At 71.7% G+C, this 55,644-nt stretch carries 51 protein-coding genes (2 of these 51 only partly in view); 28 read left to right on the top strand and 23 right to left on the bottom strand.

Annotation, left to right across the window (positions count from 1 at the left end; genetic code table 11):
* Positions 1–1,849, top strand: partial view of a transglycosylase domain-containing protein gene (locus AB0F82_RS13225; protein ID WP_362626471.1) — the 3' portion only. It extends 425 nt beyond the left edge of the window; the window shows 1,849 of its 2,274 coding nt (coding positions 426–2,274); its start codon lies off the left edge, out of view; it ends in the stop codon at positions 1,847–1,849.
* A gap of 78 nt (positions 1,850–1,927) precedes the next feature.
* Here AB0F82_RS13225 and AB0F82_RS13220 read toward each other — a convergent pair whose 3' ends face one another.
* From AB0F82_RS13220 to AB0F82_RS13210, 3 genes are all read right to left on the bottom strand, one after another.
* The gene (locus AB0F82_RS13220; protein WP_362626468.1) at positions 1,928–4,162 is read right to left on the bottom strand and encodes a SpoIIE family protein phosphatase; all 2,235 of its coding nucleotides are present in this window, start codon (positions 4,160–4,162) and stop codon (positions 1,928–1,930) included.
* A 249-nt stretch (positions 4,163–4,411) separates the two neighbouring features.
* The gene (gene fomD / locus AB0F82_RS13215; protein WP_356815617.1) at positions 4,412–5,131 is read right to left on the bottom strand and encodes a cytidylyl-2-hydroxypropylphosphonate hydrolase; all 720 of its coding nucleotides are present in this window, start codon (positions 5,129–5,131) and stop codon (positions 4,412–4,414) included.
* A 112-nt stretch (positions 5,132–5,243) separates the two neighbouring features.
* The gene (locus AB0F82_RS13210) at positions 5,244–6,647 is read right to left on the bottom strand and encodes a class II fumarate hydratase (RefSeq protein WP_362626465.1); all 1,404 of its coding nucleotides are present in this window, start codon (positions 6,645–6,647) and stop codon (positions 5,244–5,246) included.
* A gap of 133 nt (positions 6,648–6,780) precedes the next feature.
* Between AB0F82_RS13210 and AB0F82_RS13205 the strand changes: the two genes are divergently transcribed.
* The 4 genes from AB0F82_RS13205 (at position 6,781) to AB0F82_RS13190 (ending at position 10,440) form a co-directional block, all read left to right on the top strand.
* Positions 6,781–8,283: a ricin-type beta-trefoil lectin domain protein gene (locus tag AB0F82_RS13205; RefSeq protein ID WP_436842082.1), complete on the top strand. Its 1,503-nt coding sequence runs from the start codon at positions 6,781–6,783 to the stop codon at positions 8,281–8,283.
* Positions 8,284–8,536: 253 nt separating this feature from the next.
* Positions 8,537–8,941, top strand: a complete 405-nt coding sequence (locus tag AB0F82_RS13200; protein WP_356815623.1) for a peptidase M23 — start codon at positions 8,537–8,539, stop codon at positions 8,939–8,941.
* 25 nt (positions 8,942–8,966) lie between these two features.
* Positions 8,967–9,935 carry a hypothetical protein gene (locus tag AB0F82_RS13195; protein WP_362626460.1) on the top strand — a complete coding sequence of 323 codons (969 nt, stop codon included), beginning with the start codon at positions 8,967–8,969 and terminating at the stop codon, positions 9,933–9,935.
* A 94-nt stretch (positions 9,936–10,029) separates the two neighbouring features.
* Positions 10,030–10,440 carry a peptidase inhibitor family I36 protein gene (locus tag AB0F82_RS13190; RefSeq protein WP_356815625.1) on the top strand — a complete coding sequence of 137 codons (411 nt, stop codon included), beginning with the start codon at positions 10,030–10,032 and terminating at the stop codon, positions 10,438–10,440.
* Between the two features lie 56 nt (positions 10,441–10,496).
* Here the strand turns inward: AB0F82_RS13190 and AB0F82_RS13185 are convergent, their stop codons facing one another.
* Entirely contained in the window at positions 10,497–11,264 is a 768-nt protein-coding gene (locus tag AB0F82_RS13185) for a glycerophosphodiester phosphodiesterase (RefSeq protein WP_362626457.1), read from the bottom strand.
* A gap of 53 nt (positions 11,265–11,317) precedes the next feature.
* Between AB0F82_RS13185 and AB0F82_RS13180 the strand changes: the two genes are divergently transcribed.
* On the top strand, positions 11,318–11,728 hold the full coding sequence (locus tag AB0F82_RS13180; RefSeq protein ID WP_356815627.1) for a hypothetical protein: 411 nt from the start codon (positions 11,318–11,320) through the stop codon (positions 11,726–11,728).
* Here the strand turns inward: AB0F82_RS13180 and AB0F82_RS13175 are convergent.
* Together AB0F82_RS13175 and AB0F82_RS13170 are read right to left on the bottom strand one after the other, a co-directional pair.
* On the bottom strand, positions 11,685–12,305 hold the full coding sequence (locus AB0F82_RS13175) for a hypothetical protein (protein WP_356815628.1): 621 nt from the start codon (positions 12,303–12,305) through the stop codon (positions 11,685–11,687). The genes AB0F82_RS13180 and AB0F82_RS13175 overlap by 44 nt on opposite strands.
* A gap of 142 nt (positions 12,306–12,447) precedes the next feature.
* On the bottom strand, positions 12,448–14,115 hold the full coding sequence (locus AB0F82_RS13170) for a fumarate hydratase (RefSeq protein WP_362626452.1): 1,668 nt from the start codon (positions 14,113–14,115) through the stop codon (positions 12,448–12,450).
* 147 nt (positions 14,116–14,262) lie between these two features.
* On the opposite strand from AB0F82_RS13170, the gene AB0F82_RS13165 reads away from it, so the two are divergent.
* The gene (locus AB0F82_RS13165; protein ID WP_362626449.1) at positions 14,263–14,931 is read left to right on the top strand and encodes a DUF1707 SHOCT-like domain-containing protein; all 669 of its coding nucleotides are present in this window, start codon (positions 14,263–14,265) and stop codon (positions 14,929–14,931) included.
* Positions 14,932–15,085: 154 nt separating this feature from the next.
* Positions 15,086–15,496, top strand: a complete 411-nt coding sequence (locus AB0F82_RS13160) for a WhiB family transcriptional regulator (RefSeq protein WP_436842081.1) — start codon at positions 15,086–15,088, stop codon at positions 15,494–15,496.
* 175 nt (positions 15,497–15,671) lie between these two features.
* Here AB0F82_RS13160 and glpX read toward each other — a convergent pair whose 3' ends face one another.
* A complete protein-coding gene (gene glpX / locus AB0F82_RS13155; RefSeq protein WP_030029065.1) occupies positions 15,672–16,703 on the bottom strand; it encodes a class II fructose-bisphosphatase in 1,032 nt (343 codons plus the stop codon).
* A gap of 249 nt (positions 16,704–16,952) precedes the next feature.
* Between glpX and AB0F82_RS13150 the strand changes: the two genes are divergently transcribed.
* Positions 16,953–17,471, top strand: coding sequence for a DUF4245 domain-containing protein (locus AB0F82_RS13150; protein WP_234308684.1), 519 nt, complete (start codon positions 16,953–16,955; stop codon positions 17,469–17,471).
* Between the two features lie 530 nt (positions 17,472–18,001).
* Here AB0F82_RS13150 and AB0F82_RS13145 read toward each other — a convergent pair.
* From AB0F82_RS13145 to AB0F82_RS13130, 4 genes are all read right to left on the bottom strand, one after another.
* Positions 18,002–18,592 carry a malonic semialdehyde reductase gene (locus AB0F82_RS13145; protein WP_356813912.1) on the bottom strand — a complete coding sequence of 197 codons (591 nt, stop codon included), beginning with the start codon at positions 18,590–18,592 and terminating at the stop codon, positions 18,002–18,004.
* 97 nt (positions 18,593–18,689) lie between these two features.
* Positions 18,690–18,908 carry an exodeoxyribonuclease VII small subunit gene (locus AB0F82_RS13140; RefSeq protein ID WP_030029069.1) on the bottom strand — a complete coding sequence of 73 codons (219 nt, stop codon included), beginning with the start codon at positions 18,906–18,908 and terminating at the stop codon, positions 18,690–18,692.
* Positions 18,909–18,962: 54 nt separating this feature from the next.
* Positions 18,963–20,255 (bottom strand): exodeoxyribonuclease VII large subunit, encoded by a 1,293-nt coding sequence (gene xseA, locus AB0F82_RS13135; RefSeq protein WP_362626443.1) that lies wholly within the window; start codon positions 20,253–20,255, stop codon positions 18,963–18,965.
* Positions 20,256–20,288: 33 nt separating this feature from the next.
* Complete coding sequence (locus AB0F82_RS13130) at positions 20,289–20,483, bottom strand: hypothetical protein (RefSeq protein WP_356813955.1); 195 nt, start codon at positions 20,481–20,483, stop codon at positions 20,289–20,291.
* A gap of 95 nt (positions 20,484–20,578) precedes the next feature.
* Between AB0F82_RS13130 and AB0F82_RS13125 the strand changes: the two genes are divergently transcribed.
* Together AB0F82_RS13125 and ppgK are read left to right on the top strand one after the other, a co-directional pair.
* Positions 20,579–21,583, top strand: a complete 1,005-nt coding sequence (locus tag AB0F82_RS13125) for a 4-hydroxy-3-methylbut-2-enyl diphosphate reductase (RefSeq protein WP_362626440.1) — start codon at positions 20,579–20,581, stop codon at positions 21,581–21,583.
* Positions 21,584–21,604: 21 nt separating this feature from the next.
* Positions 21,605–22,342: a polyphosphate--glucose phosphotransferase gene (gene ppgK / locus AB0F82_RS13120; RefSeq protein WP_356813916.1), complete on the top strand. Its 738-nt coding sequence runs from the start codon at positions 21,605–21,607 to the stop codon at positions 22,340–22,342.
* 15 nt (positions 22,343–22,357) lie between these two features.
* Here the strand turns inward: ppgK and AB0F82_RS13115 are convergent, their stop codons facing one another.
* A complete protein-coding gene (locus AB0F82_RS13115; protein WP_356813917.1) occupies positions 22,358–22,747 on the bottom strand; it encodes a DUF6542 domain-containing protein in 390 nt (129 codons plus the stop codon).
* Positions 22,748–23,004: 257 nt separating this feature from the next.
* Between AB0F82_RS13115 and ychF the strand changes: the two genes are divergently transcribed.
* Complete coding sequence (ychF, locus tag AB0F82_RS13110) at positions 23,005–24,093, top strand: redox-regulated ATPase YchF (RefSeq protein WP_356813918.1); 1,089 nt, start codon at positions 23,005–23,007, stop codon at positions 24,091–24,093.
* 109 nt (positions 24,094–24,202) lie between these two features.
* Here the strand turns inward: ychF and AB0F82_RS13105 are convergent, their stop codons facing one another.
* Positions 24,203–24,784 (bottom strand): Uma2 family endonuclease, encoded by a 582-nt coding sequence (locus tag AB0F82_RS13105; RefSeq protein WP_362626435.1) that lies wholly within the window; start codon positions 24,782–24,784, stop codon positions 24,203–24,205.
* 384 nt (positions 24,785–25,168) lie between these two features.
* Between AB0F82_RS13105 and AB0F82_RS13100 the strand changes: the two genes are divergently transcribed.
* Genes AB0F82_RS13100 through AB0F82_RS13090 form a run of 3 tightly spaced genes read left to right on the top strand, consistent with a single transcriptional unit; the run spans position 25,169 to position 26,784 of the window.
* On the top strand, positions 25,169–25,777 hold the full coding sequence (locus AB0F82_RS13100; RefSeq protein WP_362626432.1) for an HdeD family acid-resistance protein: 609 nt from the start codon (positions 25,169–25,171) through the stop codon (positions 25,775–25,777).
* Between the two features lie 60 nt (positions 25,778–25,837).
* Positions 25,838–26,230 (top strand): PadR family transcriptional regulator, encoded by a 393-nt coding sequence (locus tag AB0F82_RS13095; RefSeq protein ID WP_356813927.1) that lies wholly within the window; start codon positions 25,838–25,840, stop codon positions 26,228–26,230.
* Entirely contained in the window at positions 26,227–26,784 is a 558-nt protein-coding gene (locus AB0F82_RS13090; protein WP_362626429.1) for a hypothetical protein, read from the top strand. Before AB0F82_RS13095 ends, AB0F82_RS13090 begins: the two co-directional genes overlap by 4 nt.
* A 20-nt stretch (positions 26,785–26,804) precedes the next feature.
* Here the strand turns inward: AB0F82_RS13090 and AB0F82_RS13085 are convergent, their stop codons facing one another.
* Positions 26,805–27,884, bottom strand: a complete 1,080-nt coding sequence (locus AB0F82_RS13085) for an SMP-30/gluconolactonase/LRE family protein (RefSeq protein ID WP_362626426.1) — start codon at positions 27,882–27,884, stop codon at positions 26,805–26,807.
* Between the two features lie 94 nt (positions 27,885–27,978).
* Here AB0F82_RS13085 and AB0F82_RS13080 point away from each other — a divergent pair, with 94 nt between their 5' ends.
* The 4 genes from AB0F82_RS13080 to AB0F82_RS13065 all read left to right on the top strand — a co-directional run bounded on the left by AB0F82_RS13080 (position 27,979) and on the right by AB0F82_RS13065 (position 33,488).
* The gene (locus tag AB0F82_RS13080; protein ID WP_356813930.1) at positions 27,979–28,416 is read left to right on the top strand and encodes a MarR family winged helix-turn-helix transcriptional regulator; all 438 of its coding nucleotides are present in this window, start codon (positions 27,979–27,981) and stop codon (positions 28,414–28,416) included.
* Positions 28,417–28,780: 364 nt separating this feature from the next.
* On the top strand, positions 28,781–29,821 hold the full coding sequence (locus AB0F82_RS13075; RefSeq protein WP_436842085.1) for an alpha/beta hydrolase: 1,041 nt from the start codon (positions 28,781–28,783) through the stop codon (positions 29,819–29,821).
* 1,796 nt (positions 29,822–31,617) lie between these two features.
* The gene (locus AB0F82_RS13070) at positions 31,618–32,700 is read left to right on the top strand and encodes an alpha/beta hydrolase (RefSeq protein WP_356813931.1); all 1,083 of its coding nucleotides are present in this window, start codon (positions 31,618–31,620) and stop codon (positions 32,698–32,700) included.
* A gap of 59 nt (positions 32,701–32,759) precedes the next feature.
* The gene (locus AB0F82_RS13065; protein ID WP_356813932.1) at positions 32,760–33,488 is read left to right on the top strand and encodes a trypsin-like serine peptidase; all 729 of its coding nucleotides are present in this window, start codon (positions 32,760–32,762) and stop codon (positions 33,486–33,488) included.
* A gap of 37 nt (positions 33,489–33,525) precedes the next feature.
* On the opposite strand, the gene AB0F82_RS13060 is transcribed toward AB0F82_RS13065, so the two are convergent.
* From AB0F82_RS13060 to AB0F82_RS13050, 3 genes are all read right to left on the bottom strand, one after another.
* Positions 33,526–34,467 (bottom strand): EamA family transporter, encoded by a 942-nt coding sequence (locus tag AB0F82_RS13060; RefSeq protein ID WP_362626422.1) that lies wholly within the window; start codon positions 34,465–34,467, stop codon positions 33,526–33,528.
* Between the two features lie 44 nt (positions 34,468–34,511).
* Complete coding sequence (locus tag AB0F82_RS13055) at positions 34,512–35,342, bottom strand: isocitrate lyase/PEP mutase family protein (RefSeq protein ID WP_362626419.1); 831 nt, start codon at positions 35,340–35,342, stop codon at positions 34,512–34,514.
* A gap of 191 nt (positions 35,343–35,533) precedes the next feature.
* A complete protein-coding gene (locus AB0F82_RS13050) occupies positions 35,534–36,646 on the bottom strand; it encodes a threonine synthase (RefSeq protein WP_356813934.1) in 1,113 nt (370 codons plus the stop codon).
* Positions 36,647–36,844: 198 nt separating this feature from the next.
* On the opposite strand from AB0F82_RS13050, the gene AB0F82_RS13045 reads away from it, so the two are divergent.
* The 7 genes from AB0F82_RS13045 (at position 36,845) to AB0F82_RS13015 (ending at position 45,258) form a co-directional block, all read left to right on the top strand.
* Positions 36,845–38,419 (top strand): S8 family peptidase, encoded by a 1,575-nt coding sequence (locus tag AB0F82_RS13045; RefSeq protein WP_356813936.1) that lies wholly within the window; start codon positions 36,845–36,847, stop codon positions 38,417–38,419.
* Between the two features lie 194 nt (positions 38,420–38,613).
* The gene (locus tag AB0F82_RS13040; RefSeq protein ID WP_362626415.1) at positions 38,614–39,780 is read left to right on the top strand and encodes a DUF4190 domain-containing protein; all 1,167 of its coding nucleotides are present in this window, start codon (positions 38,614–38,616) and stop codon (positions 39,778–39,780) included.
* Positions 39,781–39,917: 137 nt separating this feature from the next.
* Positions 39,918–40,670 carry a GntR family transcriptional regulator gene (locus tag AB0F82_RS13035; RefSeq protein ID WP_362626412.1) on the top strand — a complete coding sequence of 251 codons (753 nt, stop codon included), beginning with the start codon at positions 39,918–39,920 and terminating at the stop codon, positions 40,668–40,670.
* 496 nt (positions 40,671–41,166) lie between these two features.
* Positions 41,167–41,352, top strand: coding sequence for an SPOR domain-containing protein (locus AB0F82_RS13030; RefSeq protein WP_356813939.1), 186 nt, complete (start codon positions 41,167–41,169; stop codon positions 41,350–41,352).
* A gap of 40 nt (positions 41,353–41,392) precedes the next feature.
* On the top strand, positions 41,393–41,836 hold the full coding sequence (locus tag AB0F82_RS13025; RefSeq protein ID WP_356813940.1) for a (deoxy)nucleoside triphosphate pyrophosphohydrolase: 444 nt from the start codon (positions 41,393–41,395) through the stop codon (positions 41,834–41,836).
* Between the two features lie 154 nt (positions 41,837–41,990).
* Positions 41,991–42,431 carry an ATP-binding protein gene (locus AB0F82_RS13020; protein ID WP_362626407.1) on the top strand — a complete coding sequence of 147 codons (441 nt, stop codon included), beginning with the start codon at positions 41,991–41,993 and terminating at the stop codon, positions 42,429–42,431.
* Positions 42,432–42,636: 205 nt separating this feature from the next.
* Positions 42,637–45,258 carry a SpoIIE family protein phosphatase gene (locus AB0F82_RS13015; RefSeq protein ID WP_362626633.1) on the top strand — a complete coding sequence of 874 codons (2,622 nt, stop codon included), beginning with the start codon at positions 42,637–42,639 and terminating at the stop codon, positions 45,256–45,258.
* 145 nt (positions 45,259–45,403) lie between these two features.
* Here AB0F82_RS13015 and AB0F82_RS13010 read toward each other — a convergent pair whose 3' ends face one another.
* The 6 genes from AB0F82_RS13010 to AB0F82_RS12985 all read right to left on the bottom strand — a co-directional run bounded on the left by AB0F82_RS13010 (position 45,404) and on the right by AB0F82_RS12985 (position 52,396).
* Positions 45,404–46,123 carry a PspA/IM30 family protein gene (locus tag AB0F82_RS13010; RefSeq protein WP_362626404.1) on the bottom strand — a complete coding sequence of 240 codons (720 nt, stop codon included), beginning with the start codon at positions 46,121–46,123 and terminating at the stop codon, positions 45,404–45,406.
* An 85-nt stretch (positions 46,124–46,208) separates the two neighbouring features.
* On the bottom strand, positions 46,209–48,353 hold the full coding sequence (locus tag AB0F82_RS13005) for a TPM domain-containing protein (RefSeq protein ID WP_436842080.1): 2,145 nt from the start codon (positions 48,351–48,353) through the stop codon (positions 46,209–46,211).
* 206 nt (positions 48,354–48,559) lie between these two features.
* Positions 48,560–49,330, bottom strand: coding sequence for a succinate dehydrogenase/fumarate reductase iron-sulfur subunit (locus AB0F82_RS13000; RefSeq protein WP_362626401.1), 771 nt, complete (start codon positions 49,328–49,330; stop codon positions 48,560–48,562).
* Positions 49,327–51,237: a fumarate reductase/succinate dehydrogenase flavoprotein subunit gene (locus tag AB0F82_RS12995; protein ID WP_356813945.1), complete on the bottom strand. Its 1,911-nt coding sequence runs from the start codon at positions 51,235–51,237 to the stop codon at positions 49,327–49,329. The genes AB0F82_RS13000 and AB0F82_RS12995 overlap by 4 nt, the downstream gene beginning before the upstream one ends.
* A 1-nt stretch (position 51,238) precedes the next feature.
* Positions 51,239–52,063, bottom strand: a complete 825-nt coding sequence (locus AB0F82_RS12990; RefSeq protein ID WP_362626397.1) for a hypothetical protein — start codon at positions 52,061–52,063, stop codon at positions 51,239–51,241.
* Positions 52,064–52,177: 114 nt separating this feature from the next.
* Positions 52,178–52,396: a hypothetical protein gene (locus AB0F82_RS12985; protein WP_362626394.1), complete on the bottom strand. Its 219-nt coding sequence runs from the start codon at positions 52,394–52,396 to the stop codon at positions 52,178–52,180.
* A 346-nt stretch (positions 52,397–52,742) separates the two neighbouring features.
* On the opposite strand from AB0F82_RS12985, the gene AB0F82_RS12980 reads away from it, so the two are divergent.
* Both AB0F82_RS12980 and typA read left to right on the top strand, forming a co-directional pair.
* Positions 52,743–55,070 carry an ABC transporter family substrate-binding protein gene (locus AB0F82_RS12980; protein WP_362626391.1) on the top strand — a complete coding sequence of 776 codons (2,328 nt, stop codon included), beginning with the start codon at positions 52,743–52,745 and terminating at the stop codon, positions 55,068–55,070.
* 334 nt (positions 55,071–55,404) lie between these two features.
* Positions 55,405–55,644, top strand: partial view of a translational GTPase TypA gene (gene typA, locus AB0F82_RS12975; RefSeq protein ID WP_356815319.1) — the start only. The gene runs 1,665 nt beyond the window's last position; 240 of the gene's 1,905 nt are visible here — the first part of the coding sequence; it begins with the start codon at positions 55,405–55,407; the stop codon falls past the right edge of the window.

The following is a 55,644-nucleotide window of genomic DNA, read 5'->3' as shown; positions in this document are numbered from 1 at the left end:
CGCCACCGGCCGCGGCAAGGCCGGCGGCTCCACGATCACCCAGCAGTACGTCAAGAACTACTACCTGACGCAGGAGCAGACGCCGACCCGCAAGCTCAAGGAGCTGGTGATCTCCCTCAAGGTCGACCAGCGCATGAAGAAGCCCGAGATCCTCGCGGGCTACCTCAACACGAGCTACTTCGGCCGCGGCGCCTACGGCATCCAGGCCGCCGCCCAGGCGTACTACGGCGTGGACGCCGAGAAGCTGACGCTGGAACAGGGCGCCTACCTGGCCACCCTCGTCCAGGCGCCCAGCCAGTACGACTGGTCGACCGCCGGTGACGACACCAAGAAGCGGATCAAGATCCGCTACGACGCGACGCTCGTCAACATGGTCGACATGAAGAAGCTGGACGAGAGCAAGCGCCAGGGGATGAAGTTCGCGGAGCCGATCCCCCCGCAGCCCCCGATGGGCATGGACGGCCAGAAGGGCTACCTGGTCCAGGCGGCCGAGGCCGAGCTCAACGCCCAGGGCGTCGAGCGCAAGCTGATCGACGCCGGCGGCTGGACGTTCACGCTCAACATCGATCCGAAGAAGCAGGAAGCGCTCGAGACGGCCGTCCAGGAGGAGCTGGAGTCCAAGCTCGACCGCAAGGACACCAAGGGCCGGCCCCAGGACCAGAGCGTGCAGGCCGGCGCCACCTCCGTGGACCCCAAGACCGGCCACATCGTCGCCATGTACGGCGGCACCGGTCTGAAGGACCACTGGTCCAGCAACGCCCTGCGCAAGGACTACCAGCCGGGTTCGACGTTCAAGCCGATCGTGCTGGCCTCCGCCCTGGAGAACGGGGCGAAGACCCAGGACGGCAAGCCGATCACCCCGAACGCGCTCTACGACGGCACCAGCAAGCGCGCGGTCGTCGGCAGCGACATCCCGTTCGCCCCGCAGAACCAGGAGAACCGCAACTTCGGCGACCCGATGATGACGGTCCAGGACGCGACCAACTCCTCGGTGAACTCCGTCTACGCGCAGATGATCGTGGACGTCGAGCCGCCCAACGTGAAGAAGACCGCGCTCCAGGTCGGCATGAAGGACCGTGAGGGCTGGCCCGCGGACAAGCCCGCCATGGCCCTCGGCACGATGAGCGCCAACACCGTGGAGATGGCGGCCGTCTACGCCACCTTCGACAACCACGGCAAGAAGGTCACTCCGACCATCATCAAGACGGCCGAGCACAAGGACCGCGAGGTCGAGCCCGTCCAGCCGATCGGCACGCAGGCCATCAGCCGCCGCACCGCCGACACCGTCACCAAGGTGCTCACGGGCGTCGTCAACGACGACGGCGCCTCCGGCAACAAGGTCCGCAGCAGCGCCTACGAGGCCGCCGGCAAGACCGGTACCACCGAGAACAACTTCTCCGGCTGGTTCGCCGGTTACACCCCCGAGCTGGTTACCGTCGTCGCGATCTTCGGTGAGGAGCCCGGCACCGCCAGGCAGGTCACCCTGACCGGCACCGCCGGCCTCGGCCGTCTGGGCGGTTCCAGCTTCCCCGCCACGATCTGGAAGGCGTACACCACCGCCGCCCTCAAGGGCGGCAACGCCGGCAAGTTCCAGCTGTCCGAGGCCGACATGGGCGCCGTGCAGACGCCGTCCCGCAGCGCCTCGCCGACGGCCTCGGCGAGCCCGTCCTCCAGCCCGCCGGCCGTCACCAGCAGCCCGACGCAGTCCCCGACGACGTCGCCGACGCCCACCGCGACCAAGACGGGTCCGACGCCCAGCGGGACGACGTCCCCGACGGCCACGGCCACCAAGACGGGCGGCCCCAAGCCGCCGGACCCGCCGGTCCTGGGCGAGCACCCGGCCAACTGAAACGAGAGCGCCGCCCCGCAGCCGAGAAGGCTGCGGGGCGGCGCTGTTCCGTGCTCGTGCCGGCCGTTGGACGAGCGGTCAGCGCCGCTCGCCGGCGCCCGGCAGCGGGAGTTCGAACCAGACGACCTTTCCACTGCTGAGCCGGGTCGCACCCCAGCGCCGGGCCAGCCGGTTCACCAGGAACAGGCCGCGGCCGCCCTCGTCGGTGTCGCGGGCCCTGCGCTGGCGGGGCAGCTGCGGGGAGTCGTCCCCGACTTCGCAGCGCAGCACGTCCGTACGCAGCAGGCGCAGCGTCACGGGCCGTTCCGCGTACCGGACGGCGTTGGTGACCACCTCGCTGACCAACAGCTCCAGGGAGTCGCTCAGGTCCTCCAGGCCCCACCGGGTCAGTGCCCGGCGGGCGAACCGCCGGGCGCGGCCCGGAGCGGTCTCCTCCGGGTCCAGGAACCAGTACGCGACGTCACTGGGCGCGATGCCGTCGAACCTGGCCGCGAGCAGCGCGATGTCGTCGTCCCGGTCACCCGGGCCCAGCATGTCCAGCACGTCGTCGCACAGGGCCTCCAGCGGCGGCGGATGGTCCAGGCCGGTCAGCTGCGCGGTCGTGGCCAGCCGCTCGCGGAGCTGCTCGATGCCCGTCCACACGTCCCGCAGGCGCGACTCCACCAGACCGTCGGTGTAGAGCAGCAGGGTGGCCCCGGCGGGCGCGTCCAGTTCGACGGCCTCGAAGTCCACGCCGCCGACGCCGATGGGTGCGCCGGGCGGTACGCGCAGCACCTCGGCCCGGCCGCCCAGGTGCAGCAGCACCGGCGGCGGATGGCCGGCGTTGGCGATGGTGATCCGGTGCGCGACGGGGTCGTACACGGCGTACATGCACGTGGCCATGCGGTCCGAGCCCAGCCGCTGCGCCTGCTCGTCCAAGTGGTGCAGCACCTCGGCGGGCGGCAGGTCCAGCTGCGCCAGGGTCTGGGCGGTGGTGCGGAGCTGTCCCATGATCGCGGCCGACGTCATGGAGTGGCCCATGACGTCGCCGACGACGAGCGCGACCCGGCTGCCCGGCAGCGGTATGGCGTCGTACCAGTCGCCGCCCACCCGGGCCGTCTCGGCCGCGGGCAGGTAGCGGGAGGCCAGCCGCACACCGGTGGGCTGGGGGAGGCTGTCGGGCAGCATGGTGCGCTGCAGTTCGTCGGCGATGTACGCCTCGCGGCCGTACAGGACCGCCTTGTCGATGCCGAGCGCGGTGTGGGTGGCCAGCTGGGCGGCGACCAGCAGGTCGTTCTGCTCGAAGGCGGGACGCTCCGGGCTGCGCAGGAACACGGCGGCGCCGATCACCCGCCGGCGGCCGCGCAGCGGCGCCAGGACCGCGCGGTTGCCGCGCGGCAGCGGATGGTCCGCGCCGAGCAGCTCGGGCAGTGCCGCCCGGGCGCCGGCGGAGGACGCGAAGACGGGCCGTACGCCGCGCAGCACCTCGGCGAGCGCGCCGCCGGGCCGGATCTCGCACAGCTCGGCCGCGGGCAGGTCACCCTGCGGGCCGACCAGCGGCAGCTGGCTGAAGTCGAGCTCGCCGGTGGCCCCCGCGGCCCCGGCGAGGTCCATCCCCGCGCCGATGGTGCTGCTGATGTCCGTCAGGTCGTCGATCGGCCGGAGCCGGTCGGTGCGGCGCAGCCTTAAAACGACCGGGCCGACGGGCCGCTCGTCACCGACCGGCAGCGGGTCGCGCAGGTAGACGAGGATGGCGTCGGAGAAGGTCGGGACGGTGGCCCGGCACAGGCCGAGCACGATCTCGTCGAGGTCGATGCCGCGGGCGATCCGCCGGGTGGCGGCGCCCACGAAACGCAGCCGGTCCCCCTCGCGGCGCGCGGCGGTCGCGTCCGGGGCGCCCCCGCCCGGCACGGCGGGCCCGCCGGCCCCCTGGAAGCCCGGTGCGCCGCTTCCTGCACCGGCGGGAGCCGGGCCGGCCCCGGCGCCGCGGGCGGCGTCGTGGGCGTCCACGGCGTCCGCGGCGTCCCGGGGACGGGCGTTGTCGTGGTTCTGGCCCGGACCGGAGCCCGCGGCGGCGGGAACCTCCGCCGCCGCTCCGCGCGGCCGGGGGAGACCCGAGGCCGCGCCCGCCGCCGAGCGCGCGGCCCGTACGTCGGAAGCCGCCGCGGCGGCCGCTGCGCCCGGGTCGGCCGCAGGGCCGGTACCGGCGCCGGCGGCATGCGTGCGTACGGCCTCGGCGGCGGCGATGGGCGCCTTGCCGTGGCCGGCCTCGTCCGTACCTCCGCCGGAGGCGACGGGCTGCGGGCCCTCCTGGGAGGTGGGGTACTCCGTCACGCGTGGAATTCCGTCCGTTTGCGCTCGATGTGCGCTGCACTCAACTCGGTCAGTCGCGGTATACCCGCTCAGCGGCCCGGGCACCATCGCCCAGAGGTTCCTCGCTCGAACTTCCTCGTGTGTCGACCTCCGGTCAGATCCCGTGAACAGAACGACACTTGCTGGGGTGCGACCCGATCGCACCGTTCCGCGCGCGCGACCTCGCGGAGGACGATCCTACGTTTGAACCCCGGGGGCGCATCAAGGGTCTCATGAGGTCATATGCGCCGGGGGGTGGTCCCAGTCCTCGGGCAGGGCCGGAATCCTCCAGGCCGGATCCGGCCGCCAGTCCTGCCAGCCGGCCGAGAACGGAACGCCCCATTCCTCGATCACCGCGACCGCCGCGCGGCCGGCTTCCCGTACCCGCCGTGCCTGCTCACGGCCCATCAGGCCGGACCGCTGGGCCTCGGCGAACTCGTCCTCGTCCAGCCACTTCCAGCTGCGGTCCGGGTAGACGGCGATGTCCAGGAAGTGGTCCTCGGAATCGACTCCGCCGGCCCATCTCGCCCGCGGTTCCTCCAGGTTCACGTACCAGTTCTTGAACTGCCAGCCCGGCCCCCAGAACAGCCAGACCGACCACGGGTCCCCGGGCCGGGCCAGTTTCAGGACGCCGCCGCCGAACCAGCGCGAGCGCACGGTGGTGCGCGGCGCGGTGTAGCGGGTGGCCAGCGGCTCCTCGTGCACGGGGGTGCCGTCGGCGAGCACCGGCTTGACGCATTCGGTGCCCGGCGCCATCCAGACGGCGAGCATCTCGTCGGTGTCCTGCACCACCGTCACCGGGCGGCAGATGTGCACCGCGCCCTTCAGTCCCGGGGCGTGGTCGCGGTAGCGCCAGAGGATCTGGTCCCCGGGCTCCCAGCGCGTCCCGCGCGCGGGGCCGGTCGGCGCGTCCGGCGCCCGGCCGCTCCCGGGCTTGAAAGTACCTGTCATGCGCAGATCTTAGGGCGGGGGCCCGTACGCCCGCTGCGGTGCAGGTCACCAGGCGATTCGGGGACGAGGAACGACCGGATCCGGACCCCGCCCGGGGGCGCGGGACGGCCGGTCAGGGACGCGTCATGCGCAGGACGTCCAGGGCCTCGTCGAGCTGCTCCAGGGTGAGGGCGCCGCGCTCCACGTAGCCGGACTCAAGGACGACCTCCCTGATCGTCTTGCGCTCGGCGAGGGACCTCTTGGCCACCTTCGCGGCCTCCTCGTAGCCGATGTAGCGGTTGAGCGGGGTCACCACGGAGGGCGAGGACTCGGCGTACTCCCTGGCCCGGGCCTCGTCGGCGGTGATCCCGTCGACCGTGCGGTCGGCGAGCAGCCGGCTGCCGGCGGCCAGCAGCCGGATCGATTCGAGGAGGTTCCTGGCCATCACCGGGAGCATCACATTGAGTTCGAAGTTGCCGGCGGCGCCCGCCACCGCGACGGTGGCGTCGTTCCCCATGACCTGAGCGGCGACCATCAGGACGGCCTCCGGGACCACGGGATTGACCTTCCCGGGCATGATCGAGGAGCCGGGCTGGAGGTCCGGGAGGCTGATTTCGGCCAATCCGGTCCGCGGCCCGGACGCCATCCAGCGCAGGTCGTTGCAGATCTTGGTGAGCGAGACAGCGACCGTACGGAGCATTCCCGAGGTCTCCACCAGCGCGTCGCGCGCGCCCTGGGCCTCGAAGTGGTCGCGGGCCTCGGTCAGCGGCAAGCCGGTGGCGACCGCCACTTCGGCGATCACGGCGGCCGAGAACCCGGCCGGGGTGTTGATGCCGGTGCCCACCGCGGTTCCGCCCAGGGGGAGTTCGGCGAGGCGGGGCAGGGACGAGCGCAGCCGCTCGACGCCGTAGCGGATCTGGGCCGCGTAACCGCCGAATTCCTGGCCGAGGGTGACCGGGGTGGCGTCCATCAGGTGGGTGCGGCCGGCCTTGACCACCCGGTCGAACTCGGTCGCCTTGCGCTCCAGCGCGGCGGCGAGGTGCTCCAGGGCCGGCACCAGGTCGTTCGCGACGGCGGCGGTGGCGGCGATGTGGATGGAGGACGGGAAGACATCGTTGGAGCTCTGCGAGGCGTTGACGTGGTCGTTGGGGTGCACGTCCCGGCCGAGGCGCTCGGTGGCCAGGGTGGCGATCACCTCGTTGGTGTTCATGTTCGACGAGGTCCCCGATCCGGTCTGGAAGACGTCCACGGGGAAATGGTCGTCCCAGCGGCCGTCCGCCACCTCGCCGGCCGCGGACCGGATCGCCTCGGCGACGTCCTGGTCCACCACGCCGAGCCGGGCGTTCACGAGGGCCGCCGCGGCCTTGATCCGGGCGAGGGCCCCGATGTGGGCCCTCTCCAGCCGCTGTCCGGAGATGGGGAAGTTCTCCACGGCGCGCTGGGTCTGCGCCCGCCACTTGGCGTGCACGGGCACCCGTACGTCACCCATGGAGTCGTGCTCGGTCCGGAACCCGTCGCCGTGCTGATTGTCTGTCATGTCTGTTGCCTCCTAAAAAAGTTGAGCAATTCTCTTGTTGCGAGTGTTCCCAACTCCCCTACCGACCAGTAAATACCGTGGGTAACACTGACCGTCCGGGGAGGCGTCCATGGCACGTGCCCGTACGAAACCCATGCTCAGATCTACCTTCGCCGCCGTCGCGGCGATCGCGGCCGCCCTGGGGGGTGTCACCGCCGTCACCCCCATGGCCCAGGCGGCCACCACCGCCGGCGTCGTCAAACCGCTCCCGCCCGAGCTGGAGGCGATCCGCGCCGCCGAGGCCGTCAAGATCTACGGCGACCCGGCCGTGCGCCCGCAGGCCGACCGCAGGACCGGCCTGATCTCGCTGGGCGACAGCGAGATCTCGGGCGAGGGCGTCGGCACCTACGACCCGGCGACCAATACGCCGGACAACCAGTGCCACCGCTCGCCGGACGCGGCGATCCACCGCACCGGCATACCGGCCGACCTCACCTTCAACGTCGCCTGCTCCGGCGGCTACACCGGAAACATCAGGATCGGCGGCAGCAAGCAGTACGCCGACGAGCTGGTGCAGAGCGACAGCCTGGCCATCAAGGCCCGCAACACCAGGATCAAGATGGTCCTGCTCGTCGCCGGGGCCAACGACGACCTGCAGTTCGGTCCGGTCATGACCGACTGCGTGACCCGCTGGGTCCTCAGCCAGGGCACCTGCGAGCCCAAGTACGCCCCCGGCTGGCAGGCCCGCGTCGACGGCCTGAAGCCCAAGGTCGAGGCCACGGTCGCCGACCTCAGGACGGTCATGCGCGACGCCGGCTACGCCGACGCCGACTACAAGCTCGTCCTGATGGGCTACCCCAGCCCCATCGGCCCCGACTTCCACGACAACCCCGGCTTCCCCGGAAAACTGCCCGGCGGCTGCGCCGGCTACGACTCGGACGCCACCTGGGGCCGCAACTACGCGGTACCCGCCTTCGAGAAGGGCATGCGCGCGGCGGCCCTGGCCTCCGGCGCGGTCTACCTCGACAACTCCCGGCTCTTCCACGGCCACGAGGTGTGCATGGAGGACACCTGGGCCCGCGGGCTGTACCTGGACCTCGGGGACCACTTCCCGTGGGACGAGAACACCGCCCGCCAGTCCTTCCACCCCAACTACCGCGGACACGGCGCCTTCGCGTCCTGCCTGACCCAGCTGTACGCCTCGGGCCTGCGCGAGGCCTCCTGCGCCGATCCCGCGAGCACCGGCACGCCCGTCCTCCAGGCCGGGGCCTGGGACGACAAGTTCAAGCCGCTCAGGAACGAGGCCACCGGCAACTGCCTCGACTCCTTCGGCGGTTCCAGCGCCAACGACACCAAGATCGTGGGCTGGGAGTGCCACGGCGGCCGCAACCAGGGCTGGTGGTACGACAGCGCCCGCAAGTCCGTCCACATCGAACTGACCCAGGACCGCTGCCTCGACGCCCCCGGCGCCGACTACGGCCCCGGCACCGGCCTGATCATCTGGAACTGCCACGGCGGAGCCAACCAGCAGTTCGTACGCGACGGCGCCACCCTGCGGCCCGCCGCCGCGCCGGGCATGTGCCTGACCGTGGCCGCCGCCCACGACCCGCTGCGCCTCCAGGCCTGCAACGGATCCGCGAGCCAGCGCTTCGCATAAACCGCCCCCGCTCCGCCCGATTCCCCCACGCCCGGCCGGCGCACCCCGGCCGGGTGTTTTCATGCGCGGCTTTAGCGTCGCATTATGCCTGCCTTATGCGCGGCTTTAGCCATGGCCGAAAATATGCCAGCCGATAATTTTCCGGGTGCTCTTTTCCGCATTCCGTGCATACGATCTTGGCGTTGTCGCACCGCGGGGGGTCTGACCGTCCCCCAGAAGTGCCATCCAAGGGGGGATTGCTTTCATGAAGTCCATGCGTGCTGCCGCAGCGGCGCTCGCGACGTCCGGGGTGCTGGTTCTCGCGCTGCCGTCCGCGGCCGAGGCTGCGCCCACCGGTCGGTGCTATCCGGACATGGCCTGCCTCTACTTCAACTCGAACCAGGCGGGCGCCCTGTCGCAGCTATACCACATCGAGAACTACCCGGCCTACACGTTCGACAATGTGGTCTTCAACCGCGGCACCGGGAACGGGGAGGGGACCCCGCTCAAGAACAACGCCGCCTCGGCGGACAGCCGCTATTGGAACCAGGCGGTCCGTGTTCATTTCAACAGCTGGTACAAGGGTCCCTACGACGTGGTCGAGCCTCAGACGAGGCGGAATCTGAACGTGACGTACAACAACAACGCGTCCTGGAACTACCACCCGAACGGCGTCTGAGGACCGAGAGAGAATGCTGAGCGAAATGAACAAGAAGCGCACCCGTATTTCCCTTCTCGCGATGGCCGTCGCCTCCGCAGCGGTGATGGCGGGCTACGCCGCCTCCGCCGGTACCGACGCCGGCGCCGCCGGCGGCGACGCGACCGCGATCGCCGGTTCCGCCAAGGTTCGCACCCTGCCCATCGAGCAGTACCTGCCGACGCCCGCCGAGTTCGCGAAGCTGAGCCAGGCCGGCGGGAAGCTCCAGCAGAAGTGCATGCAGGGCCTCGGCTTCGCCTCCTTCCAGGCGCCCGAGCAGGGTCCGGCCGACCCGCGCGAGACCTTCACCGACCTGCGGTACGGCACGGTCGACGCCGCTCAGGCGGCCCGCTCCGGTTACAAGCCGGCGTTCGTCGCAGCCCGGCAGACCGCCAAGGCGGGCGGCCCGGCCGCGGCCGCCGCGGCCGACGGCCCGGCCCCCTCCGCGGCGGCCGAGCCCGTGCTGAACGACGCGGAGTGGCTCGCGATGACCGGCACCACCAAGGAAGCCGGCGACACCGCCAAGGCCAGGCAGGCGGCGCCCAGCCAGGTCCAGGGCAAGGACATCCCGCCGGGCGGCTGCATCGCCGAGTCCACGCGCACCCTCACCGGCGGCGGCGAGCAGCTGTACGCGGACCTCGCGCAGGACATCAACGGCCAGTCCTACAAGGAGTCCCTCAAGGACCCCCGCGTCACCAAGGCCTTCGCGGCCTGGTCCGCCTGCATGAAGGGCAAGGGGTACAGCTACAAGGACCCGATGCAGGCCAACGACGACCCGAAGTTCGCCGCACCGACGGCCTCCGCGGAGGAGATCGCCGTCGCCGGCGCGGACGTGGCCTGCAAGAACGAGACGAAGCTCGTCGACGTCTGGCACGGGGCCGAGGCGCAGATCCAGCAAAAGATGATCAACGCCAAGGCGAAGGAGATGGACGCCGTCAAGAAGGCGAAGCAGACCGCCCTGGCCCACGTCCAGTAGGGGCCCGCCACCCGCTGAGGCCGCACGAAGGCGCTGCGGTCCGCCCGGCTCCGCCACCCGGAGCCGAGCACCACCATCTAGGGGGATCACTTCCATGAAGACCATGCGTGCTGCCGTCGCGGCGGTCGCAGCCTCCGGCGTGCTGGTCATGGCACTGCCGACCGCGGCCGAGGCCGCGCCCACCCAGCGCTGCTACCCGGGCCTCGCCTGCGTCTACTACAACTCCAACCAGGCCGGCGCCGTTGCCACGATGAACCACATCGACGGCATGCCGTCCTGGGACTTCGCCGGCGTGTTCAGCCCGGGCACCGGCAACGGGGCGGGCCAGCAGATCAAGAACAACGCGGCCTCGGCCGACAGCCGTTACGCCACCCAGGCCGTCCGGGTCCACTACAACAGCTGGTACAAGGGTCCCTACGACGTGGTCACCGCCCAGTCGAAGCGGAACCTCTCCGTGACGTACAACAACAACGCGTCCTGGAACTACCACCCGAACCCGAGCTGAGCGGGACAAGGGAATCCGGCCCGGCTCCCCACCACGGAGCCGGGCCGCCGCCCCCGCTAGTTCGCGTCCAGCTGTGCGCGCACCTCGCGCGGCCGGTTGGTGATCAGGGTGTCCACACCGAGCCGCAGGCACAGCTCCACGTCCTCCGGCTCGTCCACCGTCCACACCCGCACCCGCAACCCCTTCGCCTTGAGCCGGGCCACCAGCCCCGGATCCTTGCGCACCAGGTCGATGCCCGGCCCGGCGTGCCCGGCGAACGGCGGCCGGGCCGGCCGCAGCCGCCGCTCGATCAGGTAGACGGCCGGCAGGCCGGGCGCCAGCCGGTTCAGCCTGATCAGAGCGTTGCGGGAGAAGCTCATCACCTCGACCAGGCCAGTCGAGCCGTCGGCCAGCCCGTGGTCCTTCAGCACCCGCACCAGCTCGGCCTCCAGCCGGCCGCCGGCCCGGGTGGGGTGCTTGGTCTCGACCGCCAGCCCGACGGGCCGGTCGGCGGCCAGCGCCTCCTTCAGCAGGTCCTCGAAGAGCAGCACCTGCGCCCCGCGGTGCTCCTCGCCCTTCCAGCTGCCGAAGTCCAGGGCGGACAGCTCCTCGTGCGTCATCCCGGACACCACCCCGCGCCCGTCGGAGGTCCGCTCCACGCGCCGGTCGTGCACACACACCAGCTTGCGGTCGGCGGTGAGCCGTACATCGCATTCGAGGGCGTCGGCACCGTCCGCGATGGCCTGCCGGTAGGCGGCCAGGGTGTGCTCGGGATGCTCGTGGGAGGCCCCGCGATGGGCGACGACCCGGACGGCGCGGTCGGTACGGAGCTGCGTGTGCGTCATGCCCCCGACGCTATCGGCATGCGCGCAACGCCCCGGTACCGCATGCTGCCCGGATGGCGGAACAGCACATGCACGCGTGGACGCACTGCGGCCCCTGCGAGGACTGCGTCGAGGAGGACTGGCAGCTCGTGCAGGCCGGCGAGCTGCGCTGGGAGGGGTACCAGCACTGCCCGCGCAACGAGGTCTACGCCTGCGACCGGGGCACGGGCGTACCGCCGCCGGAGGTCCGGGAGCGCATCCTCGCCCGCGAGGGATCGGTCCACCTGGCGGTCGGCGGGCCCGACGGAGTACCGATCGCGCTGCTGCGCCGGGTGTACGGGCTGAGCATCGCCGAGGCCGTGGCCGCACGGACGGAGGGGTACCGGGCCACCCCCGTTGAGGCCCGGTACCTGATGGCTGTGGCTGCGGCTACGGCCGTGGCTACGGCTGCGGACGGGGGGTCAGCGGGGCCGGGGCGATCTTGAAGCCGCCCTTGGTGACCTCCGTGAAGGGCGCCGGGGCCATGCAGGTGCCCACCGTCGGCTCGGCGACCGAGCCGTCGGGCTTCGCGTCGACGTTCACGATGCCCCAGGAGAAGCCGACGCGGTCGGGTGCGCCGCGCTCGCCGTCCTGGACGCTCAGGCCGATCCGCCTGCCCTCCCAGCCGACGTTCGAGCTCTTGACCACCGCGGTGATCGTGGCCGTCCTGCCGCCCGTCACCATGCAGTCCACCTCGGCCTCGGCCACGCCGGTGAAGTCCTGGTCCGGCATGGCGTGGTAGACGGTCACCCGGCCGCGCGCGTCCGTCGGCAGACCGTGCTCCAGGTTCTCGCCCTTCAGCGGCCTGCTCCACGGCACCGACTCGGCGTCGACCGTGAAGCGGATGTCGTGCGAGGCGGGCACGTACGGGTAGTGCACCGTGCCGCCCCCGTGCACCGAGGCGGCCTTCGGCGCGGCAGGCGCCGCCGGAGCCGGGGCGGCCGCCATCAGGGTGCCCAGCAGCGCGGCCGATCCGGCGACGGCAAGGGCGCGCGTACGGTTCTTCCGCGTACGGTTCTTCATCGTGAACTCCCGTGTTCCAAAGTGGTTTTGGCTACGGGTAGAGCCTCGCCGTCCGGCGAACCCCGCTCCATCTGCCGATCGGCGGAAACGCCCGAGGGGCGCTCTGCCGTTCGGCAGAGCGCCCCTCGGAACGGGCTGAGGACTACAGCCCCGGGCCGCGCACCGGGATGCTGGTGAAGGTCGGCTGCTCGGGTTCACGCGAGGTGAAGAAGTCGTTGCCCTTGTCGTCCACGACGATGAAGGCCGGGAAGTCCTCGACCTCGATCTTCCAGACCGCCTCCATGCCGAGTTCCTCGTACTCCAGGACCTCGACCTTCTTGATGCAGTCCTGCGCCAGGCGGGCCGCCGGGCCGCCGATCGAGCCGAGGTAGAAGCCGCCGTGCGCGGCGCACGCGTCCGTCACCTGCTGGGAGCGGTTGCCCTTGGCCAGCATGACCTTGGAGCCGCCCGCGGCCTGGAACTGCTCGACGTAGGAGTCCATGCGGCCGGCCGTGGTCGGGCCGAAGGAGCCCGACGCGTAGCCCTCGGGGGTCTTCGCGGGGCCGGCGTAGTAGACCGGGTGGTCCTTCAGGTACTGCGGCATCTCGGCGCCCGAGTCCAGCAGTTCCTTGATCTTGGCGTGCGCGATGTCGCGCGCCACGACCAGCGGGCCGGTCAGCGACAGGCGGGTCTTGACCGGGTGCTCGGTCAGGGTCGCCAGGATGTCGTCCATCGGCTGGTTCAGGTCGATGGAGACGACGTCCGAGGACTCGGACAGGTGCTCGTCCGTGGTGTCGGGCAGGAAGCGGGCCGGGTCGCGCTCCAGCTGCTCCAGGAAGACGCCCTCGGCGGTGATCTTCGCGGTGGCCTGGCGGTCCGCCGAGCAGGACACGGCGATCGCGACGGGCAGGGAGGCACCGTGGCGGGGCAGGCGCACGACGCGGACGTCGTGGCAGAAGTACTTGCCGCCGAACTGGGCGCCGATGCCGATCTTCTGCGTCAGCTCGAAGACCTGCTGCTCCAGCGCCTCGTCACGGAAGCCGTGGCCCAGGGGCGAGCCCTCGCGCGGCAGCTCGTCCAGGTAGTGGGCGGAGGCGTACTTCGCGGTCTTGAGCGCGTGCTCGGCGGAGGTGCCGCCGACGACGATCGCCAGGTGGTAGGGCGGGCAGGCCGCCGTACCCAGCGAGCGGATCTTCTCCTCCAGGAACTTCATCATGGAGGCCTCGTTGAGGACCGCCTTGGTCTCCTGGTAGAGGAAGGACTTGTTGGCGGAGCCGCCGCCCTTGGCCATGAAGAGGAACTTGTACGCGCCGCCGTCGGTCGCGTACAGCTCGATCTGCGCCGGCAGGTTCGAGCCGGTGTTCTTCTCCTCCCACATGGTGATCGGCGCCATCTGCGAGTAGCGCAGGTTGAGGCGGGTGTACGCGTCGTAGATGCCGCGGGAGAGGGCCGCCTCGTCACCGCCCTCGGTGAGCACGTTCTGGCCGCGCTTGCCCATGACGATCGCCGTACCCGTGTCCTGGCACATCGGCAGGACGCCGGCCGCCGCGATGTTCGCGTTCTTCAGCAGGTCCAGGGCCACGAACTTGTCGTTCGAGGAGGCCTCGGGGTCGTCGATGATGCGGCGCAGCTGCGCGAGGTGCGCGGGACGCAGGAAGTGCTGGATGTCGTGGATGGCCTCCTCGGCGAGCTTGCGCAGCGCCTCCGGCTCGACCTTGAGGAACGTACGGCCGTCCGCCTCGAAGGTGGACACGCCCTCGGCGGTCACCAGCCGGTAGGGGGTGGTGTCCTCGCCCAGGGGCAGCAGGTCGGTGTACGCGAACTCCGGCATTGGGGCCATTCCTCACTCGGCAGACAGCACTGACGACCAATTTGGCAGCGCAGTCCACCAGCGTAGGACCTCCCGCCCGGCGTGTGTCTGTGAGGTAAGGCTCACTCGGTAGTATCGCGATCTATCGTGTCTCGCTATGCTGGCGTCGTGGACCTGGAAAAGCACCTGGAAAAGCCCCCCGCCGCCCCCGCCCACGCCGGGCTGCGCGCCTCCGACGCCGACCGGGACCGGATCGCGCAGATCCTCGGCGACGCCGTCGCCGAAGGCAGGCTGACCGCGGAGGAGCACTCCGAGCGCCTGGACACGCTGTACGCCGTCAAGACGGTCGGCGAGCTGGAAGTGCTCGTACGGGATCTGCCCGCGCCCGGCGGCGCCCATGCCCCGGCCCCAGCCGCGTCCTCGTACGCGGGGGCCGCCGGTGCGGCCGCCGAGACCATCGTCGCCGTGTGCAGCAGCTCCAGCCGCAAGGGCCGCTGGAGGCCGGGCGCGCACACCCGTGCGGTCTCGGTCATGGGCGACATCACCATCGACCTCACCCAGGCGGTCTTCGAGCAGCAGGTCACCGAGATCAACGTGACCTGCGTGCTCGGCAACGTGGAGGTACTGGTCCCCGAGAACGTCACCCTGCGCGGCTACGGCAGCGGGGTCCTCGGCAACTTCGAGGTGCGCGGCGAGAGCCGCGGGGAGACGGACCCGCAGGCGCCGGTGGTGATCGTCCGGGGTTTCTCCCTGCTCGGCAACATCGAGGCGCGGCCCAAGCTGGGCGCCCGCCTGGTCGACCTGGCGCGCAAGCTCCGCAAGAACCTCGACGGCTGACGGCTGAAACGCGGCGGCAGCGCATCCGGAGGCGGAGGGTCTCGTTTCGGACGAACCCCGGGCGCCCCGTGGCACACAGTGCATAGGGGCGCGTACAGCGGGTAGGGACAGGTGCGTCGTCTCTCGCTCACGTATACGTCGTCAGGAGTAGACCGTGCCGCTTCCGCCGCATCAGTCCCTGCAGGTAGCCGCCGTGAAGAGCCTTCAGGGTCCTGGGGCACGCCCTTCGGCCGTGCCGAGCCCGCGGGTGCCGGCCAGGGCGGCGGAAGACGGCCCATGGCACGCGGAGGCGGTGTGCCGCCGCGACGAGGCGGGGCTGTTCTTCGCGCCGTCCAAGGAGCCGACGGCCGCCCGGCTCTCCCGCGAGGAGGCCGCCAAGCGCGTCTGCGCCCGCTGCCCGGTGATGGTCGCCTGCCGCGAACACGCACTGCTGCAGCCCGAGCCGTACGGGGTCTGGGGCGGGCTCACCGCGGCCGAGCGCCGCGTGGTGCTGGCGCGGATGCGGCGCAGGTCCGCCGAGCTGCGGCAGGCCCCCGGCGCGGGGCCCATAGCCGCGGCGGGCTGAGCCGGCTGCCGCCCCGGCGGGCAGGTCCTGGTCCGCGTCGCACGTCACACGCCCCACGGACGTACGCATGCCACGCACGTCCCGGTGCGTCTCCCACGCCTCGTACGCGGACACGCGAGAGGGGCGGTCACCCCCGCACAGGGTGACCGCCCCTCTCGCGTTGTGCCCCCGCCCTCTACTGGGCGCGGTCGAAGTCGATCGCGCTGTACGCGCGCAGCTTCGACAGCCGGTGCGTGGAGTCGATCTTGCGGATGGTGCCCGACTTGGAGCGCATGACCAGCGAGGACGTCGTCGCCGTCTCGGAGCGGTAGTGCACGCCGCGCAGCAGCTCGCCGTCGGTGATGCCGGTGGCGACGAAGAAGACGTTGTCGCCCGAGACCAGGTCGGTGGTGGTGAGCACCCGGTCGAGGTCGTGGCCGGCGTCGAGTGCCTTCTGGCGCTCGGCGTCGTCCTTCGGCCACAGCTTGCCCTGGATCACACCGCCCAGGCACTTGATCGCGCAGGCCGAGATGATGCCCTCGGGAGTGCCGCCGATGCCCAGGAGCAGGTCCACGCCGGTGCCCTCGCGGGCGGCCATGATGGATCCGGCCACGTCGCCGTCGGAGATGAACTTGATGCGCGCGCCGGTCTCGCGGATCTCCCGGACGATGCCCTCGTGGCGCGGGCGGTCCAGGATGACGACCGTGACGTCCTCGGCGGCCATGCCCTTCGCCTTGGCGACCCGGCGGATGTTCACCGAGACCGGGGCGTTGATGTCGACGAAGTCGGCGGCCTCGGGGCCGGTGACCAGCTTGTCCATGTAGAACACGGCGGACGGGTCGAACATCGTGCCGCGGTCGGCGGCCGCCAGGACGGCGATGGCGTTCGGCATGCCCTTGGCGTTCAGGGTGGTGCCGTCGATCGGGTCGACGGCGATGTCGACCTCGGCACCGGTGCCGTCGCCGACCTGCTCCCCGTTGAAGAGCATCGGGGCTTCGTCCTTCTCGCCCTCGCCGATGACGACGACGCCGTTCATCGAGACGGTGGAGATCAGGGTCCTCATCGCGTTGACCGCGGCGCCGTCCGCGCCGATCTTGTCGCCGCGGCCGACCCACCGGCCGGCGGCCATGGCGGCCGCCTCGGTGACCCGTACGAGTTCGAGCGCGAGGTTGCGGTCAGGGGCCTCCGGGGAGACTTCGAGCTGGGGCGGCAGGTTGTGCTCGGTCATCGGAGCGCACCTTTCTGTACGGCGACGGCCGGGAAGTGAGGGTGCTGGAACTCTATCGGTACGTCGACATATTGAGCAGGGCGGGTCACGTATGAGCGGAATATCGGTCATTCGATTGTCCTGAGCGGACGCCTTGCGCGCCCGTGCGCGGACTCGGCGGGCGACTCAAGGGTGCGCCGTGCGGCGCGCCCGCGCGACCCCGGCGGTGATCGCCGCCCGGTGATGCGGGACGATGGTGCCGTGGCAGGTATGAAAGGCAAGCAGACGGTCTGGGACATGGTCCGGTCGCTGGCGGTGATCGGTGTCGTCGTCGCCGGGATCTACGTCTTCGTCCCGCATGACGACAAGGCCGATCCCACGCGCACGGTCGACTACCGGGTGGAGACCCTCACGGCCCGGCGCGCGGCCCCGTATCCGGTGGCGGCCCCGGTGGGCCTTCCGGAGCAGTGGCGGGCGACCTCGGTGACGTACGAGCGCAAGAAGGCCGACGCCTGGCACCTGGGCTTCCTCGACCCGGAGCAGCAGTACGCGGCGGTCGAGCAGTCCAGCGACACCTCCGTGAAGTACCTCGAACGGGTCACCAGGAACGCCACGGCCTCGGGGCAGACGCAGCAGGTCGGCGACGCGGCATGGGAGCGCTGGGAGGGCGAGAAGTACGACGCCCTCGTCCGGCGGGAGCAGGGCCACGTCACGGTGGTGACGGGCACGGCCTCCTTCGAGCAGCTCGGGACGCTGGCTGCGGCGCTGGAGTTCAAGCAGGGCCGGTAAGGCCGGTAGGGCCGAGGGACCGGTGTGCGGTCTCGGGCCTCTCAGCCCTCGGCGGTCCGGCCCTCGCCGGCCATGAGCGGCCAGACCAGGGCGGGGCCCCAGGCGGATCAGGCCGATCAGCATCAGCGCCTCGCCCCGGATGGGCCGCAGCCCGAACGGCTCGGCGAGCTCGGGAAGGCGCCGACCACTGCGATCAGGGCGTAGGGCGGAGCGGCTCCGGCCTGCTGCCGGATCGGGAACCGGTCGCCGCCCGCCCCGGGTCGGCAGCCGCAGCGTGCAGACGCAAACGACCACCGCGAGGACGGCGAAGGCCGCCGCGCCCGCCGGCCCGCCGGACCCGCGGCTGCTCGGTGCCGCCGACCCGGGCGAAGAAACCCATCAGGGCGGGCAACAGGCGCGACGGGTGTTCCCGCCGACGACGCGCGGTGGCGGCGGCAGTGCGCGGCAGTCACGGCGAAGGGCCGTGCGCCCCGGGATCCCGGGGCGCACGGCCCTTCTCGCGTGCTGCGGCCACGGGGCCGCGGCCGTGCTCAGACGGTGGTGATGACCTCGTCGATCGACAGGCGCGGGGAGCGCGGGAACCACGCGTCCTCGCCCGGCTTGCCGATGTTGACGACCATGATCGGCGTGTGGTCGTCGTCCAGGAACTCCTTCTGGATGCCCGCGAAGTCGGCGCCGGTCATCGGACCCGCGGCCAGGCCGGCGGCGCGGACGCCCAGGATGAAGTACGCGGCCTGCAGCGAGGCGTTGACCAGCGAGGACTGCTCGCGGGCCGGGCGCTCGGCGAAGAAGAGGTCCTTGGCCTGGGGGAAGTGCGGGAGCAGGCGCGGCAGCTCCTCGTGGAACTCGTTGTCCGCGGAGAGGATCGCTACCAGCGGCGCGGCGAGGGTCTTGGCCTGGTTGCCCTCGGCCAGGTGCTGCACGAGGCGCTCACGGGCCTCGGCGGAGCGGACCAGCGTGATGCGCAGCGGCGTGCCGTTGAAAGCGGTGGGGCCGTACTTCACCAGGTCGTAAATCGCCTGGACCTGCTCCTCGGTCACCGGCTCGTCGGAGAACGAGTTGGCGGTGCGGGCCTCGCGGAACAGCAGGTCCTGCGCGGCGGAGTCAAGTACGAGAGACATCGGAAAGCCTTCTTCCATACGGAGGTGAAGCGATGGCCACGACTCTACGGCCGAAGTAGATGAATTTTCAACTAAATCGGTGTGGCCGTGACCCGGATCACTCCTCCCCGGCGGCCTCGCGCGCCGCCAGCGCCGAGTCCAGCCGGGCCCGGGCCCCCTCCAGCCAGTGCCGGCAGACCTTCGCCAGCTCCTCGCCGCGCTCCCAGAGCGCGAGGGACTCCTCCAGCGAGGTTCCCCCGGCTTCGAGCTTGCGGACCACTTCGATGAGTTCGTCGCGGGCCTGCTCGTAACCCAGCGCCGTCTCGGCCTCTGTCATTCCCTTTTCCACCCTATGTGTGTAGTGCGACCACGTGATTGCGGCAGTGTGCCGTTACTCCGAAGCGACCGCCTCGCCGGCGGCCGATCCCTCCGGGGCCCCGTCCGGGGTCCTGTCCGCGGTCCCGTCCGGGGCCTCTGCCGGGGCGACCTCCACGGTGAAGGTGCCCGCCGCAACCCTGGCGCGCAGCACCTCCCGGGCCGACACCTCCTGCGGCGAGCGCACCACGTGTCCGTCCGCCCGCTGCAGTACGGCGTACCCGCGCTCCAGCGTCGCGGCCGGCGACAGCGCCACCACCCTGGCCAGCGTGTGGGCCAGCTCCGAGTCCGCCCGGTCCAGCAGGTGCCCCAGCGTGCGCCTGCTGCGCGCCAGCAGCGCGTCCAGATCGTCCTCCCGCATTTCCACCATGCGCTGCGGGTGAACGAACACCGGCCGGGCCAGGGCGTGCGCGAGCCCCCGCTCCTCCCGGTCGAGCAGCGAGCTCACCGCACGCAGCCCCCGGCCCTGCAACTGGCGTACGCGCTCCAGCTCCTCGCCGACGTCCGGGACCACCTTCTTGGCCGCGTCCGTGGGCGTGGACGCCCGCAGGTCCGCGACCAGGTCCAGGAGCGGCGAGTCCGGCTCGTGGCCGATCGCCGAGACCACCGGGGTACGGGCCGTCGCGACGGCGCGTACGACCTCCTCGTCGGAGAAGGGCAGCAGGTCCTCCACGCTGCCGCCGCCGCGCGCCACGATGATCACGTCGACCTCGTCCAAGGCGTCGAGCTCCTTGACGGCCCGGACCACCTGCGGCACGGCGTGCACGCCCTGGACGGCGACGTTGCGCACCTCGAAGCGGACCGCCGGCCAGCGGCGCCGGGCGTTTTCCAGGACGTCGCGCTCGGCCGCCGAGGCCCGCCCGACCACCAGCCCGATCAGCTGCGGCAGGAAGGGCAGCGGTTTCTTGCGCTCCGGCGCGAAGAGCCCTTCGGAGGCCAGCGAGCGCTTGAGCCGCTCCAGCCGGGCCAGGAGCTCCCCGATGCCGACCGGCCGTATCTCCGTCGCCCGCAGGGACAGCTGCCCGCGCGGGGCGTACCACTCGGGCTTGGCCAGCAGGACGACCCGCGCGCCCTCCGAGACGACGTCCGCGACCTCGTCGTAGACCTGGCGGAAGCAGGTCACGCTGACCGAGATGTCGTGCGAGGGATCGCGCAGCGTCAGGAAGACCACCCCCGCCCCCGGCCGCCGCGAGAGCTGCGTGATCTGCCCCTCCACCCACACCTGCCCGAGGCGCTCGATCCAGCCCCCGATGAGCCGGGACACCTGGCCCACCGGCAGCGGCGCCTCGGCCGACGTATTCAGACCCATGTGCGCAGGCTATCCGGAGCCGCTGACAGCGTCTCAGGCTCTGCCGCCGGTGTCGGTGCCGGTGTCGGTTCCGGTGTCGGAAGTGTCGGAAGTGTCGGACGCCGCGGCCGTTGCCCCGGCCATGGGGGCAATGAACAGCAGCCCGTAGACGACCAGATCCCGGAAGCCGAGGCTCCGCCGCAGTGCCGCGGGCGCCGGGGCCCTGCTGGAATCCGTCGCGGACGCCATCATTCCTCAGGGTGACGGGTGGGACGTTCTCACGGGGCCTCCCGGTCAGTCTGTGCCGGACGGGCGACGTCCGGCCTGCTGGAGACCCCCGTACGATGGAGCACATGACTGCTCCCGCCCCTGCTCCCGCTTCCCGCCGTGTCCTGCTCGCCGCGCCCCGCGGCTACTGCGCGGGCGTGGACCGAGCCGTGATCGCCGTCGAGAAAGCCCTCGAGCAGTACGGGGCGCCGGTGTACGTCCGCCACGAGATCGTGCACAACAAGTACGTCGTCCAGACCCTGGAGAAGAAGGGCGCCATCTTCGTCGAGCGGACGGAGGAGGTGCCCGAGGGCAACATCGTGATGTTCTCCGCCCACGGCGTCGCCCCGGTCGTCCACGAGGAGGCGGCGCGCGGCAGGCTCGCGACGATCGACGCGACCTGCCCGCTGGTCACCAAGGTCCACAAGGAAGCCATCCGGTACGCGAACGAGGACTTCGACATCCTCCTCATCGGCCACGAGGGCCACGAGGAGGTCATCGGCACCTCGGGCGAGGCCCCCGACCACATCACCATCGTCGACGGCCCGCACGACGTGGACAAGGTCACCGTCCGCGACGAGTCCAAGGTCGTCTGGCTCTCGCAGACCACGCTGTCGGTCGACGAGACCATGGAGACGGTCGACGCGCTGAAGACGAAGTTCCCGCTGCTCGTCTCGCCGCCGAGCGACGACATCTGCTACGCCACCTCGAACCGGCAGGCCGCCGTCAAGGTGATGGGCGCGGACTCCGACCTGGTCATCGTCGTCGGCTCGAAGAACTCCTCGAACTCGATCCGGCTGGTCGAGGTCGCGAAGGACGCCGGCGCCAAGGCCGCGCACCTCGTCGACTTCGCGAGCGAGATCGACGAGGCCTGGCTGGAGGGCGTCACCACCGTCGGCCTCACCTCGGGCGCCTCGGTGCCGGAGGTCCTGGTCGAGGAGGTCCTGGAGTGGCTGGCCGCGCGCGGCTACGCGGACGTGGAGATCGTCAAGACGGCGGAGGAGTCCATCACCTTCTCCCTGCCCAAGGAGCTCCGCCGCGACCTGCGCACCGAGGCTGCGGAACTGGTCGCCGACAAGTAACTCGTTTCGTACCGTATGTCCATGCAGATCTTCGGCGTGGACATCGGCGGATCAGGGATCAAGGGCGCTCCCGTGGACCTGGAGCGAGGCGACCTGGCGCAGGAGCGCCACAAAGTACTGACACCACAGCCGGCCACCCCCGACGGGGTGGCCGGCTGTGTCGTCGAGGTGGTGCGCCACTTCGACTGGGACGGCCCGGTCGGCGTGACCTTCCCGGGCGTGGTCACGGGCGGGGTCACCCGCACGGCGGCCAACATGGACAAGTCCTGGATCGGCGTGGACACGGCGGCGCTGCTCTCGCGCGGCCTCGGCGGCCGGCCGGTGACGGTGCTGAACGACGCGGACGCGGCGGGCGTCGCGGAGATGACCTACGGAGCCGGACGCGGGCGGGGCGGCACGGTCCTCCTGCTCACGCTGGGCACGGGCATCGGGAGCGCGCTCTTCACGGACGGACGGCTGGTCCCGAACACGGAGCTGGGCCACCTGGAGCTGAAGGGCCACGACGCGGAGACGCGGGCGTCGGTGAAGGCCAAGGAGGACGGGGACCTCACCTGGGAGCGCTGGGCGAACCGGCTCAGCAGGTACATGCAGCACGTGGAGATGCTGTTCTCCCCGGACCTGTTCATCATCGGCGGCGGCGTCAGCCGCAAGCCGGAGAAGTTCCTGCCCCTGATCGAAGGCGTCCGGGCCGAGATCGTCCCGGCCAGGCTGCAGAACAACGCGGGCATCGTCGGAGCGGCGATGGCGGCGAAGGGGTGACCCGCCTGTCCGTGGTCAAGCGACCCGGCGGGGGAGGCGGCGCCGGCCGATGAGCACGGCCTTGCGCACCAGTGCGATGAGCGCGGCGACGAGCGTGCCCGCGTACAGCCAGCCCGCGTGCAGGGACAGCGCGGAGACCAGCCCCATCAGCTGACCGCCGAAGCCGCCGGAGCCGCCCGAGATGGGCCACACTCCGGCGGCGAAGGCGATGGGGACGCCGATCGGCGCGGTGATCAGGTCCGCCGGCCGCACCCAGAGCGCGGTGGCGGCCGCGACGGGCGGGAAGAGCAGCCCGTAGACGAAGAGCGAGGAGCTGAAGAGCAGCCAGCAGATGCCGGCGACGAGCACCATCGCGGTGCACGCGAACAGCCCGCCGCCCAGGCCCGTCAGCCGGGGGCGGGGCATCCGGCGCACGGGCGCCGGCCGCGGGGCGCCGCCCTGCGCGGGCACGCCCGCGGGCCGCGGGCCCCTGCGCTGGGCCGGGGGTCGCTGCGGGTGAGGCGCCGGTCGCGTCCTGTATTGCTCCACCCCACCAAACTAGGCGGGACGGCGGCCGGATCCGGGCCCGGACACGCGTACATCCACCCCCACTCATCGGAAAGTAAACTGTCCGGTGGCCCACCCCCGGGCCGCCGCCCCTCCAGCTACGGGAAGTCGCCAACGTGTCGCTCACGATCGGAATCGTCGGCCTGCCGAATGTCGGCAAGTCGACCCTGTTCAACGCCCTGACCAAGAACGACGTGCTGGCGGCCAACTACCCGTTCGCCACCATCGAGCCGAACGTCGGCGTCGTCGGCGTCCCGGACGCGCGCCTGGCCGTCCTCGCGGGCATCTTCGGCTCGCAGCGGGTCCTCCCGGCGACGGTCGACTTCGTCGACATCGCGGGCATCGTGCGCGGCGCGTCGGAGGGCGAGGGCCTCGGCAACAAGTTCCTCGCGAACATCCGCGAGTCGGACGCCATCTGCCAGGTCATCCGCGCCTTCAAGGACGAGAACGTCGTCCACGTCGACGGCAAGGTCTCGCCGAAGGACGACATCGAGACGATCAACACCGAGCTGATCCTCGCCGACCTCCAGTCCATCGAGAAGGCCGTCCCGCGCCTGACGAAGGAGTCCCGCCTCCAGAAGGACAAGATCGCGGTCCTCGCCGCCGTCGAGTCCGCCCAGAAGATCCTGGAAGGCGGCGAGACCCTCTTCTCGAAGGGCATCACGAAGGGCACGGAGCAGGGTGACCTCCTGCACGAGCTCCACCTGCTCACCACCAAGCCGTTCCTCTACGTCTTCAACGTCGACGAGGACGAGCTGACGGACGACGCCTTCAAGGCGGAGCAGAGCGCGCTCGTCGCCCCGGCCGAGGCGATCTTCCTCAACGCCAAGCTGGAGGCGGACCTCGCCGAGCTGGACGACGAGGAGGCCCTGGAGCTCCTCCAGTCGGTCGGCCAGGAAGAGCCGGGCCTGGCCACCCTCGGCCGCGTCGGCTTCGCCACGCTGGGCCTGCAGACCTACCTGACGGCCGGCCCGAAGGAAACGCGCGCCTGGACCATCAAGCAGGGCGCGACGGCCCCGGAGGCGGCCGGCGTGATCCACACCGACTTCCAGCGCGGCTTCATCAAGGCCGAGGTCATCTCCTTCGCCGACCTGGTCGACTGCGGCTCGGTGGCCGAAGCCCGCGCCAAGGGCAAGGCCCGCATGGAGGGCAAGGACTACGTCATGCAGGACGGCGACGTGGTCGAGTTCCGCTTCAACGTGTAGTCATCGCGTTGCCGCACGTTGAATGATTTCGTCAACGTGCAGTCAGAAGGGGTCGGACTCGGTGAGTCCGACCCCTTCCGCATTCCCGTGCCGACTTGGCGCTGACGCTTCAGCTGCTGCGCGGCGGTGTGAGCTTGTCGAGGTCCAGGCTGATCTCGAAGGGCACCGGGCGCTGGAGGGTGCCCCGGAAGATCCCGGCGGGCGCGTAGGCGCCGGTGGGTTCGTCGAGTTCGTAGGCGTGGACGACGGGCACCCCGTCCTCGTCCTCGATGCACCAGTAGTGCGGGATGCCGGCTTCCGCGTACTTGCGGAGCTTGACTGTGCGATCGCGATGGGCGGACTCGGGGGAGACGACCTCGATGACGAGTCGGACCTCCTCCGGTGCGAACCAGGTGCGGTCGCCGTCGAAGTCGGCCGTCGTCACCAGCAGGTCCGGTTCGGGACGGTTGCGCGGGTCGAGCTTGATGGTCATCTCGCGGCCGACTCGGGTGTCAGCGGGGACCTGCTCCATGAGTGCGACCGTGAGCATGGTGACGAGGTGGCCGTGCCACCACCTCTGGGGCGACATCATGAAGACGAGGGCTCCGTCGATCAGCTCGGTGTGGCGGGGCGCCTCGGGGAGGCGGTCGAGGTCCTCCGCGAACCAGCCTTCCGCGCGCGGCGGGCGCATCCAGTCGGGCAGTGCGGTCATGGCTTCACGGTAGCGGCCCGCGGCTCAAGCCGGAGAGCCAACGAACCCGATCCGGTGGTTTTCGGCAACTTGCCGTGCCACGACCGGCCACGCGCCCAGCGTTCGGCCATGAGTGACTCATCGGTCCAGGTGGCCATGGTGGTCACCTGCGTGGCGGCTCCCGTCTCAGCGACGACGGCCGCGTTTCGGGCTTCCGTCTACAACCGTCGGCAGGCGAGAGCAGTTGTCCCGGCCGACGCCCTCACAGAGAAGGCGGCGGCTTGGACGGCACAGCTCGGAGCAGGCCCCGGCGAGGCGTAGCGGGCGAGCGGTGTGGGGCCGCGGGGTGGGGTGGATCGGCATAAAATGGGTGTAAAGGTACTCCGGGTGGGTTCGGGAGGCGTGATGTCCGTACGGCCCGACGCGCCGCCGCAGCGCGCGCAGCATGATCCCGAGGACACGCTCAACAAGCTCGGGAGTTCATGGCACTGGGCGCTCGGTGTCGCCCTCGCGACCCTGATCCCGGGGATCCTCGTGCTCGTCTGGCCCGACGAGACCCTGCACATCCTGGCCGTGATCATCGGGCTGCAGTTCCTGGTTGCGGGCGGGTTCCGCTTCGTATCGGCCTTTTCGCACAGCAACGACGCCGGCGGCAGCCGGCTGGCGAGCGTGCTGGTCGCGGTACTGGCCTTCCTGGCGGGCGTCCTCGTACTGCGCCACCCGATGCAGACCATCGGCGCGCTGTCCTTGATCGTCGGAGTGTTCTGGCTGATCACCGGCGTGCTCACGGCGTACGTCGCGATCGCCGACCGGCTCCTCGTCCACCGCGGGCTGCTCTTCGGCCTGGGCGCTCTCGGCACCGTCGCCGGAATCGTCGTGCTCTGCTTCCCGGTGGACTCCGCGGTCGCCCTGACGCGGCTGCTGGGCCTGTGGCTCGTCCTGCTCGGCGTGTTCGAAGTGGTGATGGCCCTCGTCATGCGTTCTGCCACCCGTCGCATGACCGCGCCCAGGTAGGCGGCGGGCGCCCGTCCATTGTCTTGTGGTGCAAGGTAGTGCGCGAGTATCTTGTGCCGCATGACAAAGGAGCCGCCGGCGACCGGTGACCAACGGCGCAGCCAGCTCCTGCGCGGGGTGCTCGACCTGTGTCTGCTGTCCCTGATCGCCGAACGGCCCCGGTACGGATTCGAGTTCGCCGAGGCGCTCGCCGCCGGCGGGCTGGAGCTCGTCAGCGACGGCAGCATCTATCCGCTGCTCGCCCGGATGGAGCGGGCGGGGCTCATCTCCTCGTACCGCGCCCCGTCCCCGAGCGGCGGCGCCCCCCGCAAGTACTACCGGCTGACCGAGGCGGGGGACGCCGAACTCGGCCGGGGCCGCGCCGACTGGCAGGCCTTCACCGGACCGGTGGGCCGGATCCTGACCGCCGCCACCACCACGCCCACGCCATCCACGGGGGAGAACACAGCATGACGAACGCGCAGATACTCGCGGCCTGCCGCAGCAACTGGGAGTACCGCGGGATCGACGACGCGTCCGTGCGGGAGATGCTCGACGAGCTCTCCGCGCACCTGGAGGACGCCGAGGCGGCCGGCCGCACCGGGCAGGACGTCGTCGGCCCCGACGTGCGCACCTTCGCCGCCGCATGGGCGCGGGCCCGTTCCCCGTTGCCGCGCCGCGTGCTGCGCATGCTGTGCCTGGGCGCCTTCGTGCTCGGCTGCCTCCTGCTGCTGACCTGCCTGACCCGCTGGACCACCGAGTCGGCCGTAGCCCCCGGCAACATCGCCTTCTGGTCCGTCCTCGGGGCGGCCACGGTCGTCTGGGAGCTGCGCCGCGGGAGCCTTGGCATGCTCGGTAGCTGGGGGATCGGCCTCTGCGTGGCCCTGCCCGCGGCCATCCTCACCCACCGGCTCGCCGGTGACGCCCCCGTGTTCACCGTGCCGCTGTGGGCTGCCGCGCTCCTGCTGCTGCCCGGGCTGCCCTACGCCGTCGCCGACGTACGGGCCAGGAGGAACGGCGCCGCCTGACGGTGCCGTCCGCGGCCCGCTCAGAAGCCGCGCACCGAGGCCACCGTGAACGTGGTCGGGGTGCCCGTGCCGGGGTCCATGGGGCCTCCCTTGTCGAACTGGGAGCGGACCACGAGGGTGCGTCCGGGTACGCGCGCGAGGGTCGTGGGGATCTGCAGCGACGGGTCCGTGATCGTACGGGTCAGCCTGGCGTGGGTGCCGTCCGCACCGACCTGCCAGCGGGTCAGCGTGTTGGTGGCGTTGTGCGCCACGCGCAGGGTGCCGTCCGGGGCGAGGTCGAGACCGTCGGCGGCCTTCAGGTCGCCGCCGGTGAGGGCGACCCGGCGTACGTCGCCGGTCCGCAGGTCGACGCGGTAGAGGTCGCCCGCCGTCATGTCGACGGTCAGGAGGTAGCGGCCCGCGCGGTCGGAGGTGATGCCGTTGAGGCTGAAGGTGCCGGACGGGCGGGGGCGCAGGGCCGGGGTGAGGTCGTAGGCCTCGGTCAGGATGCCGCTGCCGGCGGCCAGTTGCCGCGGGGTCACGCGGTAGATCACGCCTCGGCTGCTGTCCGTCAGGTACGCGGTGCCGTCCGGGGTGAGGGCCAGGTCGTTCACGAAGCGCGCCGAGGTCCCCGCCACCTCGAAGTGGGCCAGCCGACGCCCGGTCGCGGTGTCGTAGACGGCCACGCCTTTCGTGGAGTCCGTGACCCACAGCCGGCCGCGGGCGTCGACCCGCAGGCCGTTGGCCGTACGGCGGCCGTCGGTTCCCGAGGGCAGGAACACCTCGGCCTCGTGCCGGCCGGGCCGGGCCCGGTAGACCGCGCCGTCCGCGTACGAGCCCACGTAGACGGTGTGCGTGCGGGGGTCCGCGGCTATGCCCTCCGGATAGACCTTCGCGCCGGGCAGGGCGAAGGCGGTGGATATCCGGGCATCACCGGACGCCGTCTGCGGCCGGGCCAGGGCCGGAGCCGGCGCCGCCGCGCCGAGTGCGAGGGCCCCGGCCAGCGAGGCCGCCACCAGGGCGGACCTCCTCCTGAGGGCGATGGCCACCGCGCCCTTCTTCGGTGCGCCCTTCTCCACTGCGGCGCTCTCCGCTGCGGCCCTCTTCGTCTTCTGCGTCATCGCCTGCCCCGTTCGATGTCCTCTACTGATCATGTGAGGATGAATGTATGTTAGAGCTCTAATGCTTGCAAGGGCCGGGCCGTAGGATGCCGGAATGACCTCCATGGCCCCCGAGGAGCGCATCGGCTCTCACATCAAGCGCGCCGAGCAGGCACTCCTCGCGGCGAAGAACGCGGCCTGCAAGCCCGCCGCAGTAACGGTTCCGCAGTACGCCGCCCTGCTCTGGCTCGCCGAGAAGCCCGGCATCTCGGCCGCCGCGCTCGCGCGCCTGTGCGGGGTGACGCCGCCGACCATGAACACCGTGCTGAAGAACCTCCAGGAGCGCGGGCTCATCGAGCGGACCCCGCACGAGTGGCACCGCAACGTGCTGGAGACCCGGCTCACCGAAGAGGGCCGGGCGGCCATGGAACTCGCGGACACGGGCGCCGTACGGGTGGAGCGCGCCCTCGCCGCCGCGTTCACCGAGGAGGAGCGGGAACTGTTCATCGCGCTGCTCGGGCGCTGCGCGGAGGTGCTCGACGCCGAGCGGTGATCTCTCCGCCCGCACGGATCAACGATGTTTTTTTGCTCGAATTTGGAACTGTGCGGGTGGTTTGCTCATCAGGACTTAGGGGAGACCAGCCGCTCTGCCCTCGGGGGCAGCAAGACCGTTCGGAGCGAAGTTCGTGCACCAGTACCCGCAGCGCCCGCGGCCTGACGACCAGCAGTCGTACCAGGACTACCCGCCCCAGGGGCATGGCGGCCAGCAGCACCAGCAGCAGGACCAGCAGCACCAGTCGTACGAGACGCCCTCGCCCTACCCGGGCCGGCCGCCGTACGGTGAGCCGCCCACCGCGGCCGGGTACCAGCACGACACCGAGCTCCGGCAGCCTGAGCGGTCCCGGCGCCGAATATGGATCAGCGCCGTGGTCGCCCTCGCGCTCCTCCTCGGCGGCGGCGGGTTCGCCGCCTGGAAGCTCGACTGGTTCTCGGGCAACGGCGAAGCAGTGACCTTCGGCAAGAACCCGCCGCAGTCCCCGGCCGCAGGCGCGTCCGACGCGGGCACGCCGAGCGCCGAGGCCAAGCCCTCGGGCGACCCGGACGTGCTCATGCCGACCGGCCCGAAGTCGGACTTCAAGCAGACCGCCAAGCTGGACGACGGCACGATCATCGCGAAGACCCGCCTCGCGGGCGCGAAGTCCGGCTTCGAGGGCGACGTGTGGGTGTGGGCCCCCAAGCAGTACGACGACCCGAAGTACGCGAAGAGCGGCTTCCCGGTGCTCATCGCGCTCCCCGGCGGCAACGGCTTCCCCAACAACTACTGGGCGGACACCAGCCTCGGGCTCCAGAAGGCCATCAACGAGGGCGTCAAGGCCGGCACCAGCCTCCCCTACATCGTGATCATGCCGGTGCTCAACCCGGACGCGAAGTACTACTACGACGGCTCCGACATCCCCGGCCAGGCCAAGATGGGCACGTGGATCGCCGAGGACGTCCCGGCGTTCGCCAAGGCCAACTTCCGTACCTACAAGTCCCGTGACGGGTGGGCCTTCATGGGCTCCTCCTCGGGCGCGTTCGTCGGCATGAAGACGGTCCTCCAGCACCCGGACAAGTTCAAGGCCGTCATCGCCTCCGGCGGCGAGATCGTCCCCGACTCGCCGCTGTGGAAGGGCCACCAGGCGGAGATGGACGCGAACAACCCGGAGAAGCTCGCTCAGAAGCTGATCGACACCAAGGGCCCCGAGGTCTACATCAACTTCCAGGTCGGCACCAAGGAGTCCGGCAAGGACCGAATGGTGAAGTTCCAGCAGCAGTACGGCAAGGGCCCGGTCAAGACCACCATCCGCGACATCCAGAACGGCGAGCACAACGGCTGGCACTACGTCCGGGGCATGAAGGAAGGCTCCCTGGAATGGGTCAGCAAGGTCCTGAAGGCACCTAAGCCGGAGGAAGGCTGATCTGGACCCGAGAGCCTGGCCTGCCGCGCGTGGTGGGGCGGGCGGGCGTGCGGGCGTGCGGCCAGGCGGGCGTGCGGCGGGCAGGCGGGGGAGGGGAGTGGGGCGGGGGCTTCGGGGGGCGGGTTCCGCGCGACGGAGGAGGCGCGGGGGCTTCGCGGGGGCGGGAGCCGCGGGGGCGGAGCAGGAAGGGCGAGGGGAGGCTTCGGGAGGTCGGGAGCCGCTGGAGCGGGATCAGGGATGTCCTGGGGGTTTCCCGTCAGTCCCATCGTCTCTCCGTGTCGGGCCGGCCCGTCAAGGGCGCTCGTTCCTCGCGTCGCTTCGCGATGTCGCTGCGCTCCACCCTTGACCGACCGTCCCGCCACGGAAATCCGAAAGACTGCCGGGAAGCCCCCAGAGGAACGGGCCGGGACCAGTTTTCAGGGACGGGGCGTCGGATGCGTCCGGGCAGAGCCCGGTGCGCATCCAATCGCTACGCGCTCCTGCCGGACGGCGCCTGCGAGCCCCGTGGGCTGGGCATAAGCCGCCACCAATCGCTACGCGCTCCTGACGGACGGCGCCTGCGAGCCCCTTGGGCTGGGCATAAGCCGCCCCAAATCGCTACGCGCTCCTGCGAGACGGCGGCTGCGAGCCCCTTGGGTTGGGCATAGGCCGCCATCGATCGCTACGCGCTTCTCGATGACGGCGTCCGGCCCTCATCTGGGGCTGATAGGGGCGATATCGAGGGGCGGAGGGGCGATCCATCGGCTCAGCCGAACCCAACCCCCGTCAAGACCACGACAAGATTCCACCCGCCGGTACAGACAGGGGCAATTGGGGCGAATTGACGACTCCTGAGGCACACACCCGCCCAGACATGGATTGGCATCGCTCCAGCCGTCATCTGACGCTTTTCCACCCCCCCCGCAGTGGGCCGGACGCCGTTGGTGAAGAGCGGAGGAAGGTTTCTGCGGCCCGCGACCAGCCCCAGACGGATCGCAGACGCCTGATCGAGAAGCGGGCGGCGATCTGAGGCGGCCTATGTCCAGCCCAAAGGGCGCGCTGACGCCGTGTCGCAGGGGCGCGTAGCGATCTGTCGCGCCTATGACCAGCCCAAAGGGCTCGCAGGCGCCGTCTGTCAGGAGCGCGTAGCGATTGGTGGCGGCTTATGCCCAGCCCAAGGGGCTCGCAGGCGCCGTCTCGCAGGAGTGCGTAGCGATTGGTGGCGGCTTATGCCCAGCCACAAGGGGCTTGCGGACGCCGTCCGGCAGGAGCGCGTAGCGATTTGACGCGCACCGGGCTCCGCCCGGACGCATCCGACGCCCCGTCCCTGAAAACTGGTACCGGCCCGTTCCTCTGGGGGCTTCCCGGCAGTCTTTCGGATTTCCGTGGCGGGACGGTCGGTCAAGGGTGGCCGAAGGCCATCACGCAGTGACGCGACCGCAGGGAGCGCCCTTGAGGGACCGGCCCGACACGGAGAGACGATGGGACTGACGGGAAACCCCCAGGACATCGCTGACACCGACCGAGCGGCTCCCGACCTCCCGAAGCCGCCCCCGCTCTTTCGATTCCGTTCGAGCGTCTCCCGCCCCCCGCCGCCGCCCCGCCCTCCGTTCCCGCTCCGGCGTCTCCCCCCCCCGACGCCCCCCCGACGCCCCCCGCCGCCGCGCCGCCCCCGCCCCCCGCGTGGTGCTCGCCACGTCACTCCCGTCCCAGGCAACCCGCGCCGTCGTTCATACCTCTGTAAAGGGTGTAAGGGGGACCGATCGGTCCGGCCCGCGCTCCGAGGTGAGCGCCGGAGAAGGAACGGGACAACAACCGTGCAGCATGACCAGCAAGGCGACGGCAGCCCCATGACCGCGGGCCGCCGTCGCCCCCACCGCCTGCGCCTGCTTCTGATCAGCGGCGGTCTCGCGCTCGCCCTCGCCGGGGGCGGCGCGGCAGCGTACAAATTCGGCCTCTTCTCGGACATAGGGGATCCGGTTGCCTTCGGCAAGGTCCAAGAGAAGACGGTCACCGCCTCCGAGGCCCTGCCCGAGGTGCTCATGCCCACCGGCCCGGCGGCCTCGTTCGTCCGGACCAGCCGCCTGCCCGACGGCACGCAGATCGGCAAGACCACCCTCACCGGCAAGAAGTCCGGCTTCACGGGCGACGTGTGGGTGTGGGTGCCGAAGGAGTACGACGACCCGAAGTACGCCCAGAGCGGCTTCCCGGTCCTGATCGCCCTGCCCGGCGGCCGCGGCTACCCCACGAACTACTGGGGCACGGGGCCCGGCCTCGGCCTCCAGCAGGCGGTCAGTGACGGCGCCAAGTCGGGCAAGAGCCTGCCCTTCATCCTGATCATGCCGGTGACCAACGCGGACACCAAGCACCACTTCGACGGATCGGACATCCCCGGCCAGCCCAAGATGGGCACCTGGATGGCCGATGACGTCCCCGATTTCGCCAAGGCCAATTTCCGGACCTTCACCTCCCGCGACGGGTGGGCCTTCATGGGCTCGTCGGCCGGCGGATTCAACGGCTTCAAGCAGCTCCTGAAGTACCCCGACCGGTTCAAGGCGGTCATCGCCAGCGGGACCGACATCGTCCCCGACTCCCCGCTCTGGAACGGGAACACGCAGGCCATGGACGAGAACAACCCCGAGAAGCTCGCCGCGAAGCTGATCGACGCCGGCGGTCCCGACGTCTACGTCAACTTCCAGATCGGGACCAAGGAGACCGGCCGCGAGCAGGCCGAGAAGTTCATGAAGGAGTACGGCAAGGGCCCCGTGCACACCTCGCTCCAGGTGATCCAGGATGGTGAGCACAACGGAAAGTCGTACGTGCGCGGCATGAGGGAGGGCTCCCTGGAGTGGATCAGCAAGGTGATGAAGGGACCGACACCCGCTCCCGGCGTGAGATGAGCACGGTGGTGAAGGGGGCATCGGCGGCTGTCGCCGCTGGCATCGCGGCGGTGTGCGCCATGGCCTTCATGAAGGCCCCCGGCGACCGGCCGGTGCTCCCCTTCCCCACCGTCGGAGTACTCATGGCGGGTGGCGAGCACTGGTGCACGGCGAGCGTCGTCGACAGCCCGAAGGGCAACGTCGTCGCCACCGCCGCGCACTGCGTCGCCCCCGCCGGCGAGGACGGGCAGCCCGGTGAGGTCGCCCACGACGGCCTGGCCATCGGCGAGCTCTCCTTCGCTCCGGCGTTCTCCGGCGAGGGCGACGGCACCCAGCCCCTGGGCGTGTGGAAGGTCAAGGCGATCCACGTCGACGACCGCTGGGCCAAGTGGGGCGAGGACACCGCCGACTTCGCCTTCCTCACCATCGCGCCGGACGAGGACGGGCGCAGCGTCCAGGAGGCCGTCGGCGGCCGAGCCGAGGCCCCCAGGCCCGAATGGACCTCCGGCTACGAACGGGACGTCACCGTCGTCGGCTACCCGGAGTCCGAGCACAACCCGCAGAACAGGCCCGTCTCCTGCACCACGCAGACCCGCCACGACGAGGAGGACCCCGACATGCTCTACATGAGCTGCGCGGGCTTCTGGACGGGCACCAGCGGCAGCCCCTGGATCGCCGACCGGGGCGGGCCGGACCCCGCCGGGCACCTCATCGGGGTGCTGAGCGGCGGGGACACCGACGTGGACTCCACGGCCGCGCTGTTCGACGAGCGTGCGAAGGCGCTGTACGAGCGGGCCGCGCGGGGCTGAGCGCCCTGGTTCCCCGCCCCCCGCCTGCCCGGTGCTGCTACTGCTTCTTCCTGCGCTCCGTGCTGACGATCACGACCACCGCGGCCACGACCACCGCGCCGCCGACGACGATCGGCCAGGTCAGGGCCTCGTCGAGGATGAGCCAGCCGAGCGCGACGGCGACGACCGGATTGACGTACGCGTACGTGGCCACCAGGGACAGCGGCGCGGCCTGCAGGAGCCACACGTAGGCGGTGAAGGCGACGAGCGAGCCGAAGAGGACCAGGTAGCCCAGGGCCAGCCAGGAGGCGGTGGAGAAGGCCGCCGGGTCCAGACCGCGGTGTTCGCCGCGCAGCAGGCCGACGACCACGCCCGCGATCCCGCCGGCGAGCATCTGGTAGGCGCTGCCCGTGAAGGGGTTGCCCGGCAGCGACAGCTTCGAGGCGGAGAAGGAGCCCAGCGACCACAGCACCGAAGCCACCACCACCAGGAGCACCCCCGACAGCCGTACGGCGCCGCTGAGCCCGGGACTGGTCAGTACCGCCAGACCGGCGAGGCCGACGAGGACCCCGGCCAGGGTGCGGGCCGGTGGCCGGTCGCCGGTGGCAGTGCGCAGCACCACCACCCACATGGGCACCGCAGCCACCAGTAGCGCCGCCAGCCCGGACGGCACGGAGGTCTCGGCGAGCACGACCAGGCCGTTGCCGCCGAGGATCAGCAGCAGGCCGACCAGGACCGCCGAGCCGAGCTGCGCGCGGGTGGCCCGGAGTGCGGCCGTCCCGTAGCGCCAGGCGACCACGGCGGCCAGCAGTACTCCGGCGGTGATGAATCGGGCTCCGGCGGAGAGGAAGGGCGGCATCGTCTCGACGACGATCCGGATGCCGAGGTAGGTCGAGCCCCACACGACGTAGACGACGGCCAGTGCGGTCCAGACCGCGCCGGTGATCTTGGCGTGCGGGGTGACCGTGGGCTTGCCGTCCACGGGGGTTGAGGTGCTCATGCCCGGATCCTATGGTCGTTGGCCCATGCAGACATCTGGGTTTCTCAGCCCTTGAGCAGGTCGTTCAACTCGCCGTACGGGAGCGAGTGCGCGAGCGCCCCGTACGTCCCGCCGGTGGCCAGCTCCTCGGCGGCGCGGCGGACCACGGCGTACGCGGCCTCGGCCACCCAGGAGCCGAGGCTGACGCGGGAGACGCCGAGCGCGCCGCAGGCGGCGACGGTCGGGGCGTCGGGGCCGAGGAGGATGTTGAGGGGGGCGTCGATGCCCTTGGCCAGCTCGGCCACGGTGGCCGGGTCGAGGACGCCGGGCACGAAGACGCCGCTGGCTCCGGCCCGGAGGTAGGCGGTGGCGCGGGCGAGCGTCTCGTCGAGGCGGGCGGAGGGCTCGCCCAGGCCCTTGAGGTAGGTGTCGACGCGGGCGTTGATGTAGAGCGGGACCCCCGCGGAGTCGGCGGCGGCGCGGGCGGCGGCCAGGCGCTCGGCCTGTTCGGCGGGGTCGCGGGTGCCGTCCTCGATGTTGATACCGACCGCGCCGGCGGCGATGACACCGGCGACGGTCTCGCCGACGGCGGCCGGGTCGGCGCCGAAGCCGCCCTCGATGTCGGCGGTGACCGGAACGGACACGGCGGCGCTCACGCGGGCGATCAGGTCGAGGGCGCGGTCGCGGGCGAGGGCGTCGCCGTCGGGGGAGCCGAGGGACCAGGCGGCGCCTGCGCTGGTGGTGGCGACGGCGGGGGCGCCGGTCGCCTCCACGATGCGGGCGCTGGCGACGTCCCAGGCGTTCGCGAGGGCGAGGGGGGCGGAGGGGGTGTGCAGCGCGGTGAAGGCGGTGGCCTTGGCGGCGAGGCCGGTCTGGGTGCGGGTGCGGGTGTTCATGGGGTCAGTTGAGCAGACGGGGTGGGGCGGGGGCTCGCGGATTTCCGACCTCGGCGTTGACGCGGCGCGGGCCTTGCCGTCCGCCTCCCGGCGGTGTGTCGCCGGTGCGGCACCGTTGCGGGGGCGCTGCCCCCGAGCCCCCGCGCCTCAAACGCCGGCGGGGCTGGAGGGTGCGGCGGGGCTGAAGGGAACTACGGGGCCAGGCCCGTCTTCGCGCCCGCGCCGCAGAGCGGGATCACTGCCGTGCGGCCCTGCAAGGGGTCGGTCGGGGAGGTGGGGGAGACCGCCGCCCAGCAGGCCGCGGCCGTCGGTTCGACGAAGAGGCCGCGTCGGGCCAGGTCGCGCTGGGCCTCGCGCAGGCGGGCGTCCGGGACCGTCACGAAGGTGCCGCCCGACGCCCGGACCGCGGCCAGGATCTGGCGGGCGCGCGGTGGCGCGGGGATCGCGATCCCCTCGGCCAGGGTCGGCCGCTGTTCCACCGGAGCGGCATCCTCCGCGCCCGCCGCGAACGCCTCCGCCAGCGGGGCCACCGCCTCCGACTGGACCGCGATCAGGGCGGGGGGCCGTACCCCGCGCCGGGCGAGTTCCTGCGTCGCCAGCGCGGCACCGAGCAGCAGGGTGCCGTTGCCGACCGGCACCACCAGCGCCTCCGGCAGCCGCCGCCCCATCTCCTCCCACACCTCGTACACGTAGGTCTTCGTCCCGTGCAGGAAGTACGGGTTGAACACGTGGCTGGCGTAGAAGACCCCGGGGGCGTCCGCCTGCTTGCGGGCGGCCAGCGCCGCGGCCTCGCGGCCGCCCGGGATCACGCGGACGACCGCCCCGTGCGCCCGCATCTGTTCGGTCTTCTTCTCCGACGTCCCCTCGGGTACGAAGATTTCGCAGTCGAGTCCGGCCCGTGCGCAGTACGCCGCCACCGACGTCCCCGCGTTGCCGCTGCTGTCCGCCACGACGCGCTGCGGCGCCAGCCGCCGGGCGAGCTCGACGAGCATCACGGCGCCCCGGTCCTTGAAGGACAGCGTCGGCATCAGGTAGTCGAGCTTGGCGTGGATCCGCTCCCCCAGCGGGATCAGCGGAGTGTGACCCTCCGCCAGGGAGACGGAGAACGCCCCCGGTAGCGGCAGCACCGGCCCGTACCGCCACAGGGAATTCGGTCCGGCGGACGGTTCGAGCGCCGCGTCCGGGTCCGGCGTGAAATCGAGGTCCCAGGGACCTCCGCACAGAGGGCACCCCCAAGGCGCGGTCCGGACGTCCGCGCGTGTACCGTCCTCGGAGCAGACGTAACCGGGGGGTGCGTGCGTCATGTGCGGAGCGCCTTTGCTCGGGCATGGCCGTCGTATGGCACGGATGTTACGCGTTCGTCGTCCTCCACAGGGTCGCGCCGGGGGTGGGTCAACCTTTCGGAGGCGGCAGCCCGTTGGGCCATCTGCGTTGTCATGGTCACGCTTGTGCGCGGCCCCGCTGCCCCCTGCAGTGCACCACCTAGGAGGAGGACCCGTCACATGCCAGTGATGCGTCATACGCGCCGGAAGATCGCCGGCATCAGCGCGACCGCGGTCGTGGCCCTCGCGCTCGGCGCGGCCGCCGCACTGCCCGCCGCGGCCGTCGGCAGCGATGCGCGCGGCGTGGTCCAGAACGCCGGGGCCCCGGGGTCCGTGCCCAACAGCTACATCGTGACCCTGAAGGACACCGCGCCCCGCTCGACCAGCGCGAGCGGCAAGCTCGTCGCCAAGAAGTACGGCGCGAAGATCGAACGGACCTACAGCGCGGCCCTCAACGGCTACGCCGTCGAGGTTTCCCAGGCCCAGGCCGAGAAGCTCGCCGCCGACCCGGCGGTCGAGTCGGTCGTGCAGAACCGCACCTTCACCGTCAGCGCCACCCAGCCCGCCCCGCCGTCCTGGGGTCTGGACCGCGCCGACCAGCGGTCGCTGCCGCTGAACCAGAGCTACACCTACCCGGACAAGGCCGGCGAGGGCGTCACCGCGTACGTCATCGACACCGGTGTCCGCATCACGCACCAGGACTTCGGCGGCCGTGCCTCGTACGGCTACGACGCGATCGACAACGACTACACGGCGCAGGACGGCCACGGCCACGGCACGCACGTCGCCGGCACCGTCGCGGGCGGGGCGTACGGCGTGGCCAAGAAGGCCAAGGTCGTCGGCGTCCGCGTCCTGGACAACAACGGCTCCGGCACGACCGCCCAGGTCGTCGCGGGCATCGACTGGGTGACGCGCAACGCCGTCAAGCCGGCCGTCGCCAACATGTCGCTCGGCGGAGGCGCCGACTCCGCGCTCGACACGGCCGTCCGCAACTCCATAGCCTCCGGCATCACCTACGCCGTGGCCGCGGGCAACGAGTCGGCCAACGCGTCCACCAAGTCCCCGGCGCGCGTCGCCGAGGCCATCACCGTCGGCGCCACGACCAGCACCGACGCCAAGGCGAGCTACTCCAACTACGGCCCCAGCCTGGACATCTTCGCGCCGGGCTCCGCCATCACCTCCGCGTGGGGCACCGGCGACAACGCGGCCAACACCATCAACGGGACCTCGATGGCCACGCCGCACGTCGCGGGCGCGGCCGCCGTCTACCTCTCGCAGAACCCGTCCAGCACCCCGGCCCAGGTGGCCACCGCGCTGATCGGATCCGCCACCCCGGACAAGGTGACCGGCCCCGGCACCGGTTCGCCGAACCGCCTGCTGTACGTCACGGCCCTGGGCCCCGTCCCGCCGGGCAAGCGCTTCGAGAACACCGCGGACCACGCGATCAACGACAACGCGACCGCCGAGTCCTCGATCGCCGTGAGCGGAGTCGTCGGCAACGCCCCGACGACGCTGAAGGTCCCGCTCGACATCAAGCACACCTACATCGGTGACCTGAAGGTCGACCTGGTCGCGCCCGACGGCTCCGTCTACACCCTGCACAACCGCTCGGGCGGCGACGCCGACAACATCGTCAGGACCTTCACCGTGAACGCCTCCTCCGAGGCGGCGCCGAACGGCACGTGGAAGCTCCGCGTGAACGACAACGCCACCGGCGACACCGGCAAGATCGACTCCTGGGCGCTCCAGTTCTGAGGAGCGGGCCGGAGGCAGTGACCGGGACGTGAGGAAACAGCGGGGGCGACCGAGTGGCGGTCGCCCCCGCTGCGTACTATTCGCGCATCCGTTCGCGCCCTCCGTGGTGCCTCCCGGCGCCCCGCGATGCCCCGCCACCCGCGATGCCCCGCCACCCGCGATGCCCTCTGCCACCTGCGATGGAGTACGACCCCGTGAGCATCCCGCCGAGTCCTCCTCCCGGACCGGGCCACTCCTGGCCCCCGCCGACACCGCAGCCGGGATGGGGACCGCCGCTCGGCCACGGGCCGCAGCCGCCGGCGCTCAACGGGTTCGCCCTCGCCTCGCTCCTGGCCGGACTCCTGTGCTTCCCGCCGCTCGGCATCGCCTTCGGCATCGCGGCCCTCGTGCAGATCGCGAAGAAGGGCGACCGGGGCAAGGTCCTGGCGATCACCGGGCTCGTGGTGTCCGTCGTGATGACCGGAGTGATGGTCTTCGCCGTCGGCCGCTTCACGGAGGCGGTCGGCGGCCGGCTCGACGGGCTGAGCCAGTACACCGAAGTCGAGGGCGAACTCAAGGACATCGACGACCTGAAGGCGGGCGACTGCTTCAACGTCCCGGGCGGGGACCTCTTCGACGAGCGGCCCCTCACGTACGCGGTCGACTGCTCCCGGGTGCACCACGGCGAGGTCACCGCGTCGAGGACGGTGGGCGCCGCGGACCCCGACTCGACCGAGGCGGACCGGGCGGCGGAGGACGCCTGTTGGAAGGCCCAGGACGAGTACGCGATGGACACCTGGGCCCTGCCCGAGTTCGCGGAGATGTTCTACTTCGCGCCCTCGCAGGAGTCCTGGCGCCAGGGCGACCGGACACTGCTCTGCGTGATCGGCACGACGGAGGAGGAGTGGCGCGGCAGCCTGCGCCGGGACGCCGGGATGCTCAAGCCCGAGCAGGCGGCCTTCCTGCGGGCGGCCAACGGCGTCGAGTTCGTCCTGAGCCGGCCGCCCGAGGAGGACGTCGACGACGCGCTCCAGAAGCACCAGGCGTGGGCGCGCGAGATGCACGCGGCGCTCGGTGAGGAGGCGAAGGTCCTCCAGCAGGACGCGGCTCGGCCGGGGCTGGAGAGGGCCGTCCCCGCGCAGCTCAAGGAGATCGAGGTGGCCCGCGCGGCCTGGCAGCGCGCCTCCCGGGCGCGGACGGAGGCGGAATTCGACCGGCTGCGGGGCCGGGCCGTGGCCGCGATGTCGCTGGAGACGGAGAAGGCGCTGCGCGGCGCGTACGGGCTTTCGACGCAGATCCCGCAGTGGCTGGAGGACAGCGAGGGCAGCACCGAGGACCCGGAGGAGGGGCCCGGGCGGGGGCCCTCGTACGAGGCGGTGTGACGCCGCAGGGGTAACGCGCCGTAGCGGGTTTGAGTGACCTGGCTTCATCACTTCGGGTGAAACTCTGGCCCTTGCTTGCGGTCTTCAACCGTCGGTTGCCAGGGTGTAGCTGTCTGTCAACCTGATGGGAGTGGCCAGTGACTTTCGGTGAGCAGCCGGCCTATCTTCGCGTGGCCGGGGATCTTCGACGTCAGATCGTCGACGGTTCTCTGCCCCCGCACGCCCGGCTCCCGTCCCAGGCCCGCATCCGCGAGGAGTACGGGGTCTCCGACACCGTGGCCCTGGAGGCGCGCAAGGTCCTCATGGCGGAGGGGCTGGTCGAGGGCCGGTCCGGGTCCGGTACGTACGTGCGCGAGCAGCCGGTGCCGCGGCGGGTGGCCCGCTCCGGCTACCGCACGGGCGGCGCCTCGACGCCGTTCCGGCAGGAGCAGGCCGACTCCGGCGCGCGGGGGACGTGGGAGTCGAGCAGCGAACAGACGGGCGCGCCCGCGGAGATCGCGAAACGGCTCGGCATCGAGCCGGGCGAGCGGGTGATGCGGACGCGGTACGTCTTCCGCGACGCGGGGGAGGCGATGATGCTTTCCACCTCCTGGGAGCCGCTCGCCGTGACCGGGCGGACCCCGGTGATGCTGCCGGAGGAGGGCCCACTGGGCGGCTCCGGAGTCGTCGACCGGATGGCCGCGATCGACGTCGTCGTCGACAACGTGGTGGAGGAGGTCGGCGCCCGGCCCGGCCTGGCGGAGGAGATCATCCTGCTCGGCGGGGTCCCGGGGCACGTGGTGCTGGTGATCGGCCGCACCTACTACGCCTCCGGCCGCGCGGTGGAGACGGCCGACGTCGTCGTCCCGGCGGACCGCTACCGCCTCTCCTACCACCTTCCGGTGCGCTAGGTCGCGCCCGCGAAGCCCGCCGCCGCGCCCGCCCGCCGGCGGCCGACGCTACTTTGCGGCACTCCCCAGGGAGTGCCCGGCCCGGGGTGCCTGGACCCGGCGGGTTTCGGCGCGATGGTGATCGCCCCCGGCCGCCCTGAAGGACACCTTCCGTAGGCCCGCCCGGCGGCGCGCCGCCCCCGAGACACCTTCGCGGCGGCCGAAACCGCCCTGTTCCCGAGCTCCCTCAGCGCCCGGCACGGCGCGCTCCCCGGAAGCTACCTGCGGGTATACCCGTCCGTAGCGCCGCCGGGGGCGCGCGTCGCGTTTCTCGATGCCCGCGCGCGCCTGGTCCGTACCGGCGCGCGCGGCGCAGTCGTACGCATGGCCGGATGCGTACGCCTGCCAGGTATCTCTTCGTGAAAAACCATATCCGCTCCGTAAAGGTCGGGCGTAAGGTCGGGCATATGCGCAATGCGGTTTCCCGTGCAGATACGTCGGCGGAGGGTGAAACGCGATGAACGACAGCGGTGCCCTGCTCCCGTGGCTGGTCATACGTCAGGACGACAACGGCAACCGCTACCGGGTGGGCCGGTACGCCACCCGGGCCGAGGCCCAGAAGGTCGCCGAGAGTCTCGACGACCGAGGACACAAGCAGCTCTACTGGGTCGAGCGGATCGGCCAGACCGCCACGATGAACTGAGCCGAGCGGCGCCTCGCGGCGCTGGCATAGGCTCCGCCCCATGACTGTACGAGTGGTCGTGGGCGGAGCCCTTTGTCATGAGGGGCGCCTGCTGGCCGCCCGCCGCAGCGCACCGCCGGAGCTCGCCGGACGCTGGGAGCTGCCGGGCGGGAAGGCCGAACCCGGTGAGTCCGTCCCCGAGGCGCTGGTGCGCGAACTGCGCGAGGAACTCGGCGTGGAGACCGAGCCGCTGGAGCGGATCCCGGGGGAGTGGCCGCTGAAGCCCGGGTTGGTCCTGCACGTGTGGACGGCGCGGCTGCTCTCCGGGGTGCCGGCGCCACTGGAGGACCACGACGAGCTGCGCTGGCTCGGGCCGGAGGAACTGGAGTCGGTGGACTGGCTCGACCAGGACCGCCCCGCCGTCGCCGAGGCCGGCCGCCGACTGCGCGCGGACGGCGCCGACGGCGGCGGCGGTTGCTACGACGGCGGGGGCGGGGGCGCGTGATGTTCGCGGTCTAGGCCGTCTGCGCCACAGTGCGCCGGTGCGTTCGAGGTCGAGTGGTACGACGCCCTGAATATCGGGTATGTCGCTATTAATCCCTATCTCGTCCCCTTTTCGTCCCAGACGAACCGGACTGGGGTCGCTTCTGGCCCGGGAAGTGATCGGCGTGATCGACACAGACGGTGAGAGCGCCGAGTGGGCCTTCCCCGCCGAGCCCGGCGCCGTCCGCACCGCCCGCCACGCCGTGCGCGGAACCCTGCACGAGTGGGGCCTCGAAGCCGTCGGCGACGTGACCGTCCTGCTGGTCAGCGAGCTCGTCACCAATTCCCTCCGCTACGCCTCCGGCCCCATCGGCGTCCGCCTGATACGGCGGAATCCGGCCGTCGGCGGACCCGCGGACACCCCCGCCGCAGGCCCCGCGCTCCTGGTGGAGATCTCCGATCCGCTTCCGGATCCGCCCCGGGAACGGGTGGCCGACACCGAGGACGAGGGGGGCCGCGGACTGCACCTCGTGGCCGTCTCCTCACAGCGATGGGGAACGCGTCACGGGAAAACAGGGAAGACTGTGTGGTTCGAGTTGGCTCTTCCTGGTGAGTAACAAGGTGAGCGGTGGCGGGAGAACCCCCGAGGCCCTTCCGGCGGTGGCCGGAAAGGGGGTCGGGGGAGATCGCGCGACATGGCTCGAAATCATCGAGACCGTGCTGTGATCGTGAACGCCGTGCCGTCCGGGGTCGTGGTGCTGAATACTGCCGTCATGGCCGGTCCGGTTGCGGTGAGCTGGAGGGGACGGTCGCGTGAGCGAAATACCTGCGCAGGCACATCAGGCCAATGTGCCTCGGGAGACATGGCACGACGCCCTGTGGCACAGCAGTCCGCCTGGCTCGATATATGACTACATAAAGGTCGCATCCTTCTCGATCGGGCCCGACGGGTACATCGACCAGTGGAGCCTGCGCGCCGAGGAACTCTTCGGGCTGACGGCCGCCCAGACGGTGGGGCGCGACCCGGTCGACGCCTTCATGCCGCCCGAACTGCGCCCGGACGCCCACCGCAAGGTCGCCGAGATCCTCGACGGCAAGGAGTGGACCGGCCTGATCCCCTTCAGGATCCCCGGCGGCAACGGCGCGCACGGCGTGGCCGAGATCTATGTGATGCCCACCCAGACCGAAACCGCGGAACGGGCTGCCCTGTGCGTCGTCGTCGACGTACGCGCGCTCCGCCGCATCGAATCCGACCTTGCCGCTTCACAGGCCATATTCGGCCAATCTCCCTTCGGCTTCCTGCTCTTCGGCACGGACCTCACCGTGCAGCGGGCCAACCGCCGCTTCGCCACCGTTTTCGGCGGCAGCGCGGAAGAGCACCGCGGTCGCACCGTGCACGACTACCTGCCGCCGCACGAGGCCGACCGGATGGCGGATGCCCTGCGCCGGGTGCTGGACACCGGCGACGCCGTCACCGACCTGAGGATCACCGGAGCCACCCCCCGCAGCCGGGAGAACCGCCACTGGTCCATCAACCTCTACCGCGTGCACGGCGGCAGCGGCCGCCCCATCGGCGTCGCGGGCATCGGCACGGACGTCACCCGCCGCCACCTCGCCGCCCGCGAGGCCGCCGGAGTACGGCGCAATCTCGCCCTGCTCAACGAGGCCGGGCACCGCATCGGGACCTCCCTCGACCTGGAGACCACCGCCCGGGAGCTCCTCGACGTCACCGTCCCCGGCTTCTGCGACCTCGCCGCCGTCGACCTCTACCAGGGGCTGTTGCTCGGCGACGACGACCGGCCCGCGCGGCCCCAGGGGCCGGGCGTACCCAGCCTGCCCGGGCAGGGCCCGGCCCGCACGCCCTCCGCGGCGCTGCGCCGGGTGGCCTTCTCCTCCGCCGTGTCGGACGCCCCGCTGTCCGGGCCCGGCGCCCTGGTCGCCGTCGGCGACATCCACCGCTATCCCGCCGCCTCGCCGGGCGCGCTCGCCCTGCGCACGGCGCGGCCGCGGCTGATCGAGGGCGGCGGCCCGGAAGACCTCGTGCAGTCCACCCTGGTGGTACCGATGGTCGCCCACGACACCGTGGTCGGACTCGCGCAGTTCTCCCGTACGAAGGGCAGCGAACCCTTCGGCGAACGGGACCGGGCGGTGGCCGTCGAACTCGCCGCCCGGGCCGCCGTCTGCATCGACAACGCGCGGCTGTACCGGCGCGAGCACGAACGGGCGCTGATACTGCAACGCAGCCTGCTGCCCCCCGGCGACCCGGAGGCGGCCGGCCTGGACATCGCCTGCCGCTACCTGCCGGGCAACGCGGCCACGGAGGTCGGCGGCGACTGGTTCGACGTCATCGAACTGCCCGGGCACCGCACGGCGCTGGTCGTCGGCGACGTCATGGGCCGGGGCCTGCGGGCCGCCGTCGCCATGGGCGAACTGCGGACCGCCGTCCGGACCCTTGCGCTGCTGGACCTCGAACCGGCGGAGGTGCTGACCGCGCTCGACGAGATCGCCCGCGGGCTCGGCGCACCCGGCGGCTCCCAGCAGGCCTCCCGCGCGGCCCTGCACTCGCGGGACGCCGACCGCTCGGAGGTGTACCTGGCCACCTGCGTGTACGCGGTCTACGACCCGGTGACGCGGCGCTGCACCATCGCCAACGCCGGCCACATGCCGCCGGCCCTGGTGTCGCCGAACCACACCGCGCCGGGCGAGGACCGCGAGCCGCTGCCCGCCCTGCTGCTGGAGGTGCCGCCCGGGCTGCCGCTCGGGGTGGGCGGGGAGCCGTTCGAGGAGGTCGAGGTGGAACTCCCCGAGGGCGCCCTGCTCGCCCTGTACACCGACGGACTCGTGGAGTCCCGCGACCATCCGCTGGAGGAGGGCCTGCGCGGCCTGCGCGCCGCGCTCGCCGACCCGGTCCGCCCCCTGGAGGACGTCTGCGACCACGTGCTCAACACCCTGGACACCCGGCACGGCGAGGACGACATCGCCCTGCTGATGGCCCGGGTGCAGGGGCTGCCCGTCGACGCGGTCGGGGACTGGCAGCTGCCGCGCGAGGCCCGATCGGTGGGCCGGGCGCGGGAACTGGCCCGGGCCAAGCTGCCGGCCTGGGGCCTGGAGGGCCTGCTGGACACCACCGAGCTGCTGGTCAGCGAACTGGTCACCAACGCCCTGCGCTACGGCGAGGGCGAGATCCGGCTCAGGCTGCTGCTGGACCGGACGCTGGTGTGCGAGGTGTGGGACGCGAACCTGGTCCAGCCCCGCCGCCGGCGTGCCCGCGACACCGACGAGGGCGGCCGGGGCCTCCAGCTGGTGGGCATGCTGTCCGCCGGGTGGGGCACCCGGCGGACCCACCGCGGCAAGACCGTGTGGTTCGAACTCCCCCTTCCCGGCGCGGCGGAGGAGGCCGTCTCGGAACTCTCGGCGGAGCAACTGCTGAACATGTACGGCTGACGCCGGGCCCGGCTCCCCGCCCCCGCCCCGGGAACCCGGGGCCCGGGGGCGGGCGCAGGCGTTCCGGTAAAGCGGTTGGTGGCGGGGAGGACCCGGACGTCAAGGCGGCCGCGGATCAGCGCGCCGAAGGGTTCGCGGACACCCCCTAGGCGGCCCGGCCCCCTTTGAGGGCGGCCAGGCGGGCCTCGACCTCCGATGCCTTGCCGAGGTCCTCCAGGGACTCGAACTGGGCGTCGAGGGAGGACGCGGCCAGTTCCTGCTTGCCCAGGGCCATCGCCTCCTCCCGCCGCACCTTCTCCTCGAAGCGGTTGAGGTCGCTCGTCGGGTCCATGACGTCGATGCTCTTCACCGCGTCCAGCATCGTGTTCTGCGCCTGCGCGGTCCGCGCCCGGGCCACCAGCTCGTCCCGCTTGGCCTGCAGCTCCGTCAGCTTGTTCCGCATCGACTCCAGGCCCGACTTGAGCTTGTCGACGACGACCGCCTGTGCGGCGATCGTCGGCTCGGCCGTCTTCGCCTCCTTCTCCGACTGCAACTGCCGCCCCAGCGCGACCTTCGCCAGGTTGTCGAACCGGTCGGCCTCCGCCGTCGCCCCCGACGCCCTCAGCTCGTCCGCCTTCCGGCTGGCGGCCAGGGCCTTGGAGCCCCACTCGGCGGCCGCGTCCACGTCCTCCTGGTGGTCCGCCTCCAGCATCCGCAGGTTGCCGATCGTCGTCGCGACCGCCTGGTCCGCCTCCGAGATGTTGTTGCTGTAGTCACGGATCAGCTGGTCCAGCATCTTCTGCGGGTCCTCCGCCTGGTCCAGCAGTGCGTTGATGTTGGCCTTGGCGAGCTGGGTGACCCGGCCGAGGATCGTCTGCTTGCTCATGATGGGCCTCTCCTGATGAGGATGGTCTGTCCGGTACGGACCCGCGCCGCGGGCGGTTCGGGCCGGCGGTTCGGAAGCGGGCGGTTCAGAAGCGGCCGCCGCCGCCCATGCGGCCCCGCGTGCCGCCGCCGCCGAAGGAGCCCGGGCCGCCCCCGCCGCCGAAACCACCGAAGCCCCCACCGCCCCCGAAGCCGCCACCGCCGCCCCCGAAGCCGCCCCGCAGGATCTCGCCGAGGATGATCCCGCCCAGCACGGCGCCGCCCTGCCCGCCGCCGCGCCGGCCCGCGTACGGATCCTGGTACGCCCGCACGTCCTGCTCGGCCAGCTGCTGGGCCCGCCGCGCGAGCGCGTCCGCCTGCTGGGCCTCCGCCAGCGCCGCCGGCGGATCGCTCGCCGCCAGCGCCCCCGCCCGCTCCAGCCGCCGGTCCGCCTCCGCCAGCCGCGTGCGGGCCTGGCTGCCCACCGCGCCCCGGGTGGTGGTGATGTAGTCCGTCGCCGCGCCGATCGCACTGCGCGCCGACAGCATGGCCTGGTCGAGGAGGGCCACGGCCCGCTGCCGGCCCGACTCCCGCTCCCGGGCCCCGGCCAGGGCGTCGTCCAGGGCCGCGTCGGCCTCCTCCACCCGGCGCAGGGCGTCGATCGGGTCGTACCGGCCGGCCGCCTCCTCCTGCCGCACGTCGGCCAGTACGGACTCGGCCCGGCCGATGCGCCCGCGCAGGTCCGCCGTCGAGGTGCCCTCCGCCGTACCGGTCAGCAGCCCGCGGGCGTCCGCGAGGTCGGTCTCCGTCTCGGTCAGCGCGCCAGGCAGCTTCCCGGCCGCCTCCGCCAGCTCCTGCGCCCGCCGCTCGACCGCGTCCATCAAGGTCGCTGCCTGGTCCACCGCGCCCTCGGCGGACCGTACGTGCACGGCCGCGGTGCCGTTCTCGCCGGCGTCGACCGCCGCGTGGGCCAGGCCGAGGTTGGTCGCCGCGAACAACAGGCGGTCCTCGGCCTGTTCGGGATGGGAGGAGACCGGCGCGGAGGCGGAGTCCGCGTACCGCCGGGTCAGCGCGGTCAGGGTCGCCTCGGCGGTGGTGGTGCGCCCGGTCAGCTCCAGGTAGCGCCGCTCCACGGCCGCCAGGGCCTGCGGGGCGTTCTTCTCCAGGTCCCGCAGCCGGTCGAAGTCGGCCGCCTGGGCGTCGAGCCGCCGGTTAGCCCCGGTGCAGCGGGCCACGATCTCGTCCAGCATCCGGCGCCGGGTCGCGTCGTCCTCCGGGTAGGCGTCGTCGAGCTGCTGGCGCAGCCGGAAGGCCAGCGTCAGCTCGCCCTTGGCGTACTCCACGGCCGCCGTGAAGGGAGCCGCCGCCTCCTCACCGAACTCCGCGACGGCGAAACCGAGTTCCTCGGCGCTGGTGCGGACCGCGTCGTCCGTCTCCACCAGCAGGGATGCCGCCCGGCCGTCCAGCTCCGGCAGCGGCAGGCGGTCCGGCGCGCCTTCGGGCCAGCCGGGCCCGGTCGTCGTCCCGCGGCCGCCGGCCGCGGTGTCCCTGCGCCCCCGGCGCCGGTACGCGTACACGCCCAGCGCCGCGGCCGCGCCGACCGCTACCACCGGCAGCACGAAGTCCCCGGCGCCGCTGCCGTCGCTGCCGCCGCCGGGGTCGGGCGGGCCGGGCGTGATGGTCGGCGCCGGGACGGGCTGCCCGCCGAGGACCGCGTCGTAGCCGTTCGCCGCGCCGATCGCCGCGCCCGCCCAGTCGTTCTGCCGCAGCGCCGGCTCGATGGCGGTACGCGCCACCTCGGCCAGCTGCTGCTCGGTGAAACCGGAGTCGACATCGGCCGAATAGGCGTACTGGCGGGCCCCGGTGGCCACCGCCAGCAGGACGTCGTCCCGGCCCAGGCCGTTGCGCTGCGCGGTGGCGTCCGCCCAGCTCTGGGCGGAGCGCCCGGAGAAGTCCCGCACGTACGCCACGAAGAGCTGGATCTTCCGGTCGGCGTACAGCTCGTCGAGGGCGGTGGTGACGGCGGGCCTCCGGTTGCCGAGCGCGCCCACGAGGTCGGTGATCTGCCCCTGCTGCGACAGGGCGACGGGGTCCTCGGCCCGCGCGTCCGGCGCCTGCGCGAGGCCCCAGCCGCCGAGCGCCAGCAGTCCGGCGGCCAGGGCGAGCCCGGCCCGTGCGAGTGCTCTGCTGCGCGGCGCGGTTCTCGGCGGGATCACATTTGGGAGGGTATGAGCGGTTCCCCCTGTCCGCATCCGGAGCAAGGGACAGTGATCCCGTCCGGGAGCGGTCGTCGGCAGGCCATGAAGAAGATATGACCGCAGCCCTGCTCGCCGCGGCCGCCCTCGGCCTCGCCGCCCCCGCCCACGCCGACGACTGCTCCAACGGCAACGTCATCGACCACTCGGGCCGCTGACCGGCAGGGGTCCCGGGTCCTCGCGCGGAGGATCCCGGGCGCCCCTCAGCCCTTCCGGCGTCCGATCTTGCTGCCCAGCCAGACCAGCGGGTCGTACTTGCGGTCCACCGCCCGCTCCTTCAGCGGGATCAGGGCGTTGTCGGTGATCTTGATGCCCTCGGGGCAGACCTCCGTGCAGCACTTGGTGATGTTGCAGTAGCCGAGCCCGTGCTCCTCCTGCGCGGCCCGCTTGCGGTCGAGCCCCGCCTCCGAGGCCGCGTCCAGGGGGTGCATGTCCAGCTCCGCCACCCGCATCAGGAAGCGCGGACCGGCGAAGGCGCCCTTGTTCTCCTCGTGGTCACGCACCACGTGGCAGGTGTCCTGGCACAGGAAGCACTCGATGCACTTCCTGAACTCCTGTGAGCGCTCCACGTCGATCTGCTGCATCCGGTACGCGCCCGGGGCCACCCCCTCCGGCGGCACGAAGGCCGGTACCTCCCGTGCCTTCCGGTAGTTGAAGGACACGTCCGTGACCAGGTCCCGGACGACGGGGAAGGCGCGCAGCGGAGTGATCGTGATCGTCTCGGTCCGCTCGAAGGTCGACATGCGCGTCATGCACATCAGCCGCGGCCGCCCGTTGACCTCGGCGCTGCACGAGCCGCACTTGCCCGCCTTGCAGTTCCAGCGCACCGCCAGGTCCGAGGCCTGGGTGGCCTGGAGCCGGTGGACGATGTCCAGGACCACCTCGCCGTCGTGCACCTCGACGGTGAAGTCCCGCAGTTCCCCGCCCTCCGCGTCGCCCCGCCAGACCCGGAAGCTCGCGTCGTACGTGCTCATTCGTACAGCTCCTCTTCGGCGAGGTACTTGACCAGCTCTTCCTTGTCGAACAGTGCGAGCAGGTCGGGGCGGATGGGTTCGGTGCGGGTCCGGACCAGTTCGATCCGGTCGGCCGCCGGGTCCGCCGGTGCGGGGTCCACCGGCCGGCACAGCAGGTTCACCGGGCGCCAGGTCCGCTCCATCGCCGGGCAGTCCTCTCGGGTGTGCCCGCCCCGGCTCTCGGTGCGCTCCAGGGCCGCGCGGGCCACGCACTCGCTGACCAGCAGCATGTTCCGCAGGTCCAGGGCGAGGTGCCAGCCAGGGTTGAACTGCCGGTGGCCCTCGACGCCGGCCCGGGAGGCCCGTACGCGCAGGGCGGCGAGCCGCTCCAGGGCCTCGGCCATCTCGCCCTCCCGGCGGATGATGCCGACGAGGTCGTTCATGGTCGTCTGGAGTTCCTGGTGCAGGGTGTACGGGTTCTCCGCGCCCTCGGCGGCGTGGAACGGGGCCAGCGCCTCCGCGGCCGCCGCGTCTATCTCCGCCTGGGAGACGGCCGGGCGCCCGCTGCCGTCGCCCCCCTGCGCGGCGTACTCGGCGGCGTGCAGCCCGGCCCGCCGCCCGAAGACCAGCAGGTCGGACAGGGAGTTCCCGCCGAGCCGGTTCGAGCCGTGCATCCCGCCGGCGACCTCGCCCGCGGCGAACAGGCCCGGCACGCCGACGGTGGCCGCGGTCTCGGACTCGACCGCGATCCCGCCCATCACGTAGTGGCAGGTGGGCCCGACCTCCATCGGCTCCGCCGTGATGTCGACGTCCGCCAGCTCCTTGAACTGGTGGTACATGGAGGGCAGGCGACGCTTGATCTTCTCGGCCGGCATCCGCGTGGACACGTCGAGGAAGACCCCGCCGTGGGGGGAGCCGCGGCCGGCCTTCACCTCGGCGTTGATCGCCCGCGCCACCTCGTCACGGGGCAGCAGCTCGGGCGGGCGCCGGTTGTGGTCCGGGTCCTCGTACCAGCGGTCGCCCTCCTCCTCCGACTCCGCGTACTTCTCCTTGAACACGTCGGGGACATAGTCGAACATGAATCGCTTGCCCTCGGAGTTGCGCAGCACCCCGCCGTCGCCGCGCACGGACTCGGTGACGAGGATCCCCTTCACCGACGGCGGCCAGACCATGCCGGTCGGGTGGAACTGCACGAACTCCATGTTGAGCAGGGGCGCACCGGCGAGCAGGGCCAGGGCGTGGCCGTCGCCGGTGTACTCCCAGGAGTTGGAGGTGGTCTTGAAGGACTTGCCGATGCCTCCCGTGGCCAGGACCACGGCCGGTGCCTCCAGGACGAAGAAGCGGCCGGACTCGCGTTCGTAGCAGAAGGCCCCCGAGACCCTCTGCGCCTCCTTCAGCACCCTCGTGACGGTGCACTCCTGGAAGACCTTGAGCCGGGCCTCGTAGTCCCCGTGCTCCTTGAAGTCCTCCTGCTGCAGGGCGACGATCTTCTGCTGGAGGGTGCGGATCAGCTCCAGGCCGGTGCGGTCGCCGACGTGTGCGAGGCGGGGGTACTCGTGTCCGCCGAAGTTGCGCTGGGAGATGCGCCCGTCGGGCGTGCGGTCGAAGAGGGCACCCCAGGTCTCCAGCTCCCAAACCCGGTCCGGGGCCTCCTTGGCGTGGAGTTCGGCCATCCGCCACTGGTTGAGGAACTTCCCGCCGCGCATGGTGTCGCGGAAGTGCACCTGCCAGTTGTCGCCGTCGTTGACGTTGCCCATGGAGGCGGCGATCCCGCCCTCCGCCATCACCGTGTGGGCTTTGCCGAACAGGGACTTGCAGATCACGGCCGTACGGGCACCCCGCTCGCGGGCCTCGATCGCGGCCCGCAGCCCGGCGCCGCCCGCGCCGACGACGACCACGTCCCACTGCTGCCGTTCCACTTGAGCCATCTCAGAAGATCCTCGGGTCGGTGAAGGCGCCGCTGGCCAGCAGGTAGACGTAGAAGTCGCACAGGGCCACGCTGATCAGGGAGGCCCAGGCCAGTTGCATGTGCCGGGAGTTGAGCCGGCTCACCCAGCCCCAGAGCCGGTAGCGGACCGGGTGCTTGGAGAAGTGCTTGAGCCGGCCGCCCATGATGTGGCGGCAGGAGTGGCAGGACAGCGTGTAGGCCCAGATCAGCGCGATGTTGACCAGGAACAGCACGGTCCCCAGGCCCATGTGGCCCCACGCGTAGTGCTCGTCGCGGAAGGTCAGCACGGTGTCGTAGGTGAGGATTCCCGCGACGGGTACGGCCGCGTAGAAGAAGTACCGGTGGGCGTTCTGGAGGATCAGCGGGAAGCGGGTCTCGCCGGTGTACTTCGTGTGCGGCTCGGCGACGGCGCAGGCGGGCGGTGAGGCCCAGAAGCCGCGGTAATAAGCCTTGCGGTAGTAGTAGCAGGTCAGCCGGAAGCCGAGCGGGAAGACCAGGATCAGCAGCGCGGGGGACAGGCCCCACCAGCTGCCGAAGAGGTCCCAGTTGGGGCCGCCGCGCATCTCCGCGCAGTTCTCCGCGAGGCACGGGGAGTAGAACGGGGAGACGTAGGGGGCCGCGTAGTAGTCGGCGTTCGCGAAGGCCCGCCAGGTCGAGTAGACGATGAAGGCGAGCAGCCCGGCCGCGGTGCCGGCGGGGGCGAGCCACCACCGGTCGGTCCGCAGGTGCCGGGCCGCGATCGCGGCCCGCGAGGCGTCGTGGACGCCGCCGGGCCGCTGCTGGGGTCGTTCCGTGCCTGTGGCCAAAGAGGACTCCGGTTGGAGTGATGAGGGGACGCCTCCCTCAGGCCCGGCGGCCGCGGGGCGGCCGGGCCTGACGGGGTGCGGGGTGGACGGCGTGCGGGTGGCGTACGGGTGGCGTCAGGGAGCGCGGCGGTCGCGGGCGCCCAGGCCCTCGTCGTCGGAGTCCGTCCACAGCGTGCTGTCGTAGGGGGTGTCCGGGACCGTCACCATCCGGGACGGATCCGGCGCGGGCGACGCGGGCTTCTGGCGCGCGGCCTGCCGTTCCAGCCGCTCGACCTTGCGCGTCAGTTCGTCCAGGCTGCGCCGTACTGCGGTCAGATCGTCGTTCATGGACATGATTTGCCCTCATTTCCGCCAGGGTGCGGTGGCAACGCTCATGTGCGCCTGCGAGTGTCGCGCTTCGTGTCCCCGGTTGTGAAGGGACGCGCAGCGATTGCGGGCGCGCAGGCGTGAACTGTGCGCCCTCCCCGCCCCCATTCTCATCCCCCCTCCGGGGGAACGCCCTTTTGCCGCGCAAGTGGGATTGGTCCGCACGGGTGGGGTTCGCGGCGTGGCGAGAGGCGGGTGCGAAGGGTGCGGAGCGCCGTCGATTTCAGTGGAGTCCGGCAACCGGTGTGATCAGCTCCATATACCGCCGAACGTGATCATGCTTCCCCCACGCCCCGCCCCGGAGGTACCACCCATGTCCCAGAGAAGGCGCAGGTCCTTGGCGCTCCTGACCTCGGGAGTCCTCGCACTGCCGCTGCTCACGGGCTGCGGCGCGGGTGACGACGAGGGCGGCCCGGCCGCCGCCGGACAGGACATCGCCACGACCACCCGCGACAAGGTCGCGGACGGGGGTGTGCTGCGGTGGGCGGTGGACACCCTCCCGGAGACCCTCAACGCCTTCCAGGCCGACGCGGACGCGACCACCAGCAGGATCGCGGGAGCCGTGCTGCCGCAGCTGTTCGTGCTGGACGCCAAGGGCCGGCCCGTGGCCAATCCTGATTACCTGGAGAAGGCCGAGGTCATCGAGCGGGAGCCCAAGCAGGTCGTCCTGTACAAGCTGAACCAGCAGGCCGTGTGGAGCGACGGGCGGGAGATCGGCGCCCCCGACTTCGTGGCCCAGTGGCGGGCCCTGAGCGGCAAGGACACGGCGTACTGGACGGCGCGCAACGCCGGCTACGAGCGGATCGAGAAGATCGAGAAGGGCAAGACCGATCTGGAGGTCAGGGTCACCTTCGCCAAGCCGTACACGGACTGGCGTTCGCTGTTCTCCCCGCTCTACCCCAAGCAGGTCACCGGCACCCCGGACGCCTTCAACGAGGGCGCCCGAGGCACCCTGAAGGTAACCGCCGGGCCCTTCGCCCTCGGGGCGATCGACAAGAAGACGGGCACCGCCGCCCTGACGCGCAACCCGCGCTGGTGGGGCAAGCAGGCCAAGCTGGACACGCTGGTCCTGACCGCGGTGCCGCGGGCCGAGCGCCCCGCGGCGCTGGCCGCCGGGAAGGTCGACCTGGCGGAGATCGACCGCTCCGGGGCCGAGCGCATCGCACTGGCCCGCCGGGACGCCGCCGGCAAGGGTGCCGCCGGCGGGGGCGGGGCCCCGGCGCACGGCCCGGGCGCCGCGACGACCCCCGCGCAGGCCACGCTGTCCTGGGCGAACGCCTTCGGTACGGACGAGGAGAAGGCCGCGCAGGAGAGGGAGGCCCGCACCAAGCACACCGAGGCGGTGAAGCGGTACGCGGACGAGCAGGCGGCCCTGCGGGGCTTCACGGTCCGCAAGTCCCTGGAGCCGGCCTACACGCAGCTGGCGATGAACGGTGCGTCCGGCCCGCTGGCGGACGAACGGGTGCGCCGGGCGGTGGCCCGCGCCCTGGACCGCCAGGCGCTGGCCGACCTCGTACTCAAGCCCCTCGGCCTGCCCGCGAAGCCGGTCGGCAGCCACGTGGCCCTGGCCGGGCAGCAGGCGTACGCCGACAACAGCGACGCCCTCGGCGGCCAGGACGCCAAGGCGGCCCAGGCCCTCCTCGCCGACGCCGGCTGGCGCCGGGGCGGGAAGATCACCGAGCCGGCCGGGGCCAAGGCCGGCCCGGAGAGCGCGCCGCAGGACGACGGCAAGACCCCCGCGGGTCCGGGCACCGGGAACGACGGCCTGTACATCGTGGGCGAGGACGACGGGGCCAACGGCGAGGCCGCCGACACCGGCACCGGCGCTGGCGCCGACACCCGGGCCGCCGCCGCCGGCGACGCCGACGCCGCCGCGGCGGACGGCGAGCAGGACGGCGTCTCGCCGGTCCTGGCCCCCGCCCCCTTCGGGGCCCAACAGAAGGCCTCCCTCCTCGCCCAGGCGGCCCAGGCCCGCACCGCCGACGACGCCGAGCGCAGCGCGGCCCTGGACGGTGACGCGACCGATCCCGCCCAGGGGTCCCCGGCCCCGGCCAAGCAGGCCACCCGTACCTCGGGCAACATGCTCGCCAAGGACGGCAAGGCGCTCACCCTGCGGTTCGTCCTCCCCGCCGGACCCGGCTCGGAGTCCCTGCGCACCGTCGGTGAGCGGATCTCCCAGATGCTCCGCAAGCTCGGGGTGAACACCGAGACGACCAAGGTGGCCGACGACAGCTTCTTCAAGGACCACATCGCCTCGGGTCAGTACGACCTGGCGCTCTACTCCTGGCCGGCGACGGCCTTCCCCGCCACCGACGCCCGGCCGATCTTCGCCAAGCCGGAGCCGGCGGCGGACGGCTCGCTCCTCGTCGAACAGAACTACACACGGGTCGGCACCGACCACATCGACCAGCTGTTCGACCAGGCCGTCGGGGAGCTGGACGAGGCCCAGTCCCGCGAGCTGGTGCGCAAGGCCGACGCCAGGATCTGGGCGGCGGCCGGATCGATCCCGCTCTTCCAGCGCCCCGAGCTGGTGGCGGTCAAGCCGAGCCTGGTCAACGCCGGCGCCTTCGGCCTCGGCTCCCCCCGCTACCAGGACATCGGCTGGAAGAAGGCGCCGAAGGCCAAGGAGAGGAAGAAGTAGCCCGGGCGAAGATGTGGTGACAAAGGGGTGCCTGTCAGGTTGACCCACGGGTCACAAGCTCAGATGTGACTCAAGTCCCTTGCCCGCCGGAACTCCGGCGGGCAAGGTCGTGGATACCCGTTGACCCGCATGAATTCCCGCAGGAACGGCGGCCCGGGCACCCCACCTCACGCTCGGCCGCACTCATCCCTCCGGCCTCTTGACACACCCCACGGCAGGCGGTTCCCGCCACGCGACGTACCATGGGGTAAGGCCGTGGCAGGTTTTCGCCCGGTCGAGGCGCGCGTGCCAGGCCGTACGCGACGCCATCCACGATCCCGGGAGAAGCGCCGAAGTGCCCACGCGCCACGACATCCGTAACGTCGCCATCGTCGCCCACGTCGACCATGGCAAGACGACCATCGTCGATGCCATGCTCAAGCAGGCCGGTGCCTTCGCCGCCCACCAGCACCTCGACGACCGCATGATGGACTCGAACGACCTGGAGCGTGAGAAGGGCATCACGATCCTCGCCAAGAACACGGCGGTGAAGTACCACCCCAAGGACGGCGGGGCCCCGATCACGATCAACATC

Source organism: Streptomyces virginiae, from assembly GCF_040638905.1.
GTDB classification, from domain to species: domain Bacteria; phylum Actinomycetota; class Actinomycetes; order Streptomycetales; family Streptomycetaceae; genus Streptomyces; species Streptomyces virginiae_B.
The sequence above is the reverse complement of the archived record's forward strand: the minus strand, read 5'-3'. Positions and strand labels throughout refer to the sequence as shown.

Bases quoted from the DNA above. Each gene is read 5' to 3' on its own strand.
- AB0F82_RS13205 (WP_436842082.1), top strand. From the start codon at position 6,781: ATGCTCAGATCTACCTTCGCCGCCGTCGCGGCGATCGCGGCCGCCCTG.
- AB0F82_RS13005 (WP_436842080.1), bottom strand. From the start codon at position 48,353: ATGCGGACAGGGGGAACCGCTCATACCCTCCCAAATGTGATCCCGCCG.
- AB0F82_RS13185 (WP_362626457.1), bottom strand. From the start codon at position 11,264: ATGACGCACACGCAGCTCCGTACCGACCGCGCCGTCCGGGTCGTCGCC.
- AB0F82_RS13145 (WP_356813912.1), bottom strand. From the start codon at position 18,592: ATGTCTCTCGTACTTGACTCCGCCGCGCAGGACCTGCTGTTCCGCGAG.
- AB0F82_RS13200 (WP_356815623.1), top strand. From the start codon at position 8,537: ATGCGTGCTGCCGCAGCGGCGCTCGCGACGTCCGGGGTGCTGGTTCTC.
- ppgK (WP_356813916.1), top strand. From the start codon at position 21,605: ATGCAGATCTTCGGCGTGGACATCGGCGGATCAGGGATCAAGGGCGCT.
- AB0F82_RS13045 (WP_356813936.1), top strand. From the start codon at position 36,845: ATGCCAGTGATGCGTCATACGCGCCGGAAGATCGCCGGCATCAGCGCG.
- AB0F82_RS13010 (WP_362626404.1), bottom strand. From the start codon at position 46,123: ATGAGCAAGCAGACGATCCTCGGCCGGGTCACCCAGCTCGCCAAGGCC.
- fomD (WP_356815617.1), bottom strand. From the start codon at position 5,131: ATGACAGGTACTTTCAAGCCCGGGAGCGGCCGGGCGCCGGACGCGCCG.
- AB0F82_RS13065 (WP_356813932.1), top strand. From the start codon at position 32,760: ATGGCCTTCATGAAGGCCCCCGGCGACCGGCCGGTGCTCCCCTTCCCC.
- AB0F82_RS13025 (WP_356813940.1), top strand. From the start codon at position 41,393: ATGACTGTACGAGTGGTCGTGGGCGGAGCCCTTTGTCATGAGGGGCGC.
- AB0F82_RS13000 (WP_362626401.1), bottom strand. From the start codon at position 49,330: ATGAGCACGTACGACGCGAGCTTCCGGGTCTGGCGGGGCGACGCGGAG.
- AB0F82_RS12980 (WP_362626391.1), top strand. From the start codon at position 52,743: ATGTCCCAGAGAAGGCGCAGGTCCTTGGCGCTCCTGACCTCGGGAGTC.
- xseA (WP_362626443.1), bottom strand. From the start codon at position 20,255: ATGGGTCTGAATACGTCGGCCGAGGCGCCGCTGCCGGTGGGCCAGGTG.
- AB0F82_RS13030 (WP_356813939.1), top strand. From the start codon at position 41,167: ATGAACGACAGCGGTGCCCTGCTCCCGTGGCTGGTCATACGTCAGGAC.
- AB0F82_RS13195 (WP_362626460.1), top strand. From the start codon at position 8,967: ATGAACAAGAAGCGCACCCGTATTTCCCTTCTCGCGATGGCCGTCGCC.
- AB0F82_RS13125 (WP_362626440.1), top strand. From the start codon at position 20,579: ATGGAGCACATGACTGCTCCCGCCCCTGCTCCCGCTTCCCGCCGTGTC.
- AB0F82_RS13060 (WP_362626422.1), bottom strand. From the start codon at position 34,467: ATGAGCACCTCAACCCCCGTGGACGGCAAGCCCACGGTCACCCCGCAC.
- AB0F82_RS13175 (WP_356815628.1), bottom strand. From the start codon at position 12,305: ATGAAGAACCGTACGCGGAAGAACCGTACGCGCGCCCTTGCCGTCGCC.
- AB0F82_RS12985 (WP_362626394.1), bottom strand. From the start codon at position 52,396: ATGTCCATGAACGACGATCTGACCGCAGTACGGCGCAGCCTGGACGAA.
- AB0F82_RS13210 (WP_362626465.1), bottom strand. From the start codon at position 6,647: ATGACAGACAATCAGCACGGCGACGGGTTCCGGACCGAGCACGACTCC.
- AB0F82_RS13095 (WP_356813927.1), top strand. From the start codon at position 25,838: ATGACAAAGGAGCCGCCGGCGACCGGTGACCAACGGCGCAGCCAGCTC.
- AB0F82_RS13100 (WP_362626432.1), top strand. From the start codon at position 25,169: ATGTCCGTACGGCCCGACGCGCCGCCGCAGCGCGCGCAGCATGATCCC.
- AB0F82_RS13105 (WP_362626435.1), bottom strand. From the start codon at position 24,784: ATGACCGCACTGCCCGACTGGATGCGCCCGCCGCGCGCGGAAGGCTGG.
- AB0F82_RS12995 (WP_356813945.1), bottom strand. From the start codon at position 51,237: ATGGCTCAAGTGGAACGGCAGCAGTGGGACGTGGTCGTCGTCGGCGCG.
- AB0F82_RS13130 (WP_356813955.1), bottom strand. From the start codon at position 20,483: ATGGCGTCCGCGACGGATTCCAGCAGGGCCCCGGCGCCCGCGGCACTG.
- AB0F82_RS13085 (WP_362626426.1), bottom strand. From the start codon at position 27,884: ATGACGCAGAAGACGAAGAGGGCCGCAGCGGAGAGCGCCGCAGTGGAG.
- AB0F82_RS13170 (WP_362626452.1), bottom strand. From the start codon at position 14,115: ATGCCGGAGTTCGCGTACACCGACCTGCTGCCCCTGGGCGAGGACACC.
- AB0F82_RS13115 (WP_356813917.1), bottom strand. From the start codon at position 22,747: ATGCCCCGCCCCCGGCTGACGGGCCTGGGCGGCGGGCTGTTCGCGTGC.
- AB0F82_RS13055 (WP_362626419.1), bottom strand. From the start codon at position 35,342: ATGAACACCCGCACCCGCACCCAGACCGGCCTCGCCGCCAAGGCCACC.
- AB0F82_RS13190 (WP_356815625.1), top strand. From the start codon at position 10,030: ATGAAGACCATGCGTGCTGCCGTCGCGGCGGTCGCAGCCTCCGGCGTG.
- AB0F82_RS13150 (WP_234308684.1), top strand. From the start codon at position 16,953: ATGAAAGGCAAGCAGACGGTCTGGGACATGGTCCGGTCGCTGGCGGTG.
- glpX (WP_030029065.1), bottom strand. From the start codon at position 16,703: ATGACCGAGCACAACCTGCCGCCCCAGCTCGAAGTCTCCCCGGAGGCC.
- AB0F82_RS13090 (WP_362626429.1), top strand. From the start codon at position 26,227: ATGACGAACGCGCAGATACTCGCGGCCTGCCGCAGCAACTGGGAGTAC.
- AB0F82_RS13140 (WP_030029069.1), bottom strand. From the start codon at position 18,908: ATGACAGAGGCCGAGACGGCGCTGGGTTACGAGCAGGCCCGCGACGAA.
- AB0F82_RS13080 (WP_356813930.1), top strand. From the start codon at position 27,979: ATGACCTCCATGGCCCCCGAGGAGCGCATCGGCTCTCACATCAAGCGC.
- AB0F82_RS13050 (WP_356813934.1), bottom strand. From the start codon at position 36,646: ATGACGCACGCACCCCCCGGTTACGTCTGCTCCGAGGACGGTACACGC.
- AB0F82_RS13180 (WP_356815627.1), top strand. From the start codon at position 11,318: ATGGCGGAACAGCACATGCACGCGTGGACGCACTGCGGCCCCTGCGAG.